This is a genomic window from Psychromicrobium silvestre (genome assembly GCF_013408295.1).
Taxonomy (GTDB): domain Bacteria; phylum Actinomycetota; class Actinomycetes; order Actinomycetales; family Micrococcaceae; genus Renibacterium; species Renibacterium silvestre.
This window is the reverse complement of the sequence record NZ_JACBYQ010000002.1, coordinates 1-56,056: the sequence shown is the minus strand read 5'-3', so window position 1 is coordinate 56,056 and position 56,056 is coordinate 1. Positions and strand designations below refer to the sequence as shown.

The window sequence follows — 56,056 nt, the reverse complement described above, 5'->3', positions numbered from 1 at the left end:
CTCTCGTTTGGGGTGTTGGCCGGGGTGGCCGTTGGGATATTTTCTGGTTGGTATTTATCCTTTCGGATCGAAGGGGTAGGGGTAACGCTATTTTCTGATGGTTCTTACTACCCTTAAGAGTTGGCTGATGCGTGTTTTGGTCAGATTTCAGAGCTAAAAGTGCTTCGAACTACTCTTTCGGAGGAATGATTTGGGTCGGGGGAGATGGGGTTCGCTAACAACCCACACCAACACCGGATCCATTGCGGTTCTGATCCGCCTATTTGGCGATCAGTGGCAAACTGTCCCGCTCACCTCTGGGCGCAGCTCTACCAGTCAGAGTTAGCCGCATTTGTGGATGCATTTTAGAAGTACCAAGGCTGCAAACGGTTTCGCCGAAGACTCGGTCGGGGTCGAGACGGCGTAGTTCTTCGGTCAGACAGTCCAGCAAGGTACGGCGCGGCAAGGAGATGCTTTGGGTGGGCTGGCCGGGCTGGGTGAGTTCGGCGACGGTAAGCCCAGGGCGATAGAGTCGAATATCACCGGAGGCTCGGGACAGCCGAACACATCGAATTCCGGCAACGGCAGGGTCCTCGACGACGGTGACCGGGGCGTCCAAAGTCAGGGTGAGCCATGCCGCGAGCAGGATCGCGCTGGGAGATTCGGAGGCTCCTTCGATCGTGACGGCGGTGACTGGAGCGCCGTCGACCTGGTCCAAAGCTGCGGCGAGCTGGATCCGCCAGTTGGTCAGCCTGGTCCAAGCCAGGTCAGTATCGCCGGGTCGGTAGGTGTCCCGAATGACCTTCAGAGCTGTCTGGGGTTCGTCCTGCTTGGCTGAGTCGGTGATACGCCGATGGGCGATGCGGCCGATGGAGGTCTCGCTAGCATTTTTTGGGGCCCGGTGCGACCACCAGGCCACAATCGGGGCGTCAGGTAGCAGTAGCGCGGAGACGAGCGACAGGCTCTCCTCGGCAAGTTCGCCATAGCCGTATAGCACGATCACTTCCGAGCCGCCGATGCCATCACCAACGTGGATCTGAGCGTCGAGCCGGTTCGGAGCCTCCGCTCCAGCATCGACGAGTACGATGATCCGGACCGGGCGTTCCTGGCTGGCGTCCTTGGCTGCCGTAATGGCTTCCTCTTCCTGCCCCTTCTGAGTGATGATCACCAGGTTCAGCACGCGTCCTAGCGCGGTCACGCCGCCCCGCTCTCGCAGGGAGACGATTTTTTTAGAGATTTTTGTGGTCGTGGTGCCGGGTAGCTCTACTATCATTGCCTTTTCCAGATTCTTCCATCGCGAGTGAGTGGTTCATCGACCGGCGTTCATGAGAGTATCTGCTCGCGGGTTTCCCCAAAGGGAACTGAGTCGTTAAGCGAAATCGTGTACCGGCCGGGATGATGGCGGGTAATTAAGATGCCAGCCAAATGCTGAGTCATTGCTACTTGCCGGAGCTCAGCCTCCGCGTTGTCGAGCAGTTCTTGACGCCGGCTCGGTTCGGTGATCAGAACTTCCAGGTGTTCGATGGACTCAGTTTGCATGATGAGGGACTTCCTCTCGGGGGGAATCGGGCACCGTTCAACCCTTCCCGGTGCTGGAGGGCGGTCCACTCCACTCCAGGACTGGCTGGTGTGTGTGGCGGTCCCTCTGTAGGCACGCTGGGAAGAAATTTCAGGACTGCAACCCCCGAGTGACGGGGGCTGCAGTCCTGAAATTGGCGCACTGCTAAGTTGCAGGACGCCGCGACTAAGCGGTGCGAAGCTTAGACGATCGCGTCGCGAAGTTCCTTTGCGGCCTGAGCCGGGTCGGCTGCACCGTAGATGGCACCGCCGGCGACGGCGACGTCCGCGCCTGCACGCTGTACGTCTTCGATGGTGCTGCGGTTCACGCCACCAGCTACGGAGAACGGAACGCGAGCTGCCTCACCGGCGCTGAGCAATCCCTTCAAATCGAAGCCGGGCTGAGCCTGCTCGTCAAGGCCAGCATGCATCTCGACGAACTTTGCGCCCAGCGCACGGGCTTCCTTGGCCCGGGTGGCCTTATCAGCCACACCGATGAGGTCAACCACGATGCCCTTGTTGTGAGCCTGGGCAGCCTTGACCGCACCTGCGATGGTGGAGTCATCGGCCGTGCCGAGCACGGTAACCAGGTCCGCGCCAGCCTTGAAAGCAATGTCCGCTTCAAGTTCTCCGGCGTCCATGGTCTTCATGTCGGCAAAGACGATTTTGTCCGGGTGCGCATTCTTGACGGCGGTGACGGCGGAGAGGCCAGCCGCCTTGATCAGCGGGGTGCCGAGTTCGATGATATCGACGTATTCGGCGACCTGACCGGCCAATTTGAGCGCGTCTTCGACGGTGAGGAGGTCCATAGCTACTTGGAGTTTCATTATGTTTTTTCTTTCTGTAGGGAACTGCGGTTGATGTGGAAAGTGAAGGCTCTGATTAATCGAGCTCGGATTACTCGAGGTTGGCGTGCCGGAGCCAGAGCTCTTCGGCGGGTTCATCGGAGTTCCCCCACAGCGTCTGGAATAGGGCCTCGGTGGCGACGAACAGCACTTGTTCGAACAGGGATCCGGCGTATTGCCGGGAAACATTGGATCCGTGGTCTGTCTTCTGTGCAGCGGGGATGATCACTAGCGAATCGGCAAGTGCCGCGAGCGGCGAATCCGGGTTGGTGGTAAACGCGGCAACGCGCGCTCCGACCTTCGCTGCGGTCTCCGCTGACTTGACCACTCCCGAGGTCGTTCCAGATCCGGAAGCCACCAAGAGCAGGTCGCCGGGTCCGATAGCGGGGGTTGTGGTGTCACCGGCGATGTGTACGGTCATCCCCAGGTGCATCAGCCGCATCGCAGCCATCCGCAGGACCAGCCCGCTCCGGCCAGCTCCCGCAACGAACAGCCGACCCGGCTGGCCAAGTTGGACCGCCAGTGCAGCCACCTGATTTTCGTCGATTTTGTCTGCCGTGTCCGCGATCTCGTCCCTGACGAGAGACAGATTGCGGACATAGTCGTCTCGAATACTGTTCACCGTAATTGTTGGATTCACGGTTGTTCCTTTCGTTGGGTGCTGGCCGGGGTGGCCGTTGGAATATTTTCTGGTTGATATTTATCCTTTCGGATCGAAGGGGTAGGGGTAACGCTATTTTCTGATGGTTCTTCCTACCCTTAAGGATTGGGTGGGTTGTTTTGCTGCGGGTACACTTTCGGCATGAGTGCAGTAACCAGTCAGTCTTTGAAGAAGTCCAGTGCGTCTCTTTTGGAGGTGCCTTGGCCCCTTTTGCGGGCGGTGGAGGCGTTGGCTGATGCGCCTTTGAGCCAGATAGCCGAGCGATTACGTGATGCGACGTTCCCTTATGTGCGAAGCAGTGCGTTGGTTATTTTCACCGAAGATTGCACGGGGCGGCCGCAGAAGAAGGCGGGCGATGAGGAGATTATTGCCCGGGTTTCCATTGCGGAGCTTGACGCGCTTCGAGCGACTCTTTCGGAGGAAGAGCCCTGGTTCGGGGAGGCCGAGATCGCGGGTCCGCTCCGTCCGGTATTGGCTCTGAAACATGCTCCTAGCCAGGCGCTTTTGGTGCTGACTGACCCTCAGCCCTTTGGCCAGGAGGACGAGGCTGGCTTGGATCTGGTGAGGTATTTGTGGGGTATTGCTGCCCGGCGGATTCGGGAGAAAGTGGCTGATGCGCCGCCGTCGTATTTATTGGAATCTCGAGCGGCTTCGGCTGAGCGCGTCCGGGTGACCGCGGAGCTGACCGATTTGCACTCCACGACCTTGGAAACTCTTTTGGCTGCTTTGCATTCATCCGCTTTGGATGATGCGGCGGTGCGTGCGGCGGTTACTGATCTTACGGCTAAGGCTTTGGTCAGGCTTCGCACCCTTAGCGATCGTACGAATGATTTGGTGAAAGAGCCTGTTGCTACCGCTTTCGAGCGTTTGCGGGAGGATCTTCGACCGCTCACTCGTTTTAGCGGCATTGAGGTTGAGTTCATTGAACCACCGCGGAATGGTAGGGATTTGCCGGGGGAGGTTGCTCATGCGGCGCGGGCTATTGTTCGGGGACTTTTGCTAGCAATGATTGAGCAGCCTGAGGTGAGTAGGGTTCGGACCCAGTGGGACTGTGACGGCGAGAATTTGCTGATCAATGTTCGTGACGATGGGCGTGGTGCACTCGCTCCTGATGCGCCGAACATTATTCGATTGGACCGTCGGGTTCAGGCGCTGGCGGGGCATTTACAGATTGAGGTGATGCCGAATTGGGGTGCGGATGTTTTCGTGACACTTCCGCTGGACCCGCCTGCTCCCTTAGCCGGGGATGTTGCTGGCTGGAATTTAGGTGGGCGGGAACTTGAGGTTCTTCAGCATCTTGCCGCTGGGCAGCGTAACCGGACGATTGCTTCAACTCTGGGTATTAGTGAGAACACGGTCAAGTTCCACGTGCGGAATCTATTCAGGAAGCTCGACGTCGGATCCCGCACCGAAGCAATTGCTCTGGCACACAGCCACGGACTGCGCTAACACCCCGCACACGGAACAAAACACCTCTTAATAATTGTGGCTAGGTTTCTCTGGCATGTAGTGTCAAAAATCTCAGGGGGCAGAGGACGTATCTCACCTTCCGGTACTGTCGATTTTTCCAAACAGCTTGGCAGTGCCGATGCTCGGGATGCGTAGTAGGGACGAGACCCCCGTAACGCGCGGCTCGGAGGGGGCTCGATATATTCTCCAATCATCCTAGAAATAACACGCCACGTCTCAGCTGCTGTCTTGTCAGCAGTGAGGCCAACAACGTCGCGGAGAAAACGTTTTCGTAACTCCCAACCGTTCACCGACTTTCAGGCAGGAAAGCAGGATCAATGTCGATTCAAATTAGTCGCCGCCAACTAGGACAGGCTGCACTGGGCGTAGCCGCATTGGGCTTTCTGAGCGCCTGCGGTACCCAGGGATCAGGGACCAACACAGATGGCACGGTCACACTTCGTTTCGCCTGGTGGGGCAATGAAGTCCGTAACACCAGCACCGGAAAGCTGATCGCGGCGTTCACTGCGGCCAATGCCAAGATTAAGCTTGGTGCGGAGCCCGGTGTGTGGGGCAGTTACTGGGACAAATTGGCAACCCAGACCGCTGGAAATGAGATGCCGGACATCATTCAGATGGACCAGCAGTACCTTGCCGAATACGGAGGACGCGGCGCGCTTTTAGACCTGTCCGGGCAGAAGGCCATTGACACCAGCGGGATCACTCAGGACGCCCTAAAGGCAGGCCAGGTAGACGGCAAACAATTTGGCATCAGTGCAGGCCAGACCGCCTATGTGGTGATGGCGAACACCCGGATTTTCAAGGAAGCCGGTGTGGACATCCCGGACGACACCAAGTGGACCTGGGATGACTACATCGCTACGGCAGCTGCTGTTGCGGCCAAGATGCCCAAGGTATTTGGCTCCGCCTACGGAGGCACGGACGATGCTCTGACGGTATGGTTTGGCCAAAATGGCGAATCTCTCTACACCGAAGATGGAAAGCTTGGCTTTACCGAAGGCACACTCTCGGCGTTTTACGAACGACTGCTTAAGCAACGCGAAGCCAAAGCAGGTCCGTCCGCATCGCTCAACTCCGAGGACGCTAATGCGGCCCTGGAACAAACACTGTTTGGCACGGGGCAGCTGGCCATGTCTTGGGCATGGACCAGCCAGCTAGGTGCACTTGCAGCCGCCACGGGCGATGACATCAAGATCTTGCGCGTGCCAAGCCTCGCCGGATCTGCGGCTAAGGCTTCGATGTATTTCAAAGCCTCCATGCTCTGGTCGGCATCGGGACGGACTAAACATCCGGAAGAAGCAGCCAAGTTCATCAACTACCTCCTGAATGACGTCGAAGCAGCCAAAATACAGCTCACCGACCGGGGCATCCCTTCGAACCCTAAGCTCCAGGAAGCCATCGCCCCGCTGCTCAAACCCACGGATAAATCGGCCAGCGACTTCCTCAAGGCAATCCAGCCAGAGATATCCTTCACCCCTTCTGTTCCCCCGGTGGGCACCGGAACACTCAGTAGCGTCTCGCTGCGCTATCTGGATGATGTGCTGTTCAACCGCAAAACCCCTGCCGTCGCCGCCAAGGAATTCAAGGCAGAGATTGAGGGGCTCATTAGCTCCGCCGCCAAATAGCTACCCAATCTCCATTCCCACCTTCCATTGATGGTCCCCGGGCCCGAGTTAGGAAGTCATGAAATTGCCACCGTCCAGGGGTGCTGAAAGTGCTCTGCGCTTGGTTCTACCGAGCTGGAGACTCGGTGAGTGATGTGTCGGGGCTGGGCAAACTCAAGGGCCGCGGGTCCAAAACCGATCGCAGTGACACCAAGGCTGCACTGATTTTTCTTGCCCCTTGGCTGCTCGGCTTGGTGGCCATCACCCTGGGGCCGATGCTGATTTCCTTGTTCCTATCCTTCACCGACTACAACCTTCTCCAGGCTCCAAAATTTATAGGCTTCGACAACTTCATCAGGATGTTTCAAGACACCCGGCTGTTGAATTCTCTACGCGTCACCTTCAGCTATGTGCTGGTGGGTGTCCCGCTGCAACTCGCGCTGGCTCTGCTCGTCGCAATGGTCCTGGACCGCGGCATCCGTGGCTTGCCGTTCTATCGCTCGGTGTTCTACCTGCCCTCCCTCCTGGGTGGTTCGGTCGCCGTCGCCATTTTGTGGAAGCAGATCTTTGGTACCGCGGGGCTGGTAAACCAATTCCTGTCCCTGCTGGGGATCCAGGGCCCGGGCTGGATCTCTGACCCCAACACCGCATTGAGCACCATCATCCTGTTACACATCTGGACCTTTGGTAGCCCGATGATCATCTTTCTCGCAGGGCTGCGCCAGATTCCGACCATGTACTACGAGGCGGCACAGGTCGACGGCGCCGGCAAGCTCACCCAGTTCTTCCGCATCACGCTACCTTTGCTGAGCCCGATCATCTTCTTCAACTTGGTGCTCCAGATTGTTGGCGGCTTCCAATCCTTTACCCAGGCTTTTATCGTTTCCGGAGGCAACGGAGGGCCATCCGATTCCACGATGTTCTTCACCCTGTATCTGTACCAAAAAGGTTTCGGCCAGTTCGATATGGGATACGCCTCAGCGATGGCTTGGGTGCTCCTGCTGATCATCGGCGCGTTCACGGCCATCAACTTCTATGCGGCAAAATTCTGGGTGTTCTATGACGACTGAAGCCCAGCCTTCACCAAGTCCCGTTCCAACGAGGAAAAAAGAGACGCGAGGTAACAAGCCCACAAAGGGGCGGGTGCACCGTTCCAAAAGCCGCACAGAGATCCGGATCCGCACCATCCTCAAGCACACGTTGCTGATCATCTCCGCGTTAATCATGATCTATCCACTGCTGTGGATGATCGCCTCCTCGCTGCGGCCCAACGACCTGATCTTCCGGGCGCCTGGCATCTGGCTGACGACCTTTGAAACCAGCAACTTCGCCGACGGTTGGAATGCCCTGGCCAAACCGTTCTCCACCTACTTGCTGAACTCCGCAATAGTGGTGCTCGGCTCCATTATCGGCAATCTGGTGTCCTGTTCGATGGCAGCCTACGCTTTCGCCCGTCTTCGATTTAAGGGCAAGAAGTGGTTCTTTGGAGCCATGTTGTTGACCATCATGCTGCCGTTCCACGTAGTGGTTGTGCCGCAGTACATTATGTTCTCCCAGATCGGCTGGGTGAACACCTTCTGGCCGCTCATCGTGCCCAAACTTCTGGCAACGGATGCGTTCTTCGTTTTCCTCATGGTCCAGTTCATCCGCGGCATTCCTCGGGAACTTGATGAGGCAGCGCGTATTGACGGCGCCGGCCATCCGAGGATTTTTCTCCAAGTCATCTTGCCTTTGATGGTTCCGGCCTTGGCGACCACCACCATCTTCACCTTCATCTGGACCTGGAACGACTTCTTTAGCCAGCTGATCTATCTGACAGATCCGGACATGTTCACCGTCCCGGTGGCACTACGCAACTTCATCGACTCCACCGGTTCCAGCTCCTGGGGCGCAATGTTTGCGATGTCCATTGTGTCCTTACTGCCGGTCTTTATCGCTTTTCTGTTCGGCCAGAAGTTCCTGCTCAAGGGCATCGCCACCACCGGCATCAAATAAACGCCCCTAACCAGAAGCGCCGCTAACCAGACGTTCCGCTAGCCGGCTCAGGATAGCCCAATGACTTCGGGATAGCCTGCTGGCCCGACAGCGGACTATCCCGAAGCTAATGAACTATCGCGACGACGGCGGGGACCACAGCCTGCGGGAGGACGGGGACGACAGCCTGCGGGACGGCAGGGGACGACGGCTGCCGGGTCACCGCTTGCCGCGGAAAACCTGTACCACCGAGGGCCGGGGTAGGGCAGCTTCGCCCCGCCTGGGACGCTGACCGGGTCCAACGTAATCGGGGAAGGCCGAGCGCTGTGCCGCCCAGCTCCCCTCCTCGCCGGGATGCTGCACCGCGACGAAGACCAGACCATCCTGATCGTGCACGATCGGACCACAGGTTTCTGATTCCCGCGGTACCGAGAGGAACTGCTGCACCCTCCCGCGCTCGCGGCCGGACAAGGTCACCTTGAAGAGACCATCGTTGAAACCAATGGTCGAGGGTGCTCCGTCGGTGGAAATCCACAGATCCCCTTTCGAATCGAAGGCTAGATTATCCGGGCAGGAAATCGGCGAAACCTGGTCCTTAGGGAAACCGCCGAAGTAGGTCGCATTGTTCTTGGCCGGATCGCCGCAGACCAAAAGCAAGTTCCAGTCGAAGCGCCCGGAAGTCTGCCCACCACGCTCGGTGATCTCCACGACGTGCCCGTCCCGGTTCTCGTTGCGCGGGTTCGCTTCGTCGGCGGCCGCGAAACCGACCTTGCCCCGATTGGTGTTATTGGTGCAGGCCACATAGATCTTCCCGGTGGACAGACTGGGCTGCACATCCTCGCAACGATCCATCTTGGTGGCGTTCACCTTATCCGCCGCCAGCCGGGTGTAAACCAAGACCTCGTCGATGCTCAGCCCGGGAACCACAGATGCTCCGTTGCGGGTCAGTGGAATCCATTGCCCGCCGCCGTCGAACCGACCATCCTTCGGAAGCTTTCCGGAGCCATCGATCTCCGTCGCAGAGTCGCCCTCGAAGCGGGCGACGAACAAATCGCCCTCGTTGAGCAGTTTCTTGTTCCAGGCTCGAGCCGCCGCAGAGTCGCCGGGGCGATACTTGTACTTGCTGATGAATTTATAGAGGTAGTCAAAGCGTTCGTCGTCGCCCATATAAGCCACCACATGACCGTCCTCGGCCAGGATGACATTGGCACCCTCATGCTTGAAGCGGCCCATCGCGGTGTGCTTGAGCGGGGTGCTTTGCGGATCGAGGGGATCTACCTCGACAATCCAGCCAAAGTGATTCACCTCGTTCTGATATCCCGGATTCCGGGTATCCCAACGCGGCTCATCCAGTTCCCAGCCGTTGTTCGTGGCCTTGGAGGTGAGCCCGTAGCGCTGATCGCTCGCACTGGTTCCGGGAGTTACGAAGTAGCCGTTGAAGTTTTCCTCGCCGGAGAGCATGGTGCCCCAAGGTGTGGTGCCACCGGAGCAGTTACCCAGCGTGCCCAATGCAGTCTTGCCTCTGGGGCTGGCCACCGTCTTCAAGAGCGAGGACCCCGCTGCCGGACCGGTAAAGGAGTATTTCGTGGTGTCTAGGAAGCGTCGGTTCAGGTGGCCATTGCGGTCATACTGCCAGGGAGTTCCGCGGCGGGATCTGCGCAATTCCACCACGCTGAGTCCGTGCGCGGCCCGGGTGATCGCTCTGGCTTCGGCTGGGTCCAGATTCGGTGGGAACATGATCGCCGGATTCACGTATTCGTGATTGCAGAACAGGAGAGCTCGCCGCCCCTTGCTGCCCGGAAGCTCCACAATATCGGTGTAGTCGTTGTTATAGCCGAACTGCTGTTTCTGAGCTGCCGCGGTTTGCTGCGTTGGATTGAACTCGGGGGAGCGCCGAAACAAGGGATCGCCCCAGCGAATCACCGGCTTCCAGGCGAATCCGGCGGGCACGGTCAGCTCGTCCACCAGACGGTCCACCGGGGCAATCGGCGTAAAACTCAGGGGCGAGGAGTGCCAAGACTGAGCGAAGAGTGAGCTGGTCGGTGCGGCCGCGGACGCGTTCTGCGGTGCGGCTCCGAGAGCGAGCGTCACCGCCCCTGCCGCGCCCAAGCCGAGGAGCTGACGGCGACCCAGGGCAGCCCCAGCAATGTCTCGGAAGTAGGCATTGGCGGAGGTATTGCACACCTCGCCAGCGCAGGCGTTATCGCATTTGAGCTGACAGGTCACCGGGCTACGTTTGCCCCTCGTTAGCTCGGCCATCGGTAGCAGGGTGCGGGTCGATTCGGACATCTTCGAAACTCCTTCGGTTGATGTGTCTGAACCCCAGCCTGCAAGACCAGCGAATCATCCCGGTGACCTCCAGGTGGATCCTAGGTGAACTCTGTGAAGGGCCTGAGCGAGGAAGATGACGCAGGATGACCCCAGATGAACTGCTATGTCACACTGTTTCGCTGAAGTGTCGAACGCAAAACTACAGTCGATCCATGACTGTTCGGGACCTCTATCCGATCTCGCTGCGCCTGCTCGGCCGGCCGGTGCTCGTGGTGGGCGGCGGTGCGGTGGCCACCAGACGAGCTAAGGGCTTGCTTGACGCCGGGGCTTCCGTCACCGTGGTAGCTCCCGAAGTGAGCGAAGAACTCAAGCAGCTGCACGACGCCGGTCTGCTGCTTTGGCGAGCCCGCAGCTATCGCAGCGCTGATCTGAGTGGTAGCTGGTTTGTACAGACTGCGACCGGAAACACCGAGGTGGATGAACGGGTAGCTATTGAGGCCGAGGAGCAGCGGATCTGGTGCGTCAACGCAACCGATCATGAGAACTCCGCGGCCTGGACCCCTTCGGTCGCTCGGATTGACGATGTCACCGTGGCCGTTAACGCCGGGGGAGATCCGCGCCGTGCGGTGGCCTTGCGCAAGGCTATCGCCAGCGGGCTGGAAACCGGTGAAATCGGCACCTCTGCCTTCAAACATCACCGTCCACATCAAGGAAGCGTGTCGCTTGTGGGCGGTGGCCCCGGAGCCGAGGACCTGATCACGGTTCGCGGCCGAAAGCTGTTGGCAGAGGCCGACGTCGTGGTTGCGGATCGGCTAGGACCCCGTGGCTTGCTCACCGAACTGGGCGAAGACACCGAGATTATCGAGGTGGGCAAGAGCCCCCACCACCACCCCGTTCCACAAGCCGAGATCAACCAAATCCTGGTTCGTGAGGCTAGGGCTGGAAAGCGGGTGGTCCGACTCAAAGGCGGAGACCCCTATGTACTCGGCCGAGGCGGCGAAGAGGCCGAGTTCTGCCGTCAAAACGACATCCAGGTTGAAGTGGTCCCCGGGGTCACCTCGGCGATCTCGGTCCCGGCTGCCGCCGGCATTCCGGTGACCCATCGAGGCTTAGCCAGGGGGTTCACCGTTGTCTCCGCTCACGAGGATCTAGAGGAAGTTCCTCCGGGCGGCGATCACACGGTTGTGCTCCTGATGGGGGTCTCCACCCTGCGCCGTTCTGCGGTGAGTTTGACCACAAAGGGGCGAGGCGAAGACTGCCCGGTTGCTATCATTGAAGATGGTTTTGGGGCAGCGCAGCGCATCACGATCGGCACCTTGGGCGGCATCGCAGACCAGGCGGAAACCATCGGCGTCACCTCGCCAGCCGTCATCGTGGTTGGAGATGTAGTGCGGATTAGCCCCTTCGCGCCCAGCGATTTTCGATTGACCCTTCCTCAGCCCACGGCACAAACCGCCCGCTGAGCAGCTGTACTCATAAGGAGAACCCACTTGTCGAACCTGATTGAAACGACTCAACGCGGCACCGCCGATCGTCCTTTGCGGGTGGTGGTGGTTGGTTGTGGTCCTGCTGGTGTGTATGCGGCGGATTTGTTGACTAAGTCGGAGTGGGTCAGGAGTGGTGGGTTGGTGGTGAGTATTGATGTGTTTGATCGGTATCCGGCGCCGTTTGGGTTGATTCGTTATGGGGTTGCTCCTGATCATCCGCGGATTAAGGGCATTATTGGGGCGTTGCATAAGGTGTTGGATCGTGGGGATATCCGGTTTTTTGGCAATGTTGATTATGGTGTTGATCTGTCGTTGGCGGATTTGCGGAAGCATTATGATGTGGTGATTTTTGCTACGGGTGCGGTGGATGATGCTGCGTTGAATATTCCTGGTATTGGGTTGAGGGGTTCTTTTGGCGGCGCTGATTTCGTTTCCTGGTATGACGGGCATCCGGATGTGTCGCGGGAGTGGCCGTTGGATGCTGAGCAGGTCGCGGTGTTGGGTAATGGGAATGTGGCGTTGGATGTGGCGCGGGTGTTGTCTAAGCATGCTGATGATTTGTTGGTGACGGAGATTCCGGAGAATGTGTATGCGGGGTTGAAGGGTTCGCCGGTGACGGATGTGCATGTTTTTGGTCGTCGTGGTCCGGCGCAGATTAAGTTCACTCCGTTAGAGCTGCGTGAGCTCTCGCATTCGCGTGATGTTGACATCATTTTGTATCCGGAGGATTTTGAGTTTGATGAGGCTTCGGATGAGGCGATTCGGAGCAATAATCAGGTGAAGACGATGGTGAATACGTTGACGAATTGGTTGGTGGAGCAGCCGGAGGAGTCGAGGGCGTCGCGGCGACTGCATTTGCATTTCTTGCATAATCCGGTGGAGGTCCTGGGCGAGGGTGGTGTGGTTACCGGGATCAGGTTTGAGCGGACTGAGTTGGATGGCACCGGAAATGCTCGGGGTACGGGGGAGTTCTTGGAGTACCCGGTTCAGGCTGTTTATCGTTCAATCGGGTACTTCGGCTCGGCTCTGCCGGAGGTTGAGTTTGATGCCGGTCGTGGTGTGGTGGTTAATGAGGGCGGTCGGGTGTTGGATGCGGAGGGGAAACCTGTTCCGGGTTTGTATGCGACGGGGTGGATTAAGCGTGGTCCGGTGGGGTTGATTGGTCATACGAAGGGTGATGCTTTGGAGACCGTGACGTGTGTGTTGGAGGATTTGGAGGGGTTGCCGGTTGCTGAAGCCCCGGGTGAGGATGCGATTACGGGTTTGTTAGAGGCTCGTGGTGTCCGGTACACCACGTGGGAAGGTTGGCATGCCCTGGACACCCACGAAAAAACCCTCGGCGAGAACTTCGATGCGAACGCCCTCGGCCTGGAACTGAGCCGGGAACGCGTCAAGGTAGTCTCCCGCGAAGAGATGGTGCAGATTTCCGGCGCCATTGAGGCCAAGGTCTAGCAGCCACCGAAGCTCGGTGCGCTCAGGACAGCCGGCGCACCGAAAGTGCTAACCAGAGCTGCACCCGATCAGCCGTGGTGGCAGGGTCGAATCCGGTCAGTTCCGCGATCTGGGTGAGCCGGTAGCGCACCGTATTGCGGTGCAGCGAGAGTGAATCAGCCACCGCAGCCAGTGAACCATTGAGCTGTAAGTAGCTCTCCAAGGTGAGCATTAACTCGGAGCCGTGCTCGGCGTCGAACTGTACTAGCGGTCCAAGCGTTTCTGTGGCCATATCAGCCATCGGAACGTCCTCACTGGCCAGCAATAGCGAGGTTAGCGATAGTCGCTCGGGTTCATTGACCTCCAGCCCGCGCCCAGCTGCCTCGCGCGCTTCGAAGTAGCTCCAGCGCAAGCCATTGGCTTGGGCATAGGCGCCGCCGATGCCCACCGAGGCGGGGATTCCGGCACCGTGTAAATAACGGGACAGTTTTCCGGCCAGGCTAACGGCGTTGAGCCCGGATGCTGGAAGCACCACTAGTAGCTCGTCCTCAACCACGGCCGCGATCCCGGCGTCAAAAGCGGGTGGCAGCACCATGCCCGCCAGCACCGAGCGCTTTCGCTCCGGGGCGGTGACCAGCAGGATCAGATTCTTGGCCGAGGGGTCGATCTGAACTCCGCGCAACCGAGCCGCAATATCGGCTTCCGGGAGCGCACCCCGCAGCACATCTTGCAAAACCTGTCCGGCCAGTTGCCTGCTGTCCTGCCGTCGCTGCACTTGATTCGCCAGCTCAACGCTGACCAGACTCTTCGCATAATCCACCACTCCGTTGTCCCGGAAAGGCTTACGCAGCCACAGTGTGCACGCATCGCGCTTTCCGGTTGGCACTGGAACCGGCAACCAATGATCATCATCCGGCACACTGCCCGGGGTGCTGCTGAAGATCTGGGCGTGGAACTGTTCCAGTACGACGTCGGCCCCCACCATGGTGCGCAGCGTCCCCAGCAGGGAGGCCAAGCCGCCGCCATTGCCGGCGGAACTACTGAGAAGCGATTGGACCAACAATTGATGCGCGGCCAGCAAGCCCTCAAGCTTCGCATAATGCTCGGTGCTGAGCGCGTCCGCTACCAGCTTGCCGATTGCCAGGAAGGGAGTTTGATAGGGAATCTCTAACACCGGAACGGCCCAGCGATTTGCTTCCGCGAGCAATGCCTGCGGAACACTGTCATGACCCAGCCCGGTGCCGAAACCGATGCCTACCGCCCCGGAGCGCTGCACCTGTCGGACGAAAACCCGCTGCGCGGCCGCGGTATTCAGTCGCGCGCCCGTGGTCAGCACCAATTCTGCCCCGCTCAGAAAAGGCTGAGGATTCTCTAATTCGGTCACCGCAACCCAGGCAATGGCAGAATCTAGGGTCTTGGCCGCCGAACCGAGATTTTTCAGGGCTAAGCTCGGATCATCGAGCAGCGTGCGGAGGGTAATGGACATGACTCCAATGTACCGGGCTCAACTATACAAACGCACTAATGATACGTAATTTGATAGTGCATTCATCCATTCCGACCGAAGCCTTGCGTCACTTACGCTCGCAGGAGTAGCTGAAATCCCCGATCCGCAATGAACCAAGTACCCAGTTAGGTTGGACACCGTGGTCAACACTTTGCAGAACTTCATCGACGGCGAATTCCGTGCGCCAACCGGAAGCGGCGCCTTGGATATCGTCAATCCGGCGACCGAAGAGATCGTCGCAAGCGCCCCGATTTCCGGGCAGGCCGATATTGATGACGCCATGGCTGCGGCAGCCCGCGCGTTCAAGAGTTGGAAGCGTACGACGCCTTCCGAGCGCCAGCTACTGCTACTCAAGCTCGCCGATGCCATGGAAGCGCGAAGCGATGAGCTAGTTGCGGCTCAGCACCGCAACACCGGCCAAGTCAAGCAGTTGATCGCCGATGAAGAGGTGGCCGCCGGAGCCAACCAGATCCGCTTCTTCGCCGGCGCGGCCCGCCTGCTGGAAGGCAAGAGCGCTGGAGAGTACATGGAGGGCTTCACCTCCTACGTCCGCCGGGAACCTGTCGGGGTCATTGCCCAGGTAACGCCGTGGAACTACCCCTTGCTGATGGCGATCTGGAAGATCGGCCCGGCGCTGGCCGCTGGCAACACCATTGTGCTCAAACCCTCCGACACCACCCCGGAGAGCACCCTGGTATTGGCCGATTTAATCAAGGACATCTTCCCGGCTGGTGTTTTCAATGTGGTTCTGGGCAACGGTGGAACCGGAGCCGCTATGGTGGCTCACCCGACTCCCGCGATGGTTTCTATCACCGGTTCGGTTCGCGCCGGTATCGCGGTGGCAACCGGTGCTGCCGCTGGGCTCAAACGCGCCCACCTGGAGCTCGGAGGTAAGGCTCCCGCCATCGTCTTCGCGGATGCAGATCTTGCCAAAACAGCTCAGGCGCTGGCCGAGTTCGCCTTCTTCAATGCCGGGCAGGACTGCACCGCCGTTACCCGGGTGCTGATCCAGGAACAGGCTCAGCAGGAATTCCTGGGCTACCTGAAAACCGCGGCGGAGAGCTTGCACACGGGCAGCCAGGACGATACCGAAAACTATTACGGACCGCTCAATAACGTAAATCACTTCAACCAGGTGGTCAAGATCGTGGAATCCCTTCCGGACTACGCCACCGTGGTCACCGGCGGGCACCGCGAGGGGGAGAAGGGCTTCTTCTACGCCCCTACCGTGATTGCCAACGTCAAGCAGAGCGATGACATTGTGCAGAAGGAGACCTTCGGCCCGGTGATTACCGTGCAGAGCTTCAGTACCGAAGGAGAAGCCATCGAACTGGCCAATGACGTCGAATACGCGCTGGCCTCCTCGGTGTGGACCACCGATCACGGTACTGCCATGCGAGTATCTCGGGAACTCGACTTCGGCGCGGTCTGGATCAACACTCACATCATGCTGACCGCCGAAATGCCACACGGAGGTTTCAAGCAGTCCGGTTATGGCAAGGACCTCTCGATGTATGGCGTTGAGGACTACACCCGGATCAAACACGTTATGTCGGCACTCGACGCCTAAACCTCAGCGCTTCCCACGACTTCTTAATGAAAGGCACCATGATGGCAGAAATTGAATACCGGCTTGAGCAGAAGCGACGCGTGCTGGGGGATTTTCCCGGCCCCAAGTCCGCTGCCTTGAATGAGCGCCGGAAGAAGGTAGTCGCCGCTGGTGTGGCTTCTAGCGTCCCGGTCTATGTGGCGGATGCCGATGGCGGAATCATTCACGATGTGGATGGCAACTCCTTTATCGATCTGGGCTCCGGCATCGCGGTCACCTCGGTAGGTGCCTCGGACGCCGCCGTGGTTGGCGCAATTGCCGAGCAGGCCAGCCATTTCACGCATACCTGTTTCATGGTCACTCCCTATGAGGGATACGTGCAGTTGGCCGAGGAACTCGCCCGGCTGACCCCTGGCGATCACGAAAAGCGTTCCGTGCTGTTCAACTCCGGAGCCGAGGCGGTGGAGAACGCGGTCAAGATCGCCCGGCTCGCCACCGGGCGGGACGCCGTAGTGGCCTTCGACCACGCCTACCACGGCCGCACCAACCTCACCATGGCGCTGACCGCGAAAGCGATGCCGTACAAGACCGGCTTCGGCCCCTTCGCCCCCGAGATCTACCGGGTGCCGATGAGCTACCCCTACCGTGAGGAAGCCGAGATCAAGGGCGAGGACGCTGCCCGTCGCGCCATCACTATGATCGAGAAGCAGATCGGTGGTGACCAGGTGGCCGCCATCCTGATCGAACCGATCCAGGGCGAGGGCGGCTTCATCGTTCCGGCCGAAGGCTTCCTACCCACTTTGGCCGCCTGGGCCAAGGAAAAGGGCATCGTCTTTATCGCCGATGAAGTGCAGTCCGGCTTCTGCCGCACCGGCGCCTGGTTCGCCAGCCAACACGAAGGCGTGGTACCTGATCTGATCACTCTGGCCAAGGGCATTGCCGGAGGCATGCCGCTCAGCGCGGTCACCGGTCGCGCCGAGCTGCTCGACGCCGTACACCCCGGCGGATTGGGCGGTACCTACGGCGGAAACCCGGTAGCCTGCGCCGCCGCGCTCGCCGCGATCCGCAGCATGGAAGAGTACGATCTGAACGCGCGGGCTCAGCGGATCGAGGACATCGTGTTCGCTCGTTTGCGCACCTTGACGGAAGAACTTGGCGAGAGCAGCATCATCGGTGAGGTGCGTGGCCGTGGTGCCATGCTCGCCGTCGAACTGGTCAAGCCGGGGACCGCGCACACCACTAAGGAAGCGAATCCGGAAGCCACCAAGGCTATTGCGGCTGCCTGCCTGCAGGCGGGTGTGGTGATCTTGACCTGCGGAACCTACGGAAATGTGGTGCGCTTGCTGCCGCCGCTGGTGATCAGTGAGGAATTGCTCGCCGACGGCCTGGACGTGCTGGAAGCGGCGATCCGCGCCGCCTGAGCCTAACTAACTAGGCTGTCTGGCGTTTCCGTAGGATAAAAGCTGCGGAAACGCCAGACAGCAATAATGAATTACAGGTAAGGTTCGTTTATGCGATATGTGGTTGGTTATACCCCCAATGAACGCGGAGCCGATGCCATTGCCCTAGCGGCGGCGATTGCGCGGACCCAGGATGCTCAACTCGATGTGGTGTACGTGTTCAATGAAGACACGCCCTATGTCTCCTTGACCCCGGATGGCGAGATGCTCAGCCCCAGCGAGCAGGCGGTGCTGATTGCCCGAGGTAAGGCGCTCAAACTCGTTCCGGAGGACGTGAAAGCCGAATTCCATGTCCGGGAAGCGGAGTCCTTTGCCACCGGGCTGATTGAAGCGGCGACCGAATACGAGGCCGGTCTCATCGTGATCGGCGCGGCCAGCAACGGGCTGTTCAAGCGTTTCACCGTTGGTTCTATCGCCAACAGTCTGCTGCACGCCTCCCCGGTCCCGGTGGCCTTGGCGCCACGGGGCTATCAGCGCAAGGAAGGGCTCAGCCGACTCACTCTGATGGTGGGCACCCGGCAGGGCGCCCAAGAGGCCATTGACGTAGCCATCGAATCGGCGGCCCGGCGCGGTCTGCCGCTGCGGCTGGTTTCGCTGCTGGAACTCGACGAGCTTAAACAAGAAGAATTCGAGCTGGACAATCCGCTCAGCCCGGCCCGCCAGCACGTCAATACGGTGTTGGCACAGGCAGCCGCCAAGCTTTCCGAGAGCCAGGCCACCGCGACCTTGGCACACGGGCGGAGTATCGAGGAAGCGATCGATTCTATCGGCTGGGACGACGGCGAATTGGTGATCTTCGGATCTTCCCGATTGGCGCAGAAAAACCTTCTGTTCCTGGGCAGCACCGCGAATAAGGTGCTCCGTGCGCTGCCGGTGCCGATGATTGTGGTTCCTCGCGATTACGAGCGCTTCGACACGCTGGGCTAAAGAGCTCTATAGAGGGGTGGTGCCAATCCGGCACCACCCTTTTTGCTGTCACTTTCCCGTTTGTTTCTTTTGGCTGTTAACATCGACGAGCTCCTGCCATAGGATATGAAACGATATTCGCCGCCACGAGCGGATATCGAGGGGTGTTGGTTGCTTTCAGCCATCGGCTCCGGCTTCGGGGGTTGCACAAGTATTTGGGGGAGTAATATGTTCCGGCGTTTATCAGTTGGTTTAACTGCAATTCTTGGATTACTTTTACTTGGCATCTTGGGTGCGGTGCCTGCTTGGGCCACTAATAAAGGGACCGTGAGCGGCGATAACTCCACCGCGTGCGTGGCGAATTGGACTGCATCATCGGTGATGAACACTAATCTCACCGACCAAGATCCTAGCTACCCCAACCTCATGACCGGCCTCAATGGTGCCGCCGTGGATTACAGCAATGGCGGGTATATCAAGGAAGTTCGGCCAGAATACGGCGGTACTGGGATCTTCGAGATCAATCACTGGTATCAAACCACTACACCGACCGGACCATTGGTAGCTTCGCAGCCAACCTCCGTGAACTGGCGGATCCCCATCTCAACCGATGCCCCAATCACCGGCGCACAACTCACCTTCACCATCCCGCGAGGCACCAATTTCGCTTTGACTTCCGGTGCCAATATTGCCGCCTGGGGCACTCCCTATAGCAACTACACCTGGACTAACCCGACTATCACTCACACCGTTTCCCCAGACGGACTGACCTGGACGGTTACTCTGGGCGACCTCGCGGCGCACACCGGTGTGGTGGTGCAGTTTAGTGGAACCGTCCCTGCGGGCACCGTGCTGAGTGAAAACTCGGTAGCAACCGGACAGCTGATTGGCGCGTTCCCTCCCGGCACCGGAACCTGCGCCAGTACTCCGAATTCAACCTCTGGTAACAACTCAGCAGCTTGCAAAGTTTCCTGGGTGACGGACGCAACCTCGACAGTGACGGACGGAAGCAAAGGTATTCCTGATGTGACCCGCAGCCAGGTAGTGCAACCGTCTTTCGGAGATCCCGGCAAGTTTGGAATAGACGGTTGGGCTACCGCTAGCTCTACTCCTGGTGACGCCACTCTTAACGGTCGATTTGTACTAGCCACAGACGAAGCAATCTCCCAAGTGACGTGGGTGTTGCACCTGGATGCTGCGATTAATGCGCCCGTCTTCACGGTTTCAAACCCCGCCCCGGGATGGCGAGTCGATAATAACTATCCCGTTGCAGTGACTATCGATGCTGGATTGTGGGATCCGGCGGCACACACCATGACCTACCAACTCACCATGCCAGCGAAGAGCAGCGTAGTCATCAACTACACCGGATCTGCCGAGGGAAGCTACGTCAGCGGTGCAAGCTACACCAACACCGCGAACTTAAGCGGAACCTATCAGCCCGGCAGTGCGAGCTGCGCCGCGGAGACCAGCACCCCCACCACCAGTACTCCCACCACAAGCACTCCCACATCGAGCACATCAGCTGTCGATACTCCGACTTCCAGTACTGCTCCGGCCACAACCGGAACGCTCGCGCCGGTTCAATCAGACCCGGTTAGCCCAACCTCAACCCCCGTGGAAGGTCTTGCGAATACTGGCTCGAATGGAACTACGAGCTATTTGGCCTTCGCAGCGCTCACCCTCATAATCGGCGTTGCGCTCTTAGCTCTCAATAAGACATCTCGTAGGGGTCGACACCAGAACTAATATCGAGAAGTCCGCCAAGGGACCCTTGAGCGAGGAGCCAACCTGGAACTACGCAGCCGAAGCTTTGCGCAGGATAGTGTTGCGACGGAAGGCGATCAGCATATCGACGGTCAGGATCAGCAGAGCCAACCAGACTATGCAGAAGCCGATCCAGCGTTCCAGGCTCATTTCCTCACCGAGGAACAACACGGCGATTAGGAACTGCAGCACAGGTGCAAAGTATTGCAAGAGACCGATGGTGGTCATCGGCAGGCGCCGAGCCGAAGCCCCGAAGAACAAAAGCGGTACGGCGGTGATCACCCCGGATGCGGCCATCCACCAGAAGTGACCGGCGCCTTGAGCGCCTAAGGTGGCTGCGCCGTCGGCTGCAAGAACTACCATCACGACCGCCGCAACGGGAGCCAGGAACGCGGTTTCTACGCTCAGTGAGGTCACCGCGTTGACCTCTGGACCGACTCTTTTCTTGACGAAACCGTAGATGCCGAAGCTGAAGGCAAGCACGAGCGCGATCCAGGGCAACTGGCCGTAAGCCACGGTGAGTTCAATCACCGCAGCGAAGCCGATGCCCACTGCGATCCACTGCAACGGCCGCAGCTTCTCTTTCAGTACCAGCACGCCAAGCAGCACGGAAACCAGCGGGTTGATGAAGTAGCCAAGTGAGCTTTCTATCGCATGTCCGCTGGTCACCCCATAGGTGTAGGTCAGCCAGTTGATCGCTATCAAGACGGCGGCAATTGCTAAGGTGCTCGCGATCCGTGCACTACGGAAGACCTTAATGACGGCGGGCCAGCCGCCGGTGAAGCTGAGTAGCAGGGTGCAGAAGAACAGCGAAAAAAGCACCCGATTAGCAACAATTTCGACGGCGCCAGCAGGCTTGAGCAAAACGAAGTACAGGGGTAACAGGCCCCACAAGCAGTAGGCGGCTGCGCCGTAGGCAATGCCGAGTCCGGACTTTTCGGAGAGCGGCTGAGGAATAGTTGTCGAGAGTTCGGTACGGGGCACACAGCAATAACATCACTTGCGCACGGCAAACACCAGCGGGTGTGGGGCGTCTCTCCTAGGGATTGCTGCAGGGCAGAAGCGGAGTCCTAGACTGGTGCTCAGCTTGGCTGTCTATCCGAAAGGAACTCTGGTGTTCAGCTCTTGGTCTCGTCCTGTGCGGGTGGTGGTGGTTGGTTGTGGTCCTGCTGGTGTGTATGCGGCGGATTTGTTGACGAAGTCTGAGCGGGTTAAGAGTGGTGGGTTGGTGGTGAGTATTGATGTGTTTGATCGGTATCCGGCGCCGTTTGGGTTGATTCGTTATGGGGTTGCTCCTGATCATCCGCGGATTAAGGGCATTATTGGGGCGTTGCATAAGGTGTTGGATCGTGGGGATATCCGGTTTTTTGGCAATGTTGATTATGGTGTTGATCTGTCGTTGGCTGATTTGCGGAAGCATTATGATGTGGTGATTTTTGCTACGGGTGCGGTGGATGATGCTGCGTTGAATATTCCTGGTATCGGGTTGAGGGGTTCTTTTGGGGGCGCTGATTTCGTTTCGTGGTATGACGGGCATCCGGATGTGTCGCGGGAGTGGCCGTTGGATGCTGAGCAGGTTGCGGTGTTGGGTAATGGGAATGTGGCGTTGGATGTGGCGCGGGTGTTGTCTAAGCATGCTGATGATTTGTTGGTGACGGAGATTCCGGAGAATGTGTATGCGGGGTTGAAGGGTTCGCCGGTGACGGATGTGCATGTTTTTGGTCGTCGTGGTCCGGCGCAGATTAAGTTCACTCCTTTGGAGTTGCGTGAGCTTTCGCATTCGCGTGATGTTGACATCATTTTGTATCCGGAGGATTTTGAGTTTGATGAGGCTTCGGATGAGGCGATTCGGAGTAATAATCAGGTGAAGACGATGGTGAATACGTTGACGAATTGGTTGGTGGAGCAGCCGGAGGAGTCGAGGGCGTCGCGTCGACTGCATTTGCATTTTTTGCATAATCCGGTGGAGGTCCTGGGTGAGGGTGGTGTGGTTACTGGGATCAGGTTTGAGCGGACTGAGTTGGATGGCACCGGGAATGCTCGGGGTACAGGGGAGTTTTTGGAGTATCCGGTGCAGGCTGTTTATCGGTCGATTGGGTATTTCGGTTCGGCGTTGCCGGAGGTTGAGTTTGATGCCGGTCGTGGTGTGGTGGTTAATGAGGGCGGTCGGGTGTTGGATGCGGAGGGGAAACCTGTTCCGGGTTTGTATGCGACGGGGTGGATTAAGCGTGGTCCGGTGGGGTTGATTGGTCATACGAAGGGTGATGCTTTGGAGACCGTGACGTGTGTGTTGGAGGATTTGGAGGGGTTGCCGGTTGCTGAAGTACCGGGTGAGGATGCGATTACGGGTTTGTTAGAGGCTCGTGGTGTCCGGTACACGACGTGGGAAGGTTGGCATGCCCTGGACACCCACGAAAAAAACCTCGGACATCATTGGAATCAACAGGGGCGCGGCACCTTGGAAGGGCGACCGGTGGTTCGCGAACGGATTAAAGTCGTTCCCCGTGAGGACATGATTCGAGCCAGCCGGGGCGGGGCCGCGGTCTAGGCCGTTGTCTCAGGATTCGAGACAGCGGCGTAACGTCAGGACGCATCGACGGGCATTTGGCTAGGGTGATCTGGTCAGTCGGCCCCAGGCCACCGTCGAAAAAAGGCAAGTACATGAGTTTGATGCGCACGAAGTCCGTTGAACAATCCATCGCTGATTCGGCGGAACCTGGACGCACTCTTAAGAGATCCTTGAGTACCTGGGATCTAATGATTATGGGCGTTGCGGTGGCAGTCGGGGCGGGCATCTTCTCGGTCGGTGCCAAGGCAGCCGCCCATAACGCCGGGCCCGCTGTCACGGTCTCCTTTATCTTGGCTGCTATTACCTGCGCGGCGGCGATCATGTGTTACGCCGAGTTTGCCACCGTAATGCCAGTGACCGGCAGCGCTTATGTCTTCACCTACGCCACCATGGGCGAGTTAATGGCTTGGATTATCGGCTGGAACCTGATCCTGGAGCTATTAATGGCTGCCTCGGTGATCGCCAAATACTGGGGTGTTTATCTTTCCGACTTCCTCAAAGCGATCAATATTCCCTTGCCCGCGGAGGTTCCAGTCTTTGGCCTGACCCTGTATTGGGGACCGCTCATCGTGGTCGCCATTTTCACCCTGGTCCTGGTGCTGGGCACCAAGCTGTCCGCTCGGGTCAATAATGTGGTTACCGTGATCAAGATTGCGATCGTGCTCTTCGTGATCGTGGTGGGGCTCTTCTACGTCAAGGCGCAGAATTACACTCCCTTTGTGCCGCCGAGCCAACCGGTTTCAACGAGTTCCTCGAACTGGGCTGAACAGCCGTTCCTGTCCTTCCTCTCCGGTTCGACGCCAGCGATGTACGGCTTTACCGGAGTGATTTCGGGTGCTGCGCTGGTGTTCTTCGCCTTTATCGGCTTCGATGTGGTCGCCACCAGTGCTGAAGAGGTCAAGAATCCCAAGAAGACCTTGCCCCGGGGCATCTTTGCCGGCCTGGGAGTGGTGACTGTCCTCTACATTCTGGTGACCCTGACGGTAACCGGAATGGTTCCTTATACGGAACTGGCTCAGGCTGAGGACCCCTCGCTCGCCTCAGCCTTCCAGCTAGTCGGTGCCGACTGGGCCGTTGTGGTGATCGCCCTGGGCTCGCTGGTTGGCCTGACCACGGTGATCATGGTGCTTTTGATGGGTCTTGCCCGGGTCTCGATGGCGATGAGCCGAGACGGGCTGCTGCCACGAACACTATCCCGCACCTCGGAAAAACGTTCCACCCCGGCTCGCACCCAGATCATCTGCGGTGCCCTGGTGGCTATTTTGGCGGGATTCACTCCCATCGAGTTGCTAGGCGAGATGATCAATATCGGGACACTGTCGGCCTTCGTCATGGTCAGCATCGGCATTCTGGTGCTGCGACGTAAGCGTCCCGACCTCAAGCCGTCCTTCAGGGTTCCCTTCGGCCCGGTGATACCGGTGCTCTCGGCGGTGCTGTGCACATACCTCATGTTCAACCTGGCCACCCAAACCTGGGTCTTCTTTGTGGTCTGGCTGGCCTTGGGCCTGGCGTTCTACTTCAGCTACGGTCGCCGGAATTCACGCCTTGGGCGCGAGCAGAAGCTGCGCGCCGAAAAAGAACTCGACTCAGTGGAACTTGGCGGTTAGCCAGACCGCAGCGGCGGCACAGATTGCTGCGGCAGCGAACATGGGCAACCAGTAAAGACCCATCCCCAGCATTAAGCTGCCCAGCAAGAGCACCATGGTGGCGATCATGAAGGTTGCCGCCAGGATTGCCAGGGCAGCTGCCGCGTGCACCGGCCGGAGCTGGAATTTGGGTTTGGCCTTAGCTTCGGGGTGGAAGTGTCGTGGCGCAATGGTCTGTTCAATAAGGTCGGTCAAGGGATTATCTCCTGCAAAAAGTTGTTCGTTCCATATATTAGTAGCCCTAACTTGGTTTTCGTGACGCTTGTCAAGGAAAAAATCTAAATCCAAGTCTTTTGACGTAATGGTCGAGTGCCGCGATAGTCTGCAAAGGTGAGCCAAGGATTTGTTGCAGATGGATTTCAGCCGCTTGCGGACGCTTTCGATTCGCTTTTTGAGGACGGCTTGGACGACGGCGCCTCGCTAGCGGTCTATCAACACGGGAAAGCAGCACTAGACCTTTGGGGCGGTGTTGATCCGCACGATGGAACCCCGTGGGGGAAGGACAGCGCCACCATCGGGTTCTCCACAACCAAGGGAGCGGCGACGATTATGTTGCTGCGCCTGGTGGAGCGCGGCTTGATTGACCTGGATGCCCCGGTATCGCACTACTGGCCGGAATTCGCGGCAAACGGTAAGGGCCAGATCACCGTCCGGCAGGTCACCCAACATCGTTCGGCGCTGCCCTTCTTGGCCGGACCGGTCGAGGAATTCTTCACCCCCGGTTTGGCCGAAGCAACTATCGGTGGGCAGGCTCCGGCCTATCCGGTGAACTCCTACTTCAACTACCACGCGGTGACCTTCGGTACCCTCATGGGTGAGATCATTTATCGGGTCTCGGGGCAACGGGTGGGTGACTTCTTCGCGGCCGAAATCGCAGGGCCGCTCGGCTTGGAATTCTGGATCGGCGAGCCCGAGTCCGTGGAGCCGCAGTTCCGCCGGTCCACTTATAGCGCAGATATTCAGCTACCTCCGGAAGTGCCAGCCGAGATGCTGGCGCAGCTTCCGCCCGCAGTCTCAGCCGGTGTGGAGACGACTCAGCAATTAATGAGTCTGTTCACCCCGGACAGCCGCCAGGCGGGGCCGAATACCCTGGCTTATCGCCGGGCGCAGATGGCCGGAGCCAACGGGGTCAATAACGCCCGGGCGCTGGCCCGAATGTATGCGGCCGTGATCGGCGAGGTGGATGGCATTCGGCTGCTCTCGGAAGAGACTGTTGAGCAAGCCCGTCGTTACGCGACCGCCGATATTCAACGTCCACCGCTTCCCGATGGCACCGCCCAGGATCAGCCGCGCTGGGGAGTGGGGTTCCAGCTGGAGCATCAGGGTGAGCCGATGCTGGCAGAAGGTTCCTTCGGGCACGCCGGGATGGGCGGGCGCTTGGGCTACGCGCATCCGGAGAGCGGAATCGCCTACGGCTATGTCGGCCAACGAATGTTCTTCGATCCCAGCGGGGCTTCCGACGAGCGGCATCTGCGGCTCCAGCGAGCCCTGCGCGGGATTGTTTTTAACAAGTAGCTCTTTACGTGAGGAAGGGTTACATAGGAAGGGCGGCTCCCAGGAATCCTGGGAGCCGCCCTTCCTTATGTAACACCGTCTGTAGCTCTGTCGGTGGTAGCGAACGCGTTCCGGATAGTCCGTTGACTTCGCGATAGTCAACTAGCCAGTCTCTGGGCTATCCCGAGGCTAGTGGGCTATCGCGAGCCGTGGACTCCGAACTCTGGAGCCCGAAAATCCTCGGAGTCCGGAGCCTCCGAAACTACTGAGCGCCGTCGTGCTCGCCGGTCAGTCCACCCTGAGCCAGGGCGCCGTCTACCGAGCCCTGATCGCCCGCGCCGAGGTTAGCTCGCAGCTTGGCGCCGAGGTCGGCGTCAACGTTGGTCCAGTACTGGATGGCGCGTTCCTTGATCTCAGCGTTTTGCACCCCGCCAACCGCTCCGGTGATGGTCTCCAAGAACCGGGCCTTGGCGCCGTCGTCGAAAACCTCGCGGTACAGCGTGCCGGCCTGGCCGAAGTCGCTGTCCTCGGCGTGCAGGCGAGCGGCCGCAATGGTCAGCTCGCCGTCATTCTCCCAGCCGCCAGCCTGGAACTGCGACTCGTCGGCTGCCGCACCGCCCTTGGAGTTCGGTGCATAGTTCGGGGTGGCTGCAGAATTGAAGTGGTAGCGTGCTGCACCGTTTTGCGAGTAGTTGTGCACCTCGTTCTTCGGGGCGTTCACCGGCAACTGGGCGTGGTTGGTGCCTACCCGGTAGCGGTGAGCATCGGCGTAGGAGAAGATTCGAGCCTGCAGCATCTTGTCCGGCGAAGCGGCAATGCCGGGCACGAAGTTCGACGGCGCAAAGGCGGCCTGTTCGATCTGTGCGAAGTAGTTCTCCGGGTTCTTGTTCAACGTCATGGTGCCGACGTGAATCAACGGGTAATCCTTCTTCGGCCAGACCTTGGTGAGATCGAAGGGATTGAACCGGTATTCCTTGGCGTCCTCGTATGGCATCACCTGGACGTGCAGTTCCCAGGAGGGGAAGTCGCCCTTGTCGATGGCTTCGTAGAGATCGCGGATGTGGTGGTCTCCGTCGGAGCCAGCCAGCTCGGCTGCCTGCTCGTTGGACATACCTTCAACGCCCTGATTGGTGTGGAAGTGGTACTTCACCCAGAAACGCTCACCCTCGGCATTGATCCACTGGTAGGTGTGTGAGGAGTAGCCCTGCATCTGGCGCCAGGACAATGGTAGGCCACGATCGCCCATCAACCAGGTCACCTGATGTGCGGACTCTGGAGAGAGCGTCCAGAAATCCCATTGCATATCGGCATCGCGCAGATTGGAACCCGGCAGGCGCTTCTGCGAGTGGATGAAGTCGGGGAACTTGATACCGTCGCGGATGAAGAAGACCGGGGTGTTGTTGCCTACCAGGTCGTAGTTACCCTCGGAGGTGTAGAACTTAATGGCAAAACCGCGGGGGTCACGCCAGGTGTCGGGGGAGCCCTGCTCGCCGGCCACTGAGGAGAACCGGATTAGCATTTCGGTCTCGGCACCGGGCTGGAAGAGCGCAGCCTTGGTGTATTTGGAGATATCTTCCTTGGTAACGAAAGTGCCGAAGGCGCCGCCACCCTTAGCGTGCACAACGCGCTCCGGGACGCGCTCTCGGTTGAACTGGGCCAGCTTCTCGACCAAGTAATGGTCGGTCAGCGCAATGGCACCATCCTGGCCTACGCTCTGTGAATGCGCATCGGACTGAACCGGGGCGCCGGACTGGGTGGTCGAGCTTATTGGATCGGTCATGACTCTCCTTGTGTTGTATTTCTTTGCGGTGGAGTGAAATCTTGTCCAGTGAAATCCTGGCTGGCACAATCGACGCAGAGCCCTGAGAAGGTGACTTCTGCACGGAAAATAGTCATGCTGGACTCGGCATCTAAGCAAGGGGCGTGGCCAACGGCGCAATCGATATCCTCGATCATCCCGCAGCGGATACACACGGCATGGTGATGGTTATCGCCCACCCGAGTTTCGTATCGGGCTGGACCGGAGGTTGGTTCGATTTTGCGCAATAGACCCAGCGAGGTGAGATCGGCCAGCACGGTGTAGACGCTCTGCAGAGTCAGCTCGGTCAGCTCGCTTTTCGCGGCCCGCCAAATGTGCTCGGCGTCCAGATGCGGAGCCGAATCTGCTGCCGTGAGCACCGCGATGCGTTGCCGGGTGACCCTGCGGCCAGCGGACCGCAGGCGGGATTGCCAGTCCCGCTGCACGGCCTCTTCTGCGGCATTGGTGCCTAGCGTCACACTCACCCAACCAGTCAAACACTTATTCTGAGTGATTCGTAATAAGGTGAACCTAAGTCTTCTACACTGCCGGGATGGAGGGCTCTGCTGGAGCATTCTCTGTTCGTTGCTTGGCCGCTCGGCGAAGCCGAGAGGCCGTTTCGATCCGCTGCCCGGCATAGGTGGCTCCGATGATCAAAGCGGCACCCGCTGCGCCTAGCCAGCCGAGCAGCTCCCCGCCAAGAGTGACCCCGATCAGCACAGCCCAAACGGGTTCAGTGCCCATCAGCAAGCTGGCGCGGGAGGGTGAGGTTTGCCGAATGGCCCATAGCTGCACCAGAAAAGCGAAGACACTGCAGGCGAGGCCCAGGTACAGGGCGCCTAGCCATTGCGGGAGCTGAAAATTCTGGATTGCGGAGCCGAGACCGGAGGGATCCAGTGCTGAGAAAACAAGCACGCACACCACAGTCTGAATCAAAGTGATGCTGAAGGAGCTGAAGGGTTTGCGCTGGGTGAGCCGCCCCATCAGGGTGACATGGAAAGCACGCACCCCGGCAGCCCCGAGCATCAGCAGGTCACCGAGATTCGGAGCCCGAAAACCATTGCCGGAGACTAATAGGGCAACCCCGACCACGGCAAGAGTGGCGGCTATGAAGAACGACGGCGGCAACCAGGCTCTGTTGGAAGCCGACTCTAGCAGCGGGGTAAAGATCACCGTGAGGCTAATGATCAACCCGGCGTTGGTGGCACTGGTTCCGGCCACGCCATAGGTCTCCAACAGCAAGACGGATGCCTGGCTAAGCCCGAGTATCGTTCCAACGATCAACTCGGCACGGCTGGGCAGCTTCCTCGTCTTCCACCACCACAGCGGCAGTAGAGCCAGTGCGGCAATGCCGAACCGGATTGAAAGCACGGCGGGCACACTCGCCTGCTCGGTGAGCTGCTTTGCTGCCAGGTAACTACTGCCCCAGACCAGTGCAACGCAGAGCAGCAATACATCGACGCGAGTGCTGGACCAGGTTCTTTGTTCGCGTGGGGGAGTCATCCTCTTAGCTTCGAAGCAAATATTAGGGAAAACAAGGTGTTGTTTTAGTGTGCAATACATTAGTTTGAACTAATGGAACTTGCGCAACTACGAGCGCTCCGTGAGTTGCGAGACCGGGGCAGCATTGCCGCCGTCGCCCGGGCTCTACGGGTTACTCCGTCCTCTGTCTCTCAGCAGCTCAGCGCCCTGGCGCGGTCAGCAGGCTGCGCCCTGACCTATAAGGACGGTAGGCGCACCGCACTCACCGACGCGGGGCAGGCGCTGGCTGCCGCGGCGGTCGGGGTGGAGGCAGCGCTCGAATTTGCGGCCGAGGCGGTGCGCACCTTTCAGGAAGAACCGGCCGGGCGGGTCAGCATTGCCGCTTTCCACAGTGCGAGCTGGGCGCTCTTCCCCGAACTACTGGCAGAGTTTTCGACGGCGAACGGCACCGAAGTCTCCTTCTGCGACGAGGATGTGGCTCAGGAGGATTTCCCGAAGCTGGTCTCAGATTACGATCTGGTGATTGGGCATCGGCTCGCCAATGGTTCGCCCTGGCCGGTCTCCGTGAGGGTAGAACCGTTGTTCTATGAACCGCTGGACGTCGCGATGCCGGTGAGCCATCGGCTGGCAGCTAAGGGTTCACTCGAAGTCTCGGATCTGCGCGATGAGTCGTGGATCGCCGTGCATCAAGGCTTCCCCCTGCGCGGAGCTATCGAACTCATTTCCAGCCTTTGCGGACAGGAGGCAAAGATTGTTCATCAGATCAACGAGTTTTACGTCACGGCCAGGCTCGTGGAAGCCAGCGATTGCATTGCCCTGATGCCTCGGTACACGATTGAGCAACGCATTTATCCGGGTCTTGTGCTCAAGCCGCTAGTCTTCCCCCAATTGGGCCGACAGGTGGACTGCCTGATGCGCCCGGAAGTTATTCAACGCGGCAATGTGCAGGCGGTGCTCCAGAGTTTGCACCGGATCTCGGCGCAGTTGTTGAACCCCTAAGCGCACCGCCTTCCCTTACCTCGCTGCGCTCGGCCAGGGAACCCTGGCTGGGGCCACGCAGCTGAGGGCACCGCTGCGAGGTACGAGCCGTGGGAGGCTGAGGGGATACCGCGCACTGCCTTCCCTTCCCTCGCTGCGCTCGGCTAGGGAACCCTGGCGGTACGCTTAGGCGGGTGAGAAAGTTGCTTGCGGACATTAGTCCGCTTCGGGAGAGCCCTGCTTACCGTCGGCTGTGGACCGGTGTTGCGCTGTCCTCCGTGGGGTCGCAGTTGACCCTGGTGGCCATGAGCTTGCAGGTTTACTCACTCACTCAGTCAACGTTCGCGGTCGGGCTACTTGGGATTTTCTCGCTTGTCCCGCTCATTATTGCCGGGCTCTACGGCGGCTCCATCGTCGATGCCCACGACCGGAGACGAGTGGCGCTCATCTCCTCAGTGGCGATGTGGCTGATCACCATCGGAGTTGCCGCTCAAGCCCTGTTGCAGTTAGGGCAGCCCTGGATTCTCTACGTTTTTGCCGGGCTGCAAAGTGCGGCCATGGGTATTAACCAATCGGCGCGCAGCGCCATCATTCCCCGCCTGGTGCGGCCGGAACTGCTCCCGGCGGCCAACGCGCTGAACATGATCGTCTTCGGTGTGGGCATGAGCATCGGCCCCCTGTTGGCAGGATTCCTGGTGAGCAGCATTGGTTACGGCTGGACCTATCTGATCGATGTACTCACCTTCACCGCCTCACTCTGGGCGGTGTTCAGCCTGCCGAAAATGCCGCCCGAGGGAGAGCCCCATAAGGCGGGACTGCGATCTGTTTTCGAAGGATTCCGGTTCCTGGCGCTCCGCCCCAATATCAGAATGACCTTTTTAGTTGACCTCTGTGCCATGATCTTCGCGATGCCGCGGGCGCTCTTTCCTGCCATCGGCGCGGTCTGGTTAGGCGGCGGCGATGCCACCGCGGGGCTGCTACTGGCCGCCGTGGCCATTGGCTCGCTGCTCGCCGCGCTGTTCTCCGGCCCGCTCGGCAAGGTTCGCAAACAGGGTTTAGCTGTGGGAATTTGCATTACCATCTGGGGTGGTTCGATTGCCGCCCTTGGCCTCGTACTGCTGCTGGCGGGTAAGCACCAAGGGGACGGGAACTCACCCTGGCTGGTGGCCGCCGTCGCACTACTGATCATTTCCGGCATAGCCGATTCGATCAGCGGAGTTTTCCGCTCGACCATCCTGCAGTCAGCCACCCCCGATCATCTGCGCGGACGGCTACAGGGAATCTTCGTGGTGGTGGTTGCTGGAGGCCCGAGACTTGGTGATCTTTTTGCCGGGAGCAGCGGGCAATTGCTGGGTGAGGCTATGGCTGCGCTGATCGGCGGCCTGCTCTGTATTGCAGCGCTCTGGTTGCTGCTGCGCTTGCAGCCCCGATTCCTTCGCTATGACGCGAGAAGTCCCGAGCCGTAAGTGTGAGAATAGGGGTATGCGCTTGATCCTAATCCGACACGGCCAAACCCCGTCGAATGTCCGCAGACTTCTTGATACCGCTCTGCCCGGACCGGCTCTGACCGAGCTAGGAGAACAACAGGCTCAGGCTCTGGTGCCGGCTCTCGCGGAACTGCCCCTGGACGCCATTTATGCCTCGGTTGCACTACGCGCCCAGCAGACCGCTCAGCCGCTGGTAGAAGCCCGCGGCTTGGACCTGCAGGTCCGTGAAGGGCTGCGCGAGATCTCTGCGGGGGACTTGGAGCTCGCCGGAGACCTTCCCTCAATCAAGAGCTATCTCAAGGTGGTCTATGCCTGGTTGCTGGGCGAGCGCGAACTGCGAATGCCGGGCGGTGAAACCGGCGCCGAGGTGCTGAGCCGATTCGACGAGGTAATCCGGGAGATTTCTGAGGCGGGCCTGCAGAATGTGGCAGTGGTCAGTCATGGTGCGATGATTCGTGCCTGGGCCGCCTGCCGGGCAGCGAATACGGACCTGGAAAACCCGCAAAAGTACGATTTGAGCAATACCGGCATGGTCATTCTGGAGAACAGCGGCGGCGACGCCGAACGACCCTGGAGAATCGTTTCCTGGATCGGTGAGCCAATAGGCGGCCCGGAACTCGCCGACACCCACCACGATGGTCCTGAGATCGAAGAGGTGAACGCTGAAACGCGCTAAGCCGAAAGCTCCCCAGCTCGGCGAGAAGAAACAACGCAGACCCGGCACCCGGGCTGGTTCCGTCGCCGTGCAGAAAGTCAGAGAGCTAGGTCCGCTTTCGCAGGTCCGCTGGGATCGGATTATTTTACTGATAGTGGCACTGATCCTGCTCGCCGTCGCCGCCACCTTGAACACCACGGTTTACAGCATGAATATCGTGATCGGGTTGCTGCTGGCGGCGGCGCATGCTGGCAGCCTGTTATTGAGCTATTTCCGGCCCTTCCTCGGAATGATCGCCTCGCTAATCTCTGTTTTGCTGATTGCCGCGGCCCTGGAGCCCAGCAGCACCTCGGCCAAGCCTTTCACCATCGTCGGCATGCTGACCCAACTCATCATCCTGGCAATCTGCGGCCTAAGAGCACCTTGGTACGTTGCCGCTCTCGGTTGGCTGGGCAGCTTGGGAGCCGTCGCAATAGGTGGATCCAGGATCGGAAGTCTATTTTTCACCGCCAATGAGACCGGGAACCTGGTGGTCTTCGCCTCGGTGGGGTTCGGCCTGGTGGTGGCTTCCTGCGTCGCCCGACAGTGGCAATTGATCCGCACCCAGCTAACCGCGGAACGGAACGTCAGCGCCGCGGAAGCAGCGCGTCGTCAACTGGTGGAGGAACGGGCCGGGATAGCCCGAGAGCTGCACGATGTGGTGGCACATGGCATGTCCCTGGTCACAGTGCAGGCCACCACCGCGCGCTACCGCTACCCGGGGATGGATGAGAAGGTTGCCGCGGAGTTCGAGGAGATCGCCGAACATTCACGCCGGGCGATGACCGAAATGCGGCATATGCTCGGGGTGCTGAGGGCGGAGAACACCGATAAGGAAACCGTGCCGCAGCCCGGCGCGGCTGACCTGAAGGCTCTGGTGGAGTCAATCCGGCGAGCCGGAATCGCCGTCGATATCTCCACTCCCGCGGGCTTTGATCCTGGCCCCATTCTGGGCTTAACGGTTTATCGGATTGTGCAGGAAGCGCTGAGCAACGTGGTGCGGCATGCGCCGGATTCTCGCGCCACGGTGCGAATCACCCAGCCGGGGGAGCGGATTGTGGTGCTAGTGCAGAACCGCCCCGCCGTGCTGAATTCCAGCGAACATAGCGGCGGGCACGGTCTGATCGGCATGCAGGAGCGGGTGCAAGTGATGGGCGGTACGCTCAGGTATGGGCCAACCGACGACGGCGGCTTCCAAGTAGAAGCCCGGCTGCCCCGGATACTGGGGCCGGCAACAAACGAAAAGGCGGGGAAGCGGCCATGACGATTACCGTACTGCTGGCAGACGATCAGGCGATGGTGAGGGCCGGTTTTGCCGCCTTACTGAACGCGCAACCCGATATTGAGGTTCTTGGCCAGGCCGAAAATGGGGCGGAGGCGGTATCCATGTGTGCCAAACTGCATCCCCAGGTAGCCCTGCTCGATGTCCGGATGCCAGAGCTCAATGGCTTAGAGGCTGCTTCTAAGATCATCGCTGGCGGATATGGCACCAGGGTTCTGATGCTGACCACCTTTGATATCGACGACTATGTCTACGATGCCCTGGCCCTAGGAGCCAGCGGATTTCTGTTAAAGGATGCCTTGGCGGACGAACTGGTTTCTGCGGTGCGGATCGTCGCGGCCGGAGAAGCCCTGCTGGCACCGAGCGTGACCAAGCGATTGATCGAGAATTTCAGCAAGAGCCGTCCGCGAGCCGCCGTGCACACCGCGAGGTTGAACGGCCTGACGGATCGGGAGCGTGAGGTACTCACTTTGGTGGGCCGTGGCCTGTCCAATCAGGAGATCGCCGCCGAACTCTTCATTGCGGAGCAGACCGTGAAAACCCACGTTTCAAAGGTGCTGAACAAGCTTGATTTGCGCGATAGGGTGCAGGCCGTGGTGCTGGCTTATGACACCGGCCTGGTGGAACCCGCCTGACTCGGCAGCCGTGACCTCGCCGAGTGTGGAGATCTGCACGTTTTGGAGTGGTCTTAGGATGCAGATCTCCACACTCGATGTGAGTTAGAGGTTCTGGACTAGCTTGAACTGAGCGCCGGTGGGGTCGGTCAACCCGGCGATCCGTCCGAAGGGAGTGTCCTCGGCCTCGTTGATGACCTGTGCACCCAGCTCAAGAGCCTTAGCAATGGTTTCATCGGCATTTTCTACCTCGAAGTAGATCTGCCAGTTGGAAGGAACACCCTCCGGCAGGAACGAAGCGGAATCCATGATGCCCGCTTTCGCATTGTCGCCTTCTCCAAGGGTGGAGTAGCGGAACTCATCGGTATCGGAGAGGGTGGCAGTCTGCCAGCCGAAGACGTTCTGGTAGAACTTCAACGCCTCCGAGTAGTTCTTGCTGTGCACCTCAAACCAAGCGGGTGCGCCGGCTGCTGCCTGCAGCTCAAAGCCGGTATGGCCGCCGAATTCCCAAACGCCAACTGAGGCACCGGCCGGATCGCCGATCATCGCCATTTTGCCCTGTTCCGGGACCTCCATAGGAGGCAGATATACCTGGCCGCCGTTGCCCGTGGTCAGCTCAATCGTCTTATCGATGTCATCGGTACGCAGGTAGGTGCTCCAAACATCCGGATAGCCGGAGCCGGGTTCATTGGCCATTAAGCCGGCTACGCTCTTGCCGTCCTTGAACGCCACGACGTAACCGCCGTACTTTTCTTCGTCGCCGGTTTCGTAGGTCCAGCCGAAGAGCGTGGCATAGAAGTTCTTGGATTTCTCCGGATCTGAGGTCATCAGATCGACCCAGCAGGGCGCGCCAGCCGGAATTTCAGATTCAGACATCATTACTCCTGTTTCTTGACGACCTGTGCCGTCTCACCTTGACCTTATGCCGAGGTACCGACCGTTTCAATATCTGCCTCCAGGGAGCTAGCTGTGAGCCCTGGGCTGCTACCGAGGTAGTGCCACCGAACAGCTCCGCTGGGCGATGTCTCCGGCGCAACCGTCTCCATAGTCTGCAAGCAGAGACGGAACTCGGCAACTCGACAAGGAGACGATTGTGAGCACGGCCAAGATTCAGCCGCTTCCCCAGTATTCAACCAGCCAGCAGAAAAAGCGCGACGACGTGGTGGACCTTGCGCGGGCGGCCTGCCTGTTGGTGGTGGTACTTTTCCACGGCCTCATGATGGGCGTGCAACAGGGAGCTTTGGGCTGGCAGGTGACTAATGCCTTTGAGGGGCAGGGTTTCTTCGCGGTGCTTTCCCTGTTCCTGCAGGTGATGCCGCTGTTCTTCATCCTGGGTGGCTTTTCAAGCTACGGTGCTTGGCAGCGTCGTCGTGCCGCCGGGATATCAGCGGCCAGCTTTGTCCGGGAACGGCTATTGCGGCTGGCGAGGCCCTCGTTCATTGTGTTCGGGGTAGTCGGAGCGAGCCTGGCACTGCTGGCGCTTTTGGGGGTCCCACTGGATTTGCTGAGCCAGATCGGGTTCAGAATTTCGCAGCCTATGTGGTTTCTGGCTGTATACCTGGGTTGCTCGGCGGTGGTGCCGTTGATGGCGGCGGCTCATCGCCGAGCCAAATGGCCAACCGTATTCGCTTTACTGATCGCGGTGCTGGCGGTTGATTTAGCCCGGTCGGCAAGTGGCATCGAGGCTATCGGCTATTTGAATCTGATCTTCGTTTGGGCGCTGATGCAGCAGCTCGGCTTCTTTGTTGCTGAAGGTATTCGATTGGGTAAAGCCGTGCTGCTGACGTCCTTCGGACTGTCCCTAGGAGCTCTTTTGCTTGGCGCTGTGCTGGGATTCTGGCCTCTGGACATGTTGCAGAACCTGAATCCGCCGCGCTTCCCCCTGCTTTTACTCGGAGTGGCCCAGCTCGCCCTAATGGAATTGCTACGCCCACGTTTACAAGCCGCCGTCGAACGGCCTTCGGTACGACGAGTGAGCGACTTCGCCAATGCCAAATCACTGACCATTTACCTGTGGCATGCTTCGGTGATGGCGGCGCTGATCGGCGGAATGCTGATCCTCGGAATGCCTATGCCGGAGCCGCTCAGTCCAGCTTGGTGGGCCAGCCGAGTAATCTGGTTGCTCGCCCTGCTCGTGGCACTCATTCCGGCGGTGGCATACCTGAGCCGTTTCGAGAAACTGCCCGGTAATCTGAATGCGGCTCAGCCTCCCCGACACGCAGCTACGGCAACCGCGCTGGCCGTTACCGCCGTCGTCCTGGTCTTGGCCTTGGGGGCTAGCCCGGTGGCCTGGATGCTGGCCAGCGTTGCTCTGACGACGGCGGTGGGCTTGGTTAGCGCAAATTCACGAACTGCAGGTCTGCGTCCTCGAAGTTTTTCAAAAGAGACATGGTGGCCTGCAAGTCGTCGCGCGATTTTGAGCTGACCCGGAGTTCGTCACCCTGGATCTGGGCTTTCACGCTCTTGGGGCCTTCATCGCGGATCAACTTGGTGATCTTCTTGGCAATATCTTGGGCGATGCCCTCTACGATTGAGGCTTCCAAGCGGTACTCCTTGCCGGAGGCAAAGGGTTCCCCAGCGTCAAGGGATTTCAGCGAGATGCCGCGTTTGATGAGTTTGCTTTCAAAGACGTCCAGAACCGCTTTGACCCGCTCGTCCGAGTTTGCCTTGAGCAGGATCTTTTCACCGCTAAAGTCGATCTCCGCGCCGACGCCCTTGAAATCGTAGCGCTGGGCGATTTCCTTCTGCGCTTGGTTCAGGGCGTTGGCAACTTCTTGCTTATCGACCTTGCTGACTACATCGAATGTGGAATCGCTCGCCATCATTCCTCCTCATTGTTTCGAATTCTTTGGCTCCCAGCTTATCCCCACAGCCTCCCAGTGTTCGTGCCTCACACCGGGGCCCTTGGCTGTGTGGGCCCAGCCCGAGGGCCCCGAACACGTTCGCGATAGCCCAATGACTTCGGGATAGCTCAGGGTCGCGACATTGGGCTATCGCGAGGTCAATAAGCTATCGCGACCGAGGAGGCGGCTCGGCGGAGAAGGGGGAGCGATTCGACGGAGCGGCGGGGCGGCTCGGAGAACCAGACCAGAGAACTACCGAAAATCAACCTCAGGGCTGATGCGTTCAAAGCAGTTCTCAAGGTTATCTGAAGTAGGAACAAATCTGGCCTCGTCAGAGTAGTACTGAAGGCAGAACTAGAAAGGAGCACGGGATGGCCCCGAAAGGACGTCGCTACATTGTTCGAGGAGCTAAGGCAGCGGCTGGCACGATGCTGGCAGCAGCGACGGTGGCCGCGATGACGGCCTTCGCTCCGGTGCCGACCGCGCCGGTGAGCACCACGGCGCGAGTTGCCGGGGTGCATCAGGACTTAGCCCGAGCGATCGCCTTGCGACAGGTGACCCCGGAGCAGGCTAGCAAGTTCGAACAGCGCCTCTTCAAACGGCTCAATGAGGATGATTCCTGAGCCCATTTTCGACTCCTGATCGTGGCGATTCGATTCTGAGCCAGTTGTTCTGTAAAGTTGTGTTGCTCCCTCAGGGGAGTCGCTCATGGCAGATTACCCGAGCGGCCAAAGGGGGCTGACTGTAAATCAGCTGGCAACGCCTACGGGGGTTCGAATCCCTCATCTGCCACCGAGTATGAAGGCCCGGAATCATTGAGATTCCGGGCCTTCTTTCGTTCCTAGGGGCCTGGAGCGTCATTTCCGGATTGTCTCTCGCATCTGGCGGTTGTTTAGGTTAGTGGTTTTTTCTGTCGTTTGAGTGCGAGGTATCCGACGAGAAGGATGATGAGGATTGCTAGGGCGATGGTGACTTGGCCGGTGCCCCAGTTGAGGCCACCGCGTTCTGGTGTGACGGCTAGCCAGTCGGCAAAGGATGCGCCTAGGGGGCGGGTCAGGATGTAGGCGAACCAGAAGGCGAAAACGGCGTTTAGGCGGAATTTCCAGAAGGCGATGCCTGGCACTGCGATTATTAGGGCGTAGACGATGCCGGAGCCTAGGTAGCCCCAGTGGAAGGTTGTTGCGGTTAGGTCTCCGGCGGCGGTACCGAGGGCGAATGTTGTGAGCACGGTGAGCCAGTAGAAGGCTTCGCGGCGGCTGGTATCGATGCTGTGGATCGACAGAGTCCCCTCTACCCGACGCCAGAGCAGGAAGATCGCGGCCAGGATCACCAGAAAGAGCACTGTTGAAACCGTGTAGGGGATCCCGATTACCACGTGGAGTACATCGGCGGCCATGGTGCCGAAAACACTGACCATGACGACGGCGAACCAGTACGCAGCGGGCACGTATCGCTTGGTCCGGAATTGCAGTACCAGGGCAAGTAGTAGAACGACGCCGGTGGCTCCCACTGCGATTACTGGATCGACGGTTTGGGCGAAGAAATCGCTGGCTGTTTCGCCCATCCCGGTGGTCAGGACTTTGACGATCCAGAACAGGGCCGTGACCTCGGGAACCTTTATCGCGAGGCTCCGGCCCTGGTTGAGTGGACCACCCGGCTCATGAGTAGTCGAGGTATCCGCTTCCAGTCGATCAGGGTTCGCAGCACCCGCCATTTTGCGTCCGTTCCTTGTAGAGAATTTACCGGCGCGGCAAAAGAGTCCGTAGCCGCTCACCAGGATCCTCCCGAGCATCTCATGCCACGCTCTCGGAAAGCCTCATTCATAGCGGATCCAGCACAGATCAACAGCGGCTGCTCATCAGGAGACCGGCCGACTGAGTACCCGTTGACCGGGGTGAAACCGTTGATTACGCTAGAGTTTCCACGGTCGTGGATCTTAGGCATCTTAGAGAGAAAATCCATCATGTCGCTCCGCGTCCACTCGGTCAGAATCGGTGTCGCTGCTCTGGCGATTGCCGCCCTAGCAAGCCTTGGATTTGGCACTGCCAGTGCGACGGCGGCCCCTACCGTGAGCACCCGCGCGGCAGGGTTCTCGGCTGGGCCTGCGAAGGTCTACCTGGGCAATTCGATCACTCTCAAGACTCAGTTTCAGCGCCTGCTGGGGAAGAACTGGGTCAAGACCGGCACGCTCAGCATTGCCGTTTACTTCGATCCGGATGGGGTGAAGCCCAACGCCCTGGTGCGCACGGTGAAAACCACTACCAGCGGTTACCTGAACATCAAACAGGTGCCGAGCGTGTCCGGGCGCTGGTCGGTGCGGCTTCCCGCCACCGGTTCGCTCAAGGCCGCCAGCAGTTCGCAATGGTACGTCCAGGTGCTGCCTGCCGTGGCCAAGCCGATCAGCAAAAACAGCTGTCCAGCCTGGGCTCCGATCAAGGGCAACAAGAGCAGCCACATCTATCACTTACCGGGCCAGCGCTTTTATAAGGTGACCAATCCAGAGCTCTGTTTCGCGAATGAGACCGCTGCGGTCAAGGCCGGGTACCGCAAGTCCAAGGTCTAAAAGCTGGTTTCTCGATGAGTTAGCGGACCTAGCCCGGGTAACTCGGGGTTCAAAACCTGGACACGATTCGTCCGAGCAACTAAGTCAGAGCAGACTGGCGTAGTGACCATCCACGGAGCGCAAAGGCCTTTTTCGCTAGGACTGAGTACCACCGCCTTGAGCTTGGGGGCCGCCCTCAACCCGCTCAACTCCTCCATGATCGCGGTGGCTCTGGTGATGCTGCGAGGAGATTTCAAGCTCGACGTCGCCACCGTCACCTGGGTGATCACCGCCTTTTACCTCACCTCGGCTGCTGGGCAGCCTCTGATGGGCAGGCTGGCAGACCGTTTCGGGCCGAAACGACTTTTCACTTTCGGGATGGCGCTGGTAGCGGTGACCTGTGCCGTGGCTCCCTTCGCCGGAAGCTTTTTCCTGGTCTGCCTGGCCAGGGTCTTTATGGCCCTGGGTACCGCAACTGCCTTCCCGAGTGCGGTAGTGATGGTTCGCACGCTCAGCGAAGCGGCTAAGGTGAGTTCCACTCGTCCGTTGGCACGGATCCAGATGGCCAGCACTGCTGGTGCGGCCATTGGGCCCGTAGTGGGCGGCTTGCTGGTGAGTTCTATCGGCTGGCCGTCGCTGTTCTATATCAATGTGCCGCTTTCCCTGCTCGCATTGCTCGGAGTGCAGTTCTTTGCCCCCGCAGATCCGCCCAGGGAGAAAGGCAGATTGGGCGAGTTGATCAAAGCCTCGGATCTACCGGGCATCCTTGCCTTCACCGCGACCCTGGTGTTGCTGTTGATGGGTTTGCTGGACGCGCTTCCCGGTTATCGCTGGCTGCTGCTCGCACTGGCTCCAGCGGCTGCCGCCCTTTTTGCCTGGCGCGAACTCAAAGCCGGGCGGCCGTTTCTGGATCTGCGCTTGCTAGGCCGAAACCGGCCATTACTGCTGATTTATCTGGCCTTCGCCGTCTTCAACGGTGTCTATTACATAGCCTTCTTTGGCTTGCCTCAGCTCTTCGAAGAGTCGGCAGGCTACCCAGCCAATATTGTCGGCTTGCTGATGCTCCCGCTCGCTGCCGTTTCAGTGATTGCCACCCCGTTTGCGGCTCGGGCGATCGATCGTTTTGGGGTGCGCGGGGTGCTGATCATCGGGGTGATTACCCTTTTGCTCGGGGCAGCACTACTGGGGCTGCTGGTGCTCAGCTATCAGGTCTGGCTGATTGTTATTCTGGCCGCCGCGCTTGGCTTGCCCTATAGTGCCGTCAGCATTGCCTCCAGTCAGGGCATGTATGCCTCCACCCGAGCCGAGGACGCCGGGGTAGCTGCCGGAATCTTGCAGACTTGTCGCTATATCGGCGCCATTAGCGCCACCGTGCTGATCGGAATCTTTTATGCGCCGGGCGTCGATCAGACCGCTTGGGCTTGGCTGGTCGGCTCCATGATTGTGCTGAGTCTGCTGGCCTTGCTAATCACCATCCTGTGGCGACCAGCCGCTAAACAGTAATCCAAGTTGTAGTTAGGTAGCCTAACTGTTAGGCTACCTAACCGTGAGAACAACAGAGGCAGAACTCCTCGATTTGGCCGCCGACTTCAGAAACTCGCTGCGGCAAACCGTGTTTCTTACCCGGCAACTCGATCTGGACTCTGAACTTTCCGCAGCCCAGCTGAGCGTCTTGAACATGATGGCCGACGGCGGATTGCGGGTCAGTGCGATCGCCGCCAACCTCGGTGTCCGGGTGCCAAGCGCCACCGAGTCAATCAAGAAACTCGAAGCCGCCGGATTCTTAGAACGCAGAGCAGATCCGGGTGACTCGCGCGCCGTCGTGGTCCGCCTCAGCGAAGCGGGCAGGCAAGCGGCGGAGAAAAGCAATGCCCGGCGGAACCAACTCATGGCGGAATTACTGGAGCACCTGGCCCCGCGGGAGCGGGAACAATTGCGAACCGCTCTGCCGGTGATCTCGCGACTGAACAACATTATGACGACAGGAAACTAGGAACTTACAGTGCCAGCTCATCAGGACGTGGAAATAGCCGAAGAAACCCTCCACGAAGAAAAGGTTTCGACGCTCCGTCAGCCGATTGCTGTCTGGGCTACGGCCATCGCGGCGGTCTTCGCTTTTATGGGCATCGGGTTGGTGGACCCGATTCTGCCAGCTATTGCGGTGAATCTGAAGGCCAGCACTTCCGAGGTCTCATTGCTTTTCACTAGCTACTTCTTGGTGACCGCAATAGCCATGCTGATTACCGGCTGGGTGTCCTCACGGATCGGTGGCAAGAAAACCCTACTCATCGGTCTCGGGGTGATCGTCATCTTTGCCTCACTTTCGGGCCTCTCAAACAGCGTGGGTGAGCTAGTCGGCTTCCGCGCCGGTTGGGGCCTAGGCAATGCACTCTTCGTGGCCACCGCGCTCGCGGTGATTGTCGGCGTCGCCAGTGGTGGCACTGCAACCGCCATCATCCTCTACGAAGCCGCCCTGGGCTTGGGGATTTCGCTCGGCCCGCTGCTCGGAGCCTTGCTGGGTGGCTGGCAATGGCGGGCACCGTTCTTCGGCACCGCCACCGCGATGGCACTGGCGTTTATTGCCTGCGCAGCTTTGCTGCCTAAAATGACCCCGCCCGCAGTCAAGACCCGGCTGCGTGATCCCTTCCTGGCCTTAGGCCACAAGGGCTTGCGCTACACCGCGAGCAGCGCGCTGTTCTACAATTTCGGCTTCTTCACCATCCTGGCCTTCGTCCCCTTCATCCTCGGCATGGACGCGTACGGCATCGGTGCGGTGTTCTTCGGCTGGGGGCTCTGCCTGGCAATCACCTCGGTTTTTGTAGCACCGGTACTGCAGCGCAGGTTCGGCACCACTAAGGTCTTGACGGCAACGCTGGCTGCGCTCCTGGTCGTGCTCGTGGTGATCGGCCTAGCTGCGGGTCACTCGATACCGCTGGTGGTAGTCATGGTGGTGATTTCGGGCGCTCTGCTGGGTGTCAACAACACTCTGTACACCGAACTGGCGATGGGCGTCTCCGATGCACCCCGCCCGGTGGCGAGCGCCGGTTACAACTTCGTACGCTGGATGGGCGGGGCCCTGGCCCCCTTCATCGCCGCTCAACTGGGTGAGCACTTCGGTGAGCAGGTCCCGTTCTTCGTGGCCGCCTTCGCCATCTTGATTGGCATCGCGGTGGTGCTCAGCGGGCGGAAGTACCTGCGCAGCCACGAACCGCACGAGGTGTGATTAGACTCCGACGTCCCGCTTGCGCAGCGCCAACACCGAGACAAGGGCGAAGAGTATCGCGAGCCCATAGAGACTCAGCAGGGGCCAGCCGCCGGAGGCACTAGCCAAACCGTTGGCCAGCGGCTTGTCCGCATAGGCCCAGCTATACGGCGAGAGCGCATGTAGCCAATTCAGGTCCTGGGACTGGTTACCCAGAGCATTGAAGATATAGCCGACGACGGCGACAAAGGCTCCCGCTCCGATGCCCCAGATCCGGCGGCCGGTCAAGGCCCCAGCCATAAAAGCGGCCGAGCCGGAAAGCAGTGCCAAACCAGCGAACAGCGCGACGCCGATGGCCAGGTTGCCTAGATTGAGGCTCAATTGCGCCGAGTTGTTCAGCGCCGCAATCACCACAAAAACCCAGACTCCAAGCAGCAGCACCCGAAGCAGCATGGCCGCATAGCGTTCCAGCACCACCTGTGTTCGGGTTACGCCATGAGCCAGCGTGAGTTCTAGCTGGCCAGCCTCCTCATCGCCGCCCACCGCGGAAGCGCCCCAGCTAATCGCCGCGATCGAGGTGAGTAGGAAGCCGATCAGCCCAAAGACCGTGGCCTGCACCCAGCCAGCCCCGGAGGAAATATCGTCGTAGCCGATCGACTTGGTCAGCTGCGCTGGCAGGGTGTTGAGCAGCTGCTGCATTTGTGAATTACTACCCGCCATCGAGGGGTAGAGCGGCAGGTACAGGAACATGGCGGCGCTTAGCCCGAGCGCCCAACCGATCAGCGAGCGCCAGGAATCGGCGAGGGCCTTGCTGAACAGGGGTAACGGTGCGCGACGCACCGAGATGGTGGCAGTCATCAGGCAACTTCTTTCGAATCTGAGGTGTAGAGCTTGAGCACGGACTCTTCGAGGTCGGGCTCTTCAAGGACCAAATCGGTCAAGGTCAAGGTGGAGAGCGCTTGCAGCAGCGGGGGAATCTCGCCTTCCAGGGTTGCGGAGGCTTCCACGGAGTCTTGATCCGCGGAGCTGATCGAGGCCACGGCAAGGTTGTCCACGCCGTCGAGCCTGCCTAAGCGCTGCTGCAACTCGGCCATGCTGATCCCGGTGGCGACCAGCCTCAGATGCCTGATTGCGGAAGCCCGCAATTGCTCCACCGAGGCGATGGTGACGATTTTCCCGTCCCGAAGAATCGCGACCTCATCTGCCGCCTGCTGGATTTCGCTGATCACATGGCTGGAGAGGAAAACGCTCTGCCCGGCCTCGCGGGCTTCGCGGACCAGGTCCAGGAAGACCTGCTGCATAAGCGGGTCCAGGCCGGAGGTGGGTTCGTCGAGGACCAGTAAATCGGGCTGGTGCATAAAGGCTTGGACAATGCCGAGCTTTTGCTTATTACCCTTGGAGAGCTTGCGCACCGCGCGGCTCAGGTCCAGGCTCAGCCGCTCGGCCAATTCCTCGATCTGGCCTTGCCGCACCGGCCCGGAAATATCCGCGTAGTGCTGGAGTAGTTTCCGGCCGGTGGTCCGACCATCGAGGATCAGCTCACCGGGGAGGAAGCCGATTCGGCGACGCAGCTCCGGGCCCGCGTGCCGGGGGTCTTCACCCAGTACGATGGCGTGGCCTGAGCTGGGGCGAATAATGTCCAGCAGAGTGCGCATGGTGGTGGTCTTCCCCGCGCCATTTGGGCCGATCACACCGAAAACGGAGCCCCTGGGCACCTTGAAGCTGACGCCTTTGAGCGCCAGATTGCTGCCGTAGCGCTTGGTTAGCTCGTGGGCTTCGATAGCGTTTTCGCTGCTTTGCTGTTTCGGTTCGGTCTTTTCGGCCGTTGAGAGGTGGCTCATAGCCGTTCCCCTTCCTTTCTCTGCCTTTGTTGCCTTTGTTGAGGCTCTTCTTCCGAGGTGGGGGAGGAATCGCTGAGGACTTCCTGGGCGGCGCGCAAATAGGCATCGTCCGAATAAAGTCCGTGGGTGAAAAGCTCTAGGGCAGGCAAGGCCATCCGCTGAGTGAAGGCCTGATCGAATTCCTCGGTGTCAAGAGCCTGGCTGACGTATTTGGACATGGTGAGCATGGCCAAGCTGGTCATCGTGATGAATACCGCGAGTGCCCTCGGATCGGAGGAAGGGTTCATGCTTCCATCGGAGATGCCCGCCCGCACGATGCTTTCCGTCTCATCGATGACCAAAGAGACGAACTTCTGACCCATCGGCGAGTCATCGGTCACGGCTCGGCTCAGGTAACGGATTTCAAGATCGAATTCCCTGGGATTTTCCAGGTGCTGCTGGAGTACCTGCTGGAACCCCTGAGGGCTGGATTCATTGCTTGCACGTTCGAAGGTCTTGCTCAGAATGTACTCATCGCAGACCTCGCGGAGTTTGTCCTTACTGCCGAAATGATGGATCACCAGCCCGGGGCTTACCCCGGCAGCGCTCGCAATGACTCGGATGCTGGTTTTCTGAAAGCCCGCATCGGCAAAGCATTGGATGGCGGCGTCCCGGATCCTGGCCGGGGTGCTGAGATCTTCGGTGGCAGCTCGGTTCGGCGTGATTGAACTCATGTTTAATATGCTAAACACTTGTTCAATAATTGGCAAGAGATGCTGCTGAAGATGAGTCGCCGGTGTTATTCTCAAGCTATGACGCCGCAAGAGCTCGCCATGTTGACGCACTTGCGTCGGGCTCGGGATTTGATCGATCGGGAGTACGCCCGGCCGCTCGATGTGCCGACGATGGCTCGGCACGCCCTGATGTCCCCCGCGCATTTTTCCCGTCAGTTCCGGGCAGCCTACGGCGAGACGCCTTATGGCTATTTGATGACTCGTCGCATTGAGCGGGCGATGGCTTTGCTGCGTGCAGGGATGAGCGTCACCGATGCCTGCATGACGGTGGGCGCAACCTCGCTCGGCTCCTTCAGCTCGCGCTTCACCGAATTGGCGGGGGAGACGCCGAGTGCCTACCGGCAGCGGGAGCATCGCGCGGTGACGGCGATGCCGGCCTGCGTGGCGAAAATTCAGACTCGTCCGGAGCGGCTAAACATTGGGCGGCGGAGTGCAGCGAAAACATCGAGCAGGATTCGAGAAGCGAGCTCTTTGAGCGCTGGTTAGTGTTGGTGCCATGACTATCGCACTTCAATACTCGGGCATCACCGTTAATGACATCGACGAATCCTTGGCCTTCTATCGTGACGCGCTCGGTCTCGAGCTGCGCAACGACGTCGCGCAGGGCGGATTCCGTTGGATCACCCTGGGCAGTTCCAGCCAGCCCGGTCTGGAAATCGTGCTCTCCGAACCACATGCCGGACGCTCCCAGGCCGACGGTGATGCGCTGCAGGAATTGCTCACCAAGGGCGTGCTGCAGAACATCGTCTTCCGCACTGATGATTTGGATGAAACCTTTGAGCGGGTCAGGGCTTCCGGGGCCGAAGTTCTCCAGGAACCGATGGAGCAGCCCTGGGGACCCAGGGATTGTGCCTTCCGTGATCCTTCGGGAAACCAGGTGCGGATTTCGCAGGCTGTTGCCCAGGCCTGATTCTTTCGCTCGCCTTGTCCCTCAGCCCAAAACCCTCGTCGAGTGTGGAGGTCTGCACGTTAAACCGGCGTCTTAACGTGCAGACCTCCACACTCGACGGCTTGGAAGCGGCTTGAGTGCGACGGGAGCGGCGTGCGGGGCGTAGGTGAGGGGAATGATGGGGAATATTGACCTCCTCGGCGTTGTTGCGCCGGGCGAGGAAAGGATAGGTTTGAACTATGGCGACTATCGATATCACCGGTGAAACTTTTGGCTCCACGGTAGAGGGCAATGACATTGTCCTGGTGGATTTCTGGGCTGGCTGGTGCCAACCGTGCTTGCGGTTCGCCCCCACCTACTCGGCTTCTTCGGAGAAGCACGACGACGTGGTGTTCGCCAAGGTGGACACCGAGGCTGAGCAGCAACTCTCGGCCGAAGCGAATATCACCTCGATTCCGACGCTGATGGCGTTCCGGGAAAAGGTCCTGGTCTTCTCGCAGCCCGGCGCGCTCAACCCGAGCCAACTTGAAGAGGTCATCACCGCGGTGAAGGCTTTGGACATGACCGAAGTGCACGCGGCAGTGGCCGCGCAGAAGGCTGAAAAGAACTAGAGCCTTCCGGGCTTTACAGTCTTTCGAGCTTCACAGGCTCGGCCAGCAGGGCGGAGAGCGATTCGTTCAAGTCCTGCACGGCCGAGCCTTTGCCGTGTGTGGCCAAAGCTTCCTCGGACTCCCACTGTTCGGTGAGCACGATCTGTTCCGGGGTGTCTTCGGTGACCTCATAACGCAGGCAGCCCGGCTCCTTGGCGACCTCTTCGATCGCAATGTCCAGGGCTAAACGCACCCGGAACTGCTCGCCGTCGTTGGGAATGAAAGTCGCCCGCAAATTAACCAAATCGCTCATCCAGTAAGCCTAATCCTCCGGTGGGAACTCAAGCACATTGTGTCCGGATAACTCGGGCAGCTGGAAACGCCCGTCTTTGAATCCGGCCGGAAGCGCTGCCAACACCTGATTCGGATAGAGCGGTCCATAAAGATGTGGATAGTGCTCGCCCTGGCCGCCGTCTTCCCATTTCACTTTGGTGCCAGCCGCAGACACCGCCTCCAGATCGACCACAAGGACCAGCAACTCCGCCGGATCATCGGCGTAGAAAGCCTCGGCGACGATAGGAAGCTGAGCGGCTGTGGAACCGTGGATGAACCCGATCTGCTCCAGGGTGGCGCCCCTGGTGGACACGCGATAGCCCGCCGGATCGGTCAAAGCCGCGGTCCAGTCCTCCGCGTGCGCCAGATGCAGGATGGAAGTCATCTTGGCAGTCTAAACCGCTCAGATCCGGCGGTAGTCTCGCACGCTCATTCGAGGTCCATGCCGTTCCTTGCTGATTCCGGAAAGATAGAGCATCCGGACCACCCGCTGCCGATGCCCGCGCCAGGGTTCAAGTAGCTCCAGCATGCCGTCGTCGTCCACGGCCTCACCGGTCAGGGCGATGCCAACGAAACCGGGCAGGTGGTAATCGCCCACCGCCACCGCGTCCGGATCACCGTGGCTACGCTGCGTCACCTCGGCTGCCGTCCACGGACCAATACCCGAAATGCTCTGCAAACCAGCCCCGGCCTGGGTGGCATTTAAGCGACCGAGTCGTTCCAGGGCACTGGCACGCTGGAGTGCCCGCATCACGGTATCGGAGCGCTGTGGGCCAACTCCGGCTTGATGCCAGTGCCAGGACGGAATTTTCGACCAGACTGCCGCGCTTGGCGCTAACCTCAGCCGGGGCGGGAAGCCGCTGAGCTGGGCGCCCGGAGGCGTGGAGCCATACTGGTTGATCAGCCTTCGATAGCCCGAAAATGCTTCTTTACCGGTCACTTTTTGTTCCAGAATGAGCGGGATCAGACTGTCCAGAATGCGTCCGGTGCTGGGCAAGCGTAGGCCGGGGTGCCGCCGTCGAGCCTCCCTGACGTGGGCTGGCAGGCTGGCCTGAAAGCTGGCCGAATCGAATTCGGACCAATCGTCCTCGGCCCCGAGCAAGGCGGGAACTCCTTCCAGAGCAGCCTCCGCCCCGGGGCCGAGGGCCTGCGCCCGGACCTCCGTGCCGATTTGCCGCAGGCTCAGGGTTGCTGGCCCTAGCGGAGTATGGAAGGCAAACCACCAAGCGCCCTGGTGGAACACCGCGCAAGGATCGGTGGAACTTCGCTGCACGATGCCCACTGTGGCATGTAGGTCATAGCTGCCCTGTGCACGCCAGATCAGCTCGCGGGGCTGTTCGGAAGCGGTGCTCATACGATTATCGTCGCACGCCATACCGACAACTCAGCCGGGCAGTCCGGCGCTCAACCAGAGCGCCAGCACAGCCAGCGGGATGAGCACGACGACTAGCAGCAGTCCTAGCCCGGCGAAACGCAGCCAGGACACCTCAACCCCCAGATTTTTCAGCCGTTCATGCCAGAGCACGGTGGCCAAGGACGCCCAAGGGGTTAGTAGCGGGCCAAGGTTCACCCCAATCAGCAAGGCGGCGAGCCTGATCGGTGAATCCGCAACCGGCTCCAAGGCGAGATAAGCGGGAAGGTTATTGACCACATTCGCCGAAGCTGCGCCTAGCCCAGCCAATTGCAGCAACGGCAAATACCCCTCGCCCGGACCTGAGATGGCAGCTAAGAGCTGGGGCAAGCCACGGGACTGGAGGGTTTCTACGAGCAGAAACAGCCCCGCCGCCAGCATCAGTGGACGCCAGGGAACCATCCGCCAGCTCAGGGCTCCCGGGCGGCGGAGTGCAAAAGCCAGCAGCAGAACCAGCGCCGCGGCCAGCGCCGGATACTCCACTGGAATGCCGCTGACCAGCAGCGGTAAGAGCACGGCCACGACGACGGCGCAGATCAACAGCAGGGTACGATCTCTTGGTCTGGGCGCCGGTTCCGGCGTGAAACTGCCGCGGAAGTCCTTGCGAAAAAGTAGCCAGAGCGCGGCAATCGGGACGATGATCCCGATCAGCGCGGGTGCCCAGAGCGCCGAGGCGAATTGCCAGGGTGAATAGTTGAGTCGATGCTGAGCTAAAAGGTTGCTGAGATTGGAAACCGGGAGCAGCAGAGAGGCGGTATTGGCCAACCAAACGGTGGTTAAGGCGAACGGCATTGCAGGCAGCCGGGCATGCAAAGCCAGGAGTACCACCATCGGGGTAATGAGCACGGCCGTGGTGTCCAGGGAAAGGAAAATCGTGCTGAGTACGGAGAGCCCCAACACCATTACCCAGAGTAGGAGGACGCTGCCGCGCTTCCCCGCCCAGCGCGCTAGTGAGCCCGTCAGCGTTCTAAACAGGCCGGCGTCGTCCGCTAACTCGGTGACCAGAGTCATGGCTAGCACAAACAGCAATACCGGAACCGTACGCTGAGCCAATCCCCAGGCTGCCGGTCCCGGAAGGGCGCCGCTGAGCAGACAGCCCAGCCCGGCGAGCAGCAAGCCGCCCGGAAGGGCCCAGAGCCTGAAGATCTTCACCTGAGTATCCTGTCATGCCGATTGAGCCAGAAAGATCCGGTTCAACTTGCGAGAGTAGGGTGAAAGCATGACGACTCGAACTCAGGAACTTGCTGCCGAATTTGCCCCCGAGATGATTGCCCTGCGCCGAGATCTCCATCAAAACCCGGAGATCGGCCTTGACCTTCCGCAGACCCAGCGACGCATTCTTGAAGCCCTTGAACCCCTCGATTTGGAGATCACCTTGGGCAAAGGGCTTAGCTCGGTGACCGCTGTGCTTCGCGGCGGTGCTGCCCCGAACGATGCGCAGGACCGCCCAGTGGTGCTGCTGCGCGGCGATATGGACGGCTTGCCGGTGACCGAGCTGGTGGACGTCCCTTTCAAATCAACCAACGGGGCCATGCACGCCTGTGGGCACGATCTGCATGTGGCGGGCCTGGTTGGGGCAGCCAAGATCCTGCACGCGGTGCGTCAGGAACTTCCCGGTGATGTGGTCTTCATGTTCCAGCCCGGCGAAGAGGGCCCAGGCGGCGCGAAGCCGATGATCGATGAAGGTGTGCTCGATGCCGCGGGCAAGCGCGCCGATGCGGCCTATGGGCTGCATGTGATGTCCGATCAGGTTCCGCGCGGAATGTGGATCGGGAAGCCTAAAACCTTGATGGCTTCCCCGGATACCCTGCGGGTGAAGTTCATTGGACAGGGCGGGCACGGCTCCCGACCTTTCCAAGGCAATGATCCGGTTCCAGCCCTGTGCGAAGCGGTGCTGGCCCTGCAAACCATGGTCACCCGGCATTTCGATATCTTCGATCCGATTGTTGTTACGGTGGGCAGAATTGCCGCTGGGAGTAAGGAAAACATCATCCCGGACAGTGCCGAATTCGATGCCACCGTGCGTTCCTTTAGCCCGGAGAGCCGGGCCAAGGCCGAGGAGCTGAGCGTGGCGCTACTCAAGGGAATTGCCACGGCACACGGGCTGGAAGCCGAGGTGGAATTCGAGCACGTCTACCCGGTCACCGTCAATGACGAGGTTGAATTCGCCTTCACTCAGGGAGTTGTCGAGGATCTCTTTGGTGCCGAGCGTTTCCACTTGCTGGAAAACCCGATTCCCGGTGGCGAGGACTTTTCCTTTGTGCTCGAAGAGGTTCCAGGAACCTATATTTTCCTCAGTGCCTGCGCACACGAAGACCTGCGGAAGGCGGATGGCAATCATTCTCCGCGCGCGGCCTTCGACGACGTTGTGCTACCTGACGGTGCCGCGCTGCTGGCTGAACTGGCGGTGCGCAGGCTGAACCGGGCTGATTCCTGAGGCTATCCAAACCCACTGAGAAAAGGGGCTTGCCAAAGTAGGCTAATGACATTAGCTTTATAGCTATGAACATTTCCTATCTGTCTCGTCCCGAGGGGCGGATTGCCTACACCGTGCAGGGCTCCGGCCCTTTGCTGGTCGCTATTCCGGGAATGGGAGATTTGGCGTCCGGCCTCTCCAGGCTGGCAGCCGAACTTGCCAGCGCAGGTTACCGGGTTGCCGTGATGGACCTGCGCGGTCACGGCAACTCGGACACCAGCTTCCGACTACATGGCGATCAAGCAACCGGAGAGGACCTGTTGGCGCTGATCGAGCAACTCGGTGGTGCCGCCGTCGTACTGGGAAACTCAATGGGAGGCTCCGCCGCAGTCTGGGCCGCCGTCGAACGACCGTCCGCAATCGCCGGGCTGGTGCTCTACAGTCCCTTCCTGCGCAACCCGGCTAGCGGTGCCTTCGCCCAGACCATGATCAAGTTGGTGTACCGGCTACTCTTCCTGCCGCCCTGGGGTGCCGGTCTGTGGTCCAGTCTCTACCGAGGCTTCAATAAGGGCAGGCGGGCGCCTTCACTGCCGGAGCACGTGGCCGCGATCAAGGCGAGCCTCCGTGAGCCGGGCAGGCTGCGATCACTGCGCGAATTGGCTGTGCAACTAGATCATCAGGTGGTGGAGGACCGCTTAGCAGACCTGAAGACCCCGGGCCGCGTCTTTATTGGACAGAGCGATCCCGACTTCAGCGACCCCGCCGCAGAAAGTGCCTGGATGAAGGGGCTCGGGTTACGGGCCGAACTAGTGCCAGAATCCGGGCACTATCCGCACCTGCAACGTCCTGAGCTGGTCCTTCCCGCCACCGTCGAATTCCTCACCGAACTTCGGCAGACTGGCCTCTGGGGTGCGAATGCCTAGGGCGGGGCTCAACCGGGCGGCCGTAACCCAGGCTGCACTCAAGGCGGTCGACGGCGGCGGCAGCAGCGGATTTACCGACCTCACCTTGGCTTCAATCGCCTCCGCCGCGGGGGTGGCGGTGCCAAGTCTTTATAAACACGTTGAATCACTCGCCGATCTCAAACGTTTGGTGGCGCTAGCCTCGGTGGCCGAGCTGACCGACCGAATGAGCGCCGCCACGATCGGTAGGGCAGGGCCCGAGTGCCTGGCCGCGATGGCGCAAGCCGTACGGGCCTTCGCCAAGGAACACCCTGGCCGCTACGCCGCCTCACAGCAGGCAGCGAACCCGAACGACCCCGCAGATCAGGAGCTTGCCGAGAGCGGGGTGCGCGCAGTGGAGCTGATCGGCGGAGTACTGCGTGGCTTCGAACTGCCGGATGCGCTCAGTATTGACGCCATCAGAATGATCCGCAGTGCCTTACACGGCTTTATCGTACTGGAGCTGGGCGGCGGCTTCGGGCTTCCCGACGACCTGGATAAGAGCTTCTCGCTGCTAGTGCACTCAGTGACCTCGGGGGTCCAACAGCTCGCCGAACTGCAATGACCCCGGTCCGGGCGCAGCACCTCGAAAACGCTGCCTTAGCCTTGCTCGTCGCCGTGCTCTTTGTCGGGGCAGGGTTCGACTGGTGGTGGCTATTGCTCTGCTTCGTGGTTTTCGACCTCTCCGCGCTTGGCTACCTCCGCAACCCGAAGTTCGGCGCCTTCTGCTACAACTTAGTCCATCACTATGCGCCACCCGCGCTGCTGGCGATTCTTTACTGGGCCTTGCGCTCAGCGGGAATTGAGCTCTGGATTCTGGGATTGCTGGCCGGGAGCTGGGCATTCCATATTGCGGTCGATCGAGCGCTTGGGTACGGACTCAAATATGACGATAACTTCCAGCACACCCACCTTGCCTGGCTGGGTGCTAGCGGGCGCTCAGTTGTAGCGCCGCCCAGTCCCTCAGAGCCTCAATGAGTGCATCGGTGAGTGGATGCCAGGGCATGCCCTGCGGGCCGGTCAGCACCAGATCTCGCTGCAGCCTTGGTACAAGCGGCAGCAGTACGAGCTCTTCGGGGAGCATCGCTTGACCCAGGCTGGGCATAATGCCGACGCCGATGCCCTGGCGGACCAGACTCAGCAAGGTGCCGAGTTCCCGGACTCGTTGAGTGGCGGTGTAGCGAATCCCGGCAAGCTCGTGAATCCTGCGGACCTGCTCTTCACATCCGCCGGTGGAGGAAATCAAGCCGTCTTCGAGGAGCTCCGCCAGTGGGATCTCAGCCTCGCCAACGAGAGGGTGATCCTTCCGAATCAAAGCGCGGAAATCATCGCTACCCAGCCAGCGCGAACCGGGCTGCGGCTCCATCGGATCGACCAGAATTGCGGCATCGACTAGGCCGCTTTCCAGCCAGTCCGGCAACTCCTCATCGTCGCCTTCGTAGACCTGAACATCAACATGCGGCAGCCGCGCATTCCACAGTTGTAACAATTCCGGCAGCAGGCCTTGGCAGACGGTGGGTACGGCCGCCAATCGGACCACTCCGGAAGCCTCTCCGGATTGTTCCCGAACGCTGGCTTCGAGGGCATCTACGGTGGCTAAGACAGTTCGGGCGCGGGGGATCAGTAACTCGCCTAGGGAGGTGAGGCAGACGCCGTTTTTCCGGCTCAGTACCTGCTGCCGCAGCTCCTTTTCCAAACTGGAGATGGCATGGGACACCGCGGATTGGCTGATTCCCAAGGCTCCCGCGGCAGCGGAAAAACTACTGTGATCCACGACGGCGGTGAAGGCGCGGAGTTGCGCTATGGTCACGGACATGAGAACTCCTCATGGGTGGATAAGTTTTTCATATTTGATTCATAGCCGGATGTCTCCTGATACTAGACCTGAATCTAAGGAGCTCAGAATGGTCGAATCAGCTCGTCCCGGCACGCGCAAACCACTGGTGCTTTTGGCCTATCTAGCCCTGGCCGCCACCTGGGGTGCGAGTTTCCTGTTCATGAAGGTGGGGTTGGAAGGCCTGTCTTCGGCGCAGGTGGTGTGGGGTCGCTTAGCCTTTGGGGCACTCGCTCTAGTGGCTCTGATGATTTTCAGGCAGGCGGCGCTGGCCTCGCGAACGGCGGATCTGGGGTCATATGCTCGTCGTCTCCATCTTTTTCTGCGTGGTGCCCTACCTGCTCTTCGCTTGGGCCGGGCAGTTCCTGCCCTCTGGGACTCTCCAGCATCCTGAACGCGACCACGCCGGTGATGACCTTAGTGATCTCTGCCGTGATGTTGCCGCAAGAGCGACTCAACCGCCTACAAATCAGCGGCGTGCTACTCGGCGTCTTAGGAGTGCTGCTTGTCGTCGGCCCCTGGCAACTGATCGGTGATCCGGCTTTTCTGAGCTCTATTCCTGCGCAACTTGCTTGCCTGGCGGCTACCGCCTGCTACGGCGTTGGCTTGAGTTACCTGCGGCGCTTTGTTTCCGGAACGCATAACTACGATGCCACCACGATTGCCGCCGTCCAGATCGTCTTAGCCTTTGCGCTTGCCTGCGTATTGGCTCCCTTCAGCATGCTGAACCCGGTGCAGTTGAACTGCCGGTAATTCTCAGCATTCTGCCTGCTTGGCGTGCTAGGCACCGGCTTCGCCTATGTCTGGAGCACCATGATTGTCGGGGCTTGGGGTGCCACCGCAGCCTCCACTGTGACCTATTTGGCTCCAGTGGTCGGGGTGATCCTGGGCGTCCTAGTGCTACACGAAAGTCTGCATTGGAATGAGCCGGTGGGTGGGGCGATCGTGGTCCTCGGCATCCTACTCAGCCAGGGCAGGCTTCGCTGGCCGCTGCGAGAGCGCGGTTCGGCTTCGGAAAAGCTCACCGTCTGAGGGTTTCAGGCCCCAGACGGTACGCTGGATTGCATGAAATACGCCAACTCGGTGCTGGACTTGATCGGCAACACTCCACTGGTCAAACTCAATAAGGTCACCGAGGGCATCCAAGCCACCGTGCTGGCCAAAGGTTGAATACTTCAACCCGGGAGGCTCCGCTTAAGGACCGGATCGCGGTCAAGATGCTCGACGAGGCAGCCAAAGAGGGCAAAATTGCTCCGGGTGGCACCATCGTCGAACCCACCTCGGGGAACACCGGGGGTAGCCATGGCCATGGTCGCCCAGCAGCGCGGTTACCACTGCGTCTTTGCCGTGCCGGACAAAATCGCCGAGGACAAGCGCGCAGCCTTGCGGGCCTACGGTGCGGAAGTAGTGGTGACGCCCACCGCGGTAGCAGCCGATTCCCCGCAGTCCTATTACGGCGTTTCGGACCGTTTAGCTGCCGAGATCCCGGGAGCCTATAAGCCCGACCAGTTCTCCAACCCGAATGGCCCACTGAGCCATTATGAATCCACCGGACCGGAGATTTGGCGGGATACTGACGGCAAGGTGACTCACTTCGTGGCCGGCGTAGGCACCGGCGGCACGATTACCGGAACCGGGCGCTATCTGCGCGAAATCTCCGCGGATCGGCCCAGTGGCGAGGTACAGATTATCGGCGCGGACCCGGAGGGCTCGGTCTACTCCGGTGGCACCGGTCGGCCCTATTTGGTCGAAGGCGTCGGCGAAGATATTTGGCCGGGTTCTTACGATCCAGCGGTACCGCACGAGGTACTGGCCATTTCCGACGCCGATAGCTTCTCGATGACTCGCAGGCTAGCTCGCGAAGAAGGCTTGCTGGTGGGTGGATCTTCCGGAATGGCCGTGGTCGCCGCGCTCCAAATTGCCGCTGAA

The 56,056-nt window shown here is 59.8% G+C and carries 56 protein-coding genes, 1 tRNA gene and 1 pseudogene; 36 read left to right on the top strand and 22 right to left on the bottom strand.

Annotation, left to right across the window (positions count from 1 at the left end; genetic code table 11):
• Positions 1-259: 259 nt before the first annotated feature.
• From FHU41_RS08295 to hxlB, 4 genes are all read right to left on the bottom strand, one after another.
• Positions 260-1,252 carry a glucose-6-phosphate dehydrogenase assembly protein OpcA gene (locus FHU41_RS08295; RefSeq protein ID WP_179389229.1) on the bottom strand — a complete coding sequence of 331 codons (993 nt, stop codon included), beginning with the start codon at positions 1,250-1,252 and terminating at the stop codon, positions 260-262.
• 50 nt (positions 1,253-1,302) lie between these two features.
• The gene (locus FHU41_RS08290; protein ID WP_179389228.1) at positions 1,303-1,518 is read right to left on the bottom strand and encodes a hypothetical protein; all 216 of its coding nucleotides are present in this window, start codon (positions 1,516-1,518) and stop codon (positions 1,303-1,305) included.
• Between the two features lie 221 nt (positions 1,519-1,739).
• On the bottom strand, positions 1,740-2,363 hold the full coding sequence (gene hxlA, locus FHU41_RS08285) for a 3-hexulose-6-phosphate synthase (RefSeq protein ID WP_179389227.1): 624 nt from the start codon (positions 2,361-2,363) through the stop codon (positions 1,740-1,742).
• Between the two features lie 70 nt (positions 2,364-2,433).
• Positions 2,434-3,021 (bottom strand): 6-phospho-3-hexuloisomerase, encoded by a 588-nt coding sequence (gene hxlB, locus FHU41_RS08280; protein ID WP_179389226.1) that lies wholly within the window; start codon positions 3,019-3,021, stop codon positions 2,434-2,436.
• 162 nt (positions 3,022-3,183) lie between these two features.
• Here hxlB and FHU41_RS08275 point away from each other — a divergent pair, with 162 nt between their 5' ends.
• The 4 genes from FHU41_RS08275 to FHU41_RS08260 all read left to right on the top strand — a co-directional run bounded on the left by FHU41_RS08275 (position 3,184) and on the right by FHU41_RS08260 (position 8,111).
• Positions 3,184-4,491: a helix-turn-helix transcriptional regulator gene (locus tag FHU41_RS08275; protein WP_179389225.1), complete on the top strand. Its 1,308-nt coding sequence runs from the start codon at positions 3,184-3,186 to the stop codon at positions 4,489-4,491.
• 338 nt (positions 4,492-4,829) lie between these two features.
• Entirely contained in the window at positions 4,830-6,137 is a 1,308-nt protein-coding gene (locus FHU41_RS08270) for an ABC transporter substrate-binding protein (RefSeq protein WP_179389224.1), read from the top strand.
• 134 nt (positions 6,138-6,271) lie between these two features.
• Entirely contained in the window at positions 6,272-7,186 is a 915-nt protein-coding gene (locus FHU41_RS08265) for a carbohydrate ABC transporter permease (protein ID WP_425503319.1), read from the top strand.
• Positions 7,176-8,111, top strand: a complete 936-nt coding sequence (locus FHU41_RS08260) for a carbohydrate ABC transporter permease (RefSeq protein WP_179389223.1) — start codon at positions 7,176-7,178, stop codon at positions 8,109-8,111. Before FHU41_RS08265 ends, FHU41_RS08260 begins: the two co-directional genes overlap by 11 nt.
• Positions 8,112-8,309: 198 nt before the next feature.
• Here FHU41_RS08260 and FHU41_RS08255 read toward each other — a convergent pair whose 3' ends face one another.
• The gene (locus FHU41_RS08255; protein ID WP_179389222.1) at positions 8,310-10,379 is read right to left on the bottom strand and encodes a PhoX family protein; all 2,070 of its coding nucleotides are present in this window, start codon (positions 10,377-10,379) and stop codon (positions 8,310-8,312) included.
• A 194-nt stretch (positions 10,380-10,573) separates the two neighbouring features.
• Between FHU41_RS08255 and cobA the strand changes: the two genes are divergently transcribed.
• Both cobA and FHU41_RS08245 read left to right on the top strand, forming a co-directional pair.
• The gene (cobA, locus tag FHU41_RS08250) at positions 10,574-11,824 is read left to right on the top strand and encodes a uroporphyrinogen-III C-methyltransferase (RefSeq protein ID WP_179389221.1); all 1,251 of its coding nucleotides are present in this window, start codon (positions 10,574-10,576) and stop codon (positions 11,822-11,824) included.
• 36 nt (positions 11,825-11,860) lie between these two features.
• Positions 11,861-13,300, top strand: a complete 1,440-nt coding sequence (locus FHU41_RS08245; RefSeq protein ID WP_179390368.1) for an FAD-dependent oxidoreductase — start codon at positions 11,861-11,863, stop codon at positions 13,298-13,300.
• Positions 13,301-13,322: 22 nt separating this feature from the next.
• Here FHU41_RS08245 and FHU41_RS08240 read toward each other — a convergent pair whose 3' ends face one another.
• The gene (locus tag FHU41_RS08240) at positions 13,323-14,765 is read right to left on the bottom strand and encodes a PucR family transcriptional regulator (protein ID WP_179389220.1); all 1,443 of its coding nucleotides are present in this window, start codon (positions 14,763-14,765) and stop codon (positions 13,323-13,325) included.
• A gap of 160 nt (positions 14,766-14,925) precedes the next feature.
• On the opposite strand from FHU41_RS08240, the gene FHU41_RS08235 reads away from it, so the two are divergent.
• The 4 genes from FHU41_RS08235 (at position 14,926) to FHU41_RS08220 (ending at position 20,450) form a co-directional block, all read left to right on the top strand.
• Entirely contained in the window at positions 14,926-16,356 is a 1,431-nt protein-coding gene (locus FHU41_RS08235) for an aminobutyraldehyde dehydrogenase (RefSeq protein ID WP_179389219.1), read from the top strand.
• 41 nt (positions 16,357-16,397) lie between these two features.
• Positions 16,398-17,756 (top strand): 4-aminobutyrate--2-oxoglutarate transaminase, encoded by a 1,359-nt coding sequence (gene gabT, locus FHU41_RS08230; protein ID WP_246279581.1) that lies wholly within the window; start codon positions 16,398-16,400, stop codon positions 17,754-17,756.
• A 90-nt stretch (positions 17,757-17,846) separates the two neighbouring features.
• Positions 17,847-18,722: a universal stress protein gene (locus tag FHU41_RS08225; RefSeq protein WP_179389217.1), complete on the top strand. Its 876-nt coding sequence runs from the start codon at positions 17,847-17,849 to the stop codon at positions 18,720-18,722.
• Positions 18,723-19,127: 405 nt separating this feature from the next.
• Complete coding sequence (locus tag FHU41_RS08220; protein ID WP_218847183.1) at positions 19,128-20,450, top strand: hypothetical protein; 1,323 nt, start codon at positions 19,128-19,130, stop codon at positions 20,448-20,450.
• A gap of 48 nt (positions 20,451-20,498) precedes the next feature.
• Here the strand turns inward: FHU41_RS08220 and rarD are convergent, their stop codons facing one another.
• A complete protein-coding gene (gene rarD / locus FHU41_RS08215; protein ID WP_179389215.1) occupies positions 20,499-21,452 on the bottom strand; it encodes an EamA family transporter RarD in 954 nt (317 codons plus the stop codon).
• Between the two features lie 103 nt (positions 21,453-21,555).
• Between rarD and FHU41_RS08210 the strand changes: the two genes are divergently transcribed.
• Together FHU41_RS08210 and FHU41_RS08205 are read left to right on the top strand one after the other, a co-directional pair.
• The gene (locus tag FHU41_RS08210) at positions 21,556-23,016 is read left to right on the top strand and encodes an FAD-dependent oxidoreductase (protein WP_246279580.1); all 1,461 of its coding nucleotides are present in this window, start codon (positions 21,556-21,558) and stop codon (positions 23,014-23,016) included.
• A gap of 113 nt (positions 23,017-23,129) precedes the next feature.
• Positions 23,130-24,644 (top strand): APC family permease, encoded by a 1,515-nt coding sequence (locus FHU41_RS08205; RefSeq protein ID WP_179389214.1) that lies wholly within the window; start codon positions 23,130-23,132, stop codon positions 24,642-24,644.
• On the opposite strand, the gene FHU41_RS08200 is transcribed toward FHU41_RS08205, so the two are convergent.
• Complete coding sequence (locus FHU41_RS08200) at positions 24,624-24,878, bottom strand: hypothetical protein (RefSeq protein ID WP_179389213.1); 255 nt, start codon at positions 24,876-24,878, stop codon at positions 24,624-24,626. The two genes, FHU41_RS08205 and FHU41_RS08200, sit on opposite strands and share 21 nt — an antisense overlap.
• A gap of 135 nt (positions 24,879-25,013) precedes the next feature.
• Here FHU41_RS08200 and FHU41_RS08195 point away from each other — a divergent pair, with 135 nt between their 5' ends.
• Positions 25,014-26,198, top strand: a complete 1,185-nt coding sequence (locus FHU41_RS08195) for a serine hydrolase (RefSeq protein WP_179389212.1) — start codon at positions 25,014-25,016, stop codon at positions 26,196-26,198.
• A 241-nt stretch (positions 26,199-26,439) separates the two neighbouring features.
• Here FHU41_RS08195 and FHU41_RS08190 read toward each other — a convergent pair whose 3' ends face one another.
• From FHU41_RS08190 to FHU41_RS08180, 3 genes are read right to left on the bottom strand one after another with little or no spacing between them, the layout of a single operon-like run.
• Entirely contained in the window at positions 26,440-27,957 is a 1,518-nt protein-coding gene (locus tag FHU41_RS08190; RefSeq protein WP_179389211.1) for a catalase, read from the bottom strand.
• On the bottom strand, positions 27,954-28,460 hold the full coding sequence (locus FHU41_RS08185) for a Fur family transcriptional regulator (protein ID WP_425503281.1): 507 nt from the start codon (positions 28,458-28,460) through the stop codon (positions 27,954-27,956). Before FHU41_RS08185 ends, FHU41_RS08190 begins: the two co-directional genes overlap by 4 nt.
• 55 nt (positions 28,461-28,515) lie before the next feature.
• Positions 28,516-29,478, bottom strand: a complete 963-nt coding sequence (locus FHU41_RS08180; RefSeq protein WP_179389209.1) for a DMT family transporter — start codon at positions 29,476-29,478, stop codon at positions 28,516-28,518.
• Between the two features lie 72 nt (positions 29,479-29,550).
• Between FHU41_RS08180 and FHU41_RS08175 the strand changes: the two genes are divergently transcribed.
• From FHU41_RS08175 to FHU41_RS08155, 5 genes are all read left to right on the top strand, one after another.
• Entirely contained in the window at positions 29,551-30,456 is a 906-nt protein-coding gene (locus FHU41_RS08175) for a LysR family transcriptional regulator (protein ID WP_179389208.1), read from the top strand.
• 173 nt (positions 30,457-30,629) lie between these two features.
• Entirely contained in the window at positions 30,630-31,901 is a 1,272-nt protein-coding gene (locus FHU41_RS08170) for an MFS transporter (protein ID WP_179389207.1), read from the top strand.
• Between the two features lie 16 nt (positions 31,902-31,917).
• Positions 31,918-32,598, top strand: a complete 681-nt coding sequence (locus FHU41_RS08165) for a histidine phosphatase family protein (protein ID WP_179389206.1) — start codon at positions 31,918-31,920, stop codon at positions 32,596-32,598.
• A gap of 67 nt (positions 32,599-32,665) precedes the next feature.
• Positions 32,666-33,880 (top strand): histidine kinase, encoded by a 1,215-nt coding sequence (locus FHU41_RS15290; protein WP_179389205.1) that lies wholly within the window; start codon positions 32,666-32,668, stop codon positions 33,878-33,880.
• Complete coding sequence (locus FHU41_RS08155; RefSeq protein WP_179389204.1) at positions 33,877-34,533, top strand: response regulator; 657 nt, start codon at positions 33,877-33,879, stop codon at positions 34,531-34,533. Before FHU41_RS15290 ends, FHU41_RS08155 begins: the two co-directional genes overlap by 4 nt.
• An 84-nt stretch (positions 34,534-34,617) precedes the next feature.
• Here FHU41_RS08155 and FHU41_RS08150 read toward each other — a convergent pair whose 3' ends face one another.
• Complete coding sequence (locus FHU41_RS08150; RefSeq protein ID WP_179389203.1) at positions 34,618-35,388, bottom strand: VOC family protein; 771 nt, start codon at positions 35,386-35,388, stop codon at positions 34,618-34,620.
• 217 nt (positions 35,389-35,605) lie between these two features.
• Between FHU41_RS08150 and FHU41_RS08145 the strand changes: the two genes are divergently transcribed.
• Positions 35,606-36,937: an acyltransferase family protein gene (locus FHU41_RS08145; RefSeq protein ID WP_179389202.1), complete on the top strand. Its 1,332-nt coding sequence runs from the start codon at positions 35,606-35,608 to the stop codon at positions 36,935-36,937.
• Here FHU41_RS08145 and FHU41_RS08140 read toward each other — a convergent pair.
• Complete coding sequence (locus FHU41_RS08140; RefSeq protein WP_179389201.1) at positions 36,846-37,334, bottom strand: YajQ family cyclic di-GMP-binding protein; 489 nt, start codon at positions 37,332-37,334, stop codon at positions 36,846-36,848. The two genes, FHU41_RS08145 and FHU41_RS08140, sit on opposite strands and share 92 nt — an antisense overlap.
• 392 nt (positions 37,335-37,726) lie before the next feature.
• Here FHU41_RS08140 and FHU41_RS08135 point away from each other — a divergent pair, with 392 nt between their 5' ends.
• Together FHU41_RS08135 and FHU41_RS08130 are read left to right on the top strand one after the other, a co-directional pair.
• Positions 37,727-37,978 (top strand): hypothetical protein, encoded by a 252-nt coding sequence (locus FHU41_RS08135; RefSeq protein WP_179389200.1) that lies wholly within the window; start codon positions 37,727-37,729, stop codon positions 37,976-37,978.
• Positions 37,979-38,065: 87 nt separating this feature from the next.
• Positions 38,066-38,147 (top strand) — tRNA-Tyr (locus tag FHU41_RS08130).
• Positions 38,148-38,247: 100 nt separating this feature from the next.
• On the opposite strand, the gene FHU41_RS08125 is transcribed toward FHU41_RS08130, so the two are convergent.
• A complete protein-coding gene (locus FHU41_RS08125) occupies positions 38,248-39,069 on the bottom strand; it encodes a COG4705 family protein (protein ID WP_179389199.1) in 822 nt (273 codons plus the stop codon).
• 249 nt (positions 39,070-39,318) lie between these two features.
• On the opposite strand from FHU41_RS08125, the gene FHU41_RS08120 reads away from it, so the two are divergent.
• From FHU41_RS08120 to FHU41_RS08105, 4 genes are all read left to right on the top strand, one after another.
• Complete coding sequence (locus FHU41_RS08120; protein ID WP_179389198.1) at positions 39,319-39,918, top strand: sunset domain-containing protein; 600 nt, start codon at positions 39,319-39,321, stop codon at positions 39,916-39,918.
• A 102-nt stretch (positions 39,919-40,020) separates the two neighbouring features.
• Positions 40,021-41,400 carry an MFS transporter gene (locus tag FHU41_RS08115; RefSeq protein ID WP_343046290.1) on the top strand — a complete coding sequence of 460 codons (1,380 nt, stop codon included), beginning with the start codon at positions 40,021-40,023 and terminating at the stop codon, positions 41,398-41,400.
• Positions 41,401-41,443: 43 nt separating this feature from the next.
• Complete coding sequence (locus FHU41_RS08110; RefSeq protein ID WP_179389197.1) at positions 41,444-41,890, top strand: MarR family transcriptional regulator; 447 nt, start codon at positions 41,444-41,446, stop codon at positions 41,888-41,890.
• Positions 41,891-41,899: 9 nt separating this feature from the next.
• A complete protein-coding gene (locus tag FHU41_RS08105) occupies positions 41,900-43,120 on the top strand; it encodes an MFS transporter (RefSeq protein WP_179389196.1) in 1,221 nt (406 codons plus the stop codon).
• Here the strand turns inward: FHU41_RS08105 and FHU41_RS08100 are convergent, their stop codons facing one another.
• Genes FHU41_RS08100 through FHU41_RS08090 form a run of 3 tightly spaced genes read right to left on the bottom strand, consistent with a single transcriptional unit; the run spans position 43,121 to position 45,653 of the window.
• Positions 43,121-43,957, bottom strand: a complete 837-nt coding sequence (locus FHU41_RS08100; protein ID WP_179389195.1) for an ABC transporter permease subunit — start codon at positions 43,955-43,957, stop codon at positions 43,121-43,123.
• Positions 43,957-44,940, bottom strand: coding sequence for an ABC transporter ATP-binding protein (locus FHU41_RS08095; RefSeq protein ID WP_179389194.1), 984 nt, complete (start codon positions 44,938-44,940; stop codon positions 43,957-43,959). Before FHU41_RS08095 ends, FHU41_RS08100 begins: the two co-directional genes overlap by 1 nt.
• Positions 44,937-45,653: a TetR/AcrR family transcriptional regulator gene (locus FHU41_RS08090; RefSeq protein ID WP_179389193.1), complete on the bottom strand. Its 717-nt coding sequence runs from the start codon at positions 45,651-45,653 to the stop codon at positions 44,937-44,939. The genes FHU41_RS08095 and FHU41_RS08090 overlap by 4 nt, the downstream gene beginning before the upstream one ends.
• A 78-nt stretch (positions 45,654-45,731) precedes the next feature.
• On the opposite strand from FHU41_RS08090, the gene FHU41_RS08085 reads away from it, so the two are divergent.
• From FHU41_RS08085 to FHU41_RS08075, 3 genes are all read left to right on the top strand, one after another.
• The gene (locus tag FHU41_RS08085; protein ID WP_179389192.1) at positions 45,732-46,199 is read left to right on the top strand and encodes a helix-turn-helix transcriptional regulator; all 468 of its coding nucleotides are present in this window, start codon (positions 45,732-45,734) and stop codon (positions 46,197-46,199) included.
• A gap of 10 nt (positions 46,200-46,209) precedes the next feature.
• The gene (locus FHU41_RS08080) at positions 46,210-46,623 is read left to right on the top strand and encodes a VOC family protein (RefSeq protein WP_179389191.1); all 414 of its coding nucleotides are present in this window, start codon (positions 46,210-46,212) and stop codon (positions 46,621-46,623) included.
• Between the two features lie 218 nt (positions 46,624-46,841).
• Positions 46,842-47,213, top strand: coding sequence for a thioredoxin family protein (locus FHU41_RS08075; RefSeq protein ID WP_179389030.1), 372 nt, complete (start codon positions 46,842-46,844; stop codon positions 47,211-47,213).
• 13 nt (positions 47,214-47,226) lie between these two features.
• Here the strand turns inward: FHU41_RS08075 and FHU41_RS08070 are convergent, their stop codons facing one another.
• From FHU41_RS08070 to FHU41_RS08055, 4 genes are read right to left on the bottom strand one after another with little or no spacing between them, the layout of a single operon-like run.
• A complete protein-coding gene (locus FHU41_RS08070; RefSeq protein WP_179389190.1) occupies positions 47,227-47,505 on the bottom strand; it encodes a putative quinol monooxygenase in 279 nt (92 codons plus the stop codon).
• A gap of 9 nt (positions 47,506-47,514) precedes the next feature.
• Positions 47,515-47,910, bottom strand: coding sequence for a DUF952 domain-containing protein (locus FHU41_RS08065; RefSeq protein WP_179389029.1), 396 nt, complete (start codon positions 47,908-47,910; stop codon positions 47,515-47,517).
• 18 nt (positions 47,911-47,928) lie between these two features.
• Positions 47,929-48,879, bottom strand: coding sequence for a DNA-3-methyladenine glycosylase family protein (locus tag FHU41_RS08060; protein WP_179389028.1), 951 nt, complete (start codon positions 48,877-48,879; stop codon positions 47,929-47,931).
• Between the two features lie 30 nt (positions 48,880-48,909).
• Complete coding sequence (locus FHU41_RS08055) at positions 48,910-50,088, bottom strand: SLC13 family permease (RefSeq protein ID WP_179389027.1); 1,179 nt, start codon at positions 50,086-50,088, stop codon at positions 48,910-48,912.
• A 67-nt stretch (positions 50,089-50,155) separates the two neighbouring features.
• On the opposite strand from FHU41_RS08055, the gene FHU41_RS08050 reads away from it, so the two are divergent.
• The 4 genes from FHU41_RS08050 (at position 50,156) to FHU41_RS08035 (ending at position 53,271) form a co-directional block, all read left to right on the top strand.
• Positions 50,156-51,373, top strand: coding sequence for a M20 metallopeptidase family protein (locus tag FHU41_RS08050; RefSeq protein WP_179389026.1), 1,218 nt, complete (start codon positions 50,156-50,158; stop codon positions 51,371-51,373).
• 65 nt (positions 51,374-51,438) lie between these two features.
• Positions 51,439-52,275 (top strand): alpha/beta fold hydrolase, encoded by an 837-nt coding sequence (locus FHU41_RS08045; protein ID WP_179389025.1) that lies wholly within the window; start codon positions 51,439-51,441, stop codon positions 52,273-52,275.
• The gene (locus tag FHU41_RS08040; RefSeq protein ID WP_179389187.1) at positions 52,268-52,858 is read left to right on the top strand and encodes a TetR/AcrR family transcriptional regulator; all 591 of its coding nucleotides are present in this window, start codon (positions 52,268-52,270) and stop codon (positions 52,856-52,858) included. The genes FHU41_RS08045 and FHU41_RS08040 overlap by 8 nt, the downstream gene beginning before the upstream one ends.
• The gene (locus FHU41_RS08035; protein WP_179389024.1) at positions 52,855-53,271 is read left to right on the top strand and encodes a DUF4260 domain-containing protein; all 417 of its coding nucleotides are present in this window, start codon (positions 52,855-52,857) and stop codon (positions 53,269-53,271) included. Before FHU41_RS08040 ends, FHU41_RS08035 begins: the two co-directional genes overlap by 4 nt.
• On the opposite strand, the gene FHU41_RS08030 is transcribed toward FHU41_RS08035, so the two are convergent.
• A complete protein-coding gene (locus tag FHU41_RS08030) occupies positions 53,222-54,109 on the bottom strand; it encodes a LysR family transcriptional regulator (RefSeq protein ID WP_179389023.1) in 888 nt (295 codons plus the stop codon). The genes FHU41_RS08035 and FHU41_RS08030 overlap by 50 nt on opposite strands.
• Before the next feature lie 88 nt (positions 54,110-54,197).
• Between FHU41_RS08030 and FHU41_RS15110 the strand changes: the two genes are divergently transcribed.
• The 4 genes and pseudogenes from FHU41_RS15110 to FHU41_RS08020 all read left to right on the top strand — a co-directional run.
• Positions 54,198-54,521 carry an EamA family transporter gene (locus FHU41_RS15110; protein ID WP_246279579.1) on the top strand — a complete coding sequence of 108 codons (324 nt, stop codon included), beginning with the start codon at positions 54,198-54,200 and terminating at the stop codon, positions 54,519-54,521.
• A gap of 17 nt (positions 54,522-54,538) precedes the next feature.
• Positions 54,539-54,880: a hypothetical protein gene (locus tag FHU41_RS15105; protein ID WP_246279578.1), complete on the top strand. Its 342-nt coding sequence runs from the start codon at positions 54,539-54,541 to the stop codon at positions 54,878-54,880.
• Between the two features lie 24 nt (positions 54,881-54,904).
• The gene (locus tag FHU41_RS15100) at positions 54,905-55,159 is read left to right on the top strand and encodes an EamA family transporter (RefSeq protein WP_343046289.1); all 255 of its coding nucleotides are present in this window, start codon (positions 54,905-54,907) and stop codon (positions 55,157-55,159) included.
• 33 nt (positions 55,160-55,192) lie between these two features.
• Positions 55,193-56,056: pseudogene (locus tag FHU41_RS08020) on the top strand (PLP-dependent cysteine synthase family protein); the annotation flags it as partial.

Excerpts from the sequence above, each read along its gene's own strand:
- FHU41_RS08175 (WP_179389208.1), top strand. The coding sequence starts at position 29,551 with ATGGAACTTGCGCAACTACGAGCGCTCCGTGAGTTGCGAGACCGGGGC.
- FHU41_RS08090 (WP_179389193.1), bottom strand. The coding sequence starts at position 45,653 with ATGAGTTCAATCACGCCGAACCGAGCTGCCACCGAAGATCTCAGCACC.
- FHU41_RS08045 (WP_179389025.1), top strand. The coding sequence starts at position 51,439 with ATGAACATTTCCTATCTGTCTCGTCCCGAGGGGCGGATTGCCTACACC.
- FHU41_RS08290 (WP_179389228.1), bottom strand. The coding sequence starts at position 1,518 with ATGCAAACTGAGTCCATCGAACACCTGGAAGTTCTGATCACCGAACCG.
- FHU41_RS15105 (WP_246279578.1), top strand. The coding sequence starts at position 54,539 with ATGACCTTAGTGATCTCTGCCGTGATGTTGCCGCAAGAGCGACTCAAC.
- FHU41_RS08255 (WP_179389222.1), bottom strand. The coding sequence starts at position 10,379 with ATGTCCGAATCGACCCGCACCCTGCTACCGATGGCCGAGCTAACGAGG.
- cobA (WP_179389221.1), top strand. The coding sequence starts at position 10,574 with ATGACTGTTCGGGACCTCTATCCGATCTCGCTGCGCCTGCTCGGCCGG.
- FHU41_RS08120 (WP_179389198.1), top strand. The coding sequence starts at position 39,319 with ATGTCGCTCCGCGTCCACTCGGTCAGAATCGGTGTCGCTGCTCTGGCG.
- FHU41_RS08035 (WP_179389024.1), top strand. The coding sequence starts at position 52,855 with ATGACCCCGGTCCGGGCGCAGCACCTCGAAAACGCTGCCTTAGCCTTG.
- FHU41_RS08075 (WP_179389030.1), top strand. The coding sequence starts at position 46,842 with ATGGCGACTATCGATATCACCGGTGAAACTTTTGGCTCCACGGTAGAG.
- FHU41_RS08270 (WP_179389224.1), top strand. The coding sequence starts at position 4,830 with ATGTCGATTCAAATTAGTCGCCGCCAACTAGGACAGGCTGCACTGGGC.
- FHU41_RS08140 (WP_179389201.1), bottom strand. The coding sequence starts at position 37,334 with ATGGCGAGCGATTCCACATTCGATGTAGTCAGCAAGGTCGATAAGCAA.
- FHU41_RS08220 (WP_218847183.1), top strand. The coding sequence starts at position 19,128 with ATGACCGGCCTCAATGGTGCCGCCGTGGATTACAGCAATGGCGGGTAT.
- gabT (WP_246279581.1), top strand. The coding sequence starts at position 16,398 with ATGGCAGAAATTGAATACCGGCTTGAGCAGAAGCGACGCGTGCTGGGG.
- FHU41_RS08180 (WP_179389209.1), bottom strand. The coding sequence starts at position 29,478 with ATGACTCCCCCACGCGAACAAAGAACCTGGTCCAGCACTCGCGTCGAT.
- FHU41_RS08080 (WP_179389191.1), top strand. The coding sequence starts at position 46,210 with ATGACTATCGCACTTCAATACTCGGGCATCACCGTTAATGACATCGAC.
- FHU41_RS08070 (WP_179389190.1), bottom strand. The coding sequence starts at position 47,505 with ATGAGCGATTTGGTTAATTTGCGGGCGACTTTCATTCCCAACGACGGC.
- FHU41_RS08085 (WP_179389192.1), top strand. The coding sequence starts at position 45,732 with ATGACGCCGCAAGAGCTCGCCATGTTGACGCACTTGCGTCGGGCTCGG.
- FHU41_RS08100 (WP_179389195.1), bottom strand. The coding sequence starts at position 43,957 with ATGACTGCCACCATCTCGGTGCGTCGCGCACCGTTACCCCTGTTCAGC.
- FHU41_RS08190 (WP_179389211.1), bottom strand. The coding sequence starts at position 27,957 with ATGACCGATCCAATAAGCTCGACCACCCAGTCCGGCGCCCCGGTTCAG.
- FHU41_RS08155 (WP_179389204.1), top strand. The coding sequence starts at position 33,877 with ATGACGATTACCGTACTGCTGGCAGACGATCAGGCGATGGTGAGGGCC.
- FHU41_RS08205 (WP_179389214.1), top strand. The coding sequence starts at position 23,130 with ATGAGTTTGATGCGCACGAAGTCCGTTGAACAATCCATCGCTGATTCG.
- FHU41_RS08050 (WP_179389026.1), top strand. The coding sequence starts at position 50,156 with ATGACGACTCGAACTCAGGAACTTGCTGCCGAATTTGCCCCCGAGATG.
- FHU41_RS15110 (WP_246279579.1), top strand. The coding sequence starts at position 54,198 with ATGGTCGAATCAGCTCGTCCCGGCACGCGCAAACCACTGGTGCTTTTG.
- FHU41_RS08295 (WP_179389229.1), bottom strand. The coding sequence starts at position 1,252 with ATGATAGTAGAGCTACCCGGCACCACGACCACAAAAATCTCTAAAAAA.
- FHU41_RS08150 (WP_179389203.1), bottom strand. The coding sequence starts at position 35,388 with ATGTCTGAATCTGAAATTCCGGCTGGCGCGCCCTGCTGGGTCGATCTG.
- FHU41_RS08060 (WP_179389028.1), bottom strand. The coding sequence starts at position 48,879 with ATGAGCACCGCTTCCGAACAGCCCCGCGAGCTGATCTGGCGTGCACAG.
- FHU41_RS08065 (WP_179389029.1), bottom strand. The coding sequence starts at position 47,910 with ATGACTTCCATCCTGCATCTGGCGCACGCGGAGGACTGGACCGCGGCT.
- FHU41_RS08125 (WP_179389199.1), bottom strand. The coding sequence starts at position 39,069 with ATGGCGGGTGCTGCGAACCCTGATCGACTGGAAGCGGATACCTCGACT.
- FHU41_RS08030 (WP_179389023.1), bottom strand. The coding sequence starts at position 54,109 with ATGTCCGTGACCATAGCGCAACTCCGCGCCTTCACCGCCGTCGTGGAT.
- FHU41_RS08040 (WP_179389187.1), top strand. The coding sequence starts at position 52,268 with ATGCCTAGGGCGGGGCTCAACCGGGCGGCCGTAACCCAGGCTGCACTC.
- FHU41_RS08260 (WP_179389223.1), top strand. The coding sequence starts at position 7,176 with ATGACGACTGAAGCCCAGCCTTCACCAAGTCCCGTTCCAACGAGGAAA.
- FHU41_RS08240 (WP_179389220.1), bottom strand. The coding sequence starts at position 14,765 with ATGTCCATTACCCTCCGCACGCTGCTCGATGATCCGAGCTTAGCCCTG.
- FHU41_RS08225 (WP_179389217.1), top strand. The coding sequence starts at position 17,847 with ATGCGATATGTGGTTGGTTATACCCCCAATGAACGCGGAGCCGATGCC.
- hxlA (WP_179389227.1), bottom strand. The coding sequence starts at position 2,363 with ATGAAACTCCAAGTAGCTATGGACCTCCTCACCGTCGAAGACGCGCTC.
- FHU41_RS08165 (WP_179389206.1), top strand. The coding sequence starts at position 31,918 with ATGCGCTTGATCCTAATCCGACACGGCCAAACCCCGTCGAATGTCCGC.
- FHU41_RS08135 (WP_179389200.1), top strand. The coding sequence starts at position 37,727 with ATGGCCCCGAAAGGACGTCGCTACATTGTTCGAGGAGCTAAGGCAGCG.
- FHU41_RS08095 (WP_179389194.1), bottom strand. The coding sequence starts at position 44,940 with ATGAGCCACCTCTCAACGGCCGAAAAGACCGAACCGAAACAGCAAAGC.
- FHU41_RS08275 (WP_179389225.1), top strand. The coding sequence starts at position 3,184 with ATGAGTGCAGTAACCAGTCAGTCTTTGAAGAAGTCCAGTGCGTCTCTT.